49 protein-coding genes (1 of these 49 cut by a window edge) are annotated in these 57,487 nt (G+C 71.9%); 31 read left to right on the top strand and 18 right to left on the bottom strand.

Annotated elements, in window-relative coordinates:
• Positions 1–569 (top strand): transposase (locus tag AB0D67_RS01800; protein WP_362928776.1); only part of this gene is annotated, 569 nt, incomplete at its 5' end.
• Positions 570–788: 219 nt separating this feature from the next.
• Here the strand turns inward: AB0D67_RS01800 and AB0D67_RS01805 are convergent.
• On the bottom strand, positions 789–1,184 hold the full coding sequence (locus tag AB0D67_RS01805) for a MarR family transcriptional regulator (protein ID WP_362928778.1): 396 nt from the start codon (positions 1,182–1,184) through the stop codon (positions 789–791).
• A gap of 86 nt (positions 1,185–1,270) precedes the next feature.
• Between AB0D67_RS01805 and AB0D67_RS01810 the strand changes: the two genes are divergently transcribed.
• The 5 genes from AB0D67_RS01810 to AB0D67_RS01830 all read left to right on the top strand — a co-directional run bounded on the left by AB0D67_RS01810 (position 1,271) and on the right by AB0D67_RS01830 (position 6,163).
• Positions 1,271–2,710, top strand: a complete 1,440-nt coding sequence (locus AB0D67_RS01810) for an MFS transporter (protein ID WP_362928780.1) — start codon at positions 1,271–1,273, stop codon at positions 2,708–2,710.
• 335 nt (positions 2,711–3,045) lie between these two features.
• Entirely contained in the window at positions 3,046–3,708 is a 663-nt protein-coding gene (locus AB0D67_RS01815; protein ID WP_362928782.1) for a hypothetical protein, read from the top strand.
• A 182-nt stretch (positions 3,709–3,890) separates the two neighbouring features.
• On the top strand, positions 3,891–4,244 hold the full coding sequence (locus AB0D67_RS01820) for an AraC family ligand binding domain-containing protein (RefSeq protein WP_362928784.1): 354 nt from the start codon (positions 3,891–3,893) through the stop codon (positions 4,242–4,244).
• A gap of 73 nt (positions 4,245–4,317) precedes the next feature.
• Positions 4,318–5,397, top strand: coding sequence for an adenosine deaminase (locus AB0D67_RS01825; protein WP_362928786.1), 1,080 nt, complete (start codon positions 4,318–4,320; stop codon positions 5,395–5,397).
• Between the two features lie 28 nt (positions 5,398–5,425).
• Entirely contained in the window at positions 5,426–6,163 is a 738-nt protein-coding gene (locus tag AB0D67_RS01830; RefSeq protein ID WP_362928788.1) for a PH domain-containing protein, read from the top strand.
• A 491-nt stretch (positions 6,164–6,654) separates the two neighbouring features.
• On the opposite strand, the gene AB0D67_RS01835 is transcribed toward AB0D67_RS01830, so the two are convergent.
• The 3 genes from AB0D67_RS01835 to AB0D67_RS01845 form a co-directional block, all read right to left on the bottom strand.
• Positions 6,655–8,121: a DUF234 domain-containing protein gene (locus AB0D67_RS01835; RefSeq protein WP_362928790.1), complete on the bottom strand. Its 1,467-nt coding sequence runs from the start codon at positions 8,119–8,121 to the stop codon at positions 6,655–6,657.
• 89 nt (positions 8,122–8,210) lie between these two features.
• A complete protein-coding gene (locus AB0D67_RS01840) occupies positions 8,211–9,194 on the bottom strand; it encodes an asparaginase (RefSeq protein ID WP_362928792.1) in 984 nt (327 codons plus the stop codon).
• Positions 9,194–10,636, bottom strand: coding sequence for a cytosine permease (locus AB0D67_RS01845; protein ID WP_362928794.1), 1,443 nt, complete (start codon positions 10,634–10,636; stop codon positions 9,194–9,196). The genes AB0D67_RS01840 and AB0D67_RS01845 overlap by 1 nt, the downstream gene beginning before the upstream one ends.
• Before the next feature lie 104 nt (positions 10,637–10,740).
• On the opposite strand from AB0D67_RS01845, the gene AB0D67_RS01850 reads away from it, so the two are divergent.
• On the top strand, positions 10,741–12,306 hold the full coding sequence (locus AB0D67_RS01850) for a PucR family transcriptional regulator ligand-binding domain-containing protein (protein ID WP_362928796.1): 1,566 nt from the start codon (positions 10,741–10,743) through the stop codon (positions 12,304–12,306).
• Between the two features lie 21 nt (positions 12,307–12,327).
• On the opposite strand, the gene AB0D67_RS01855 is transcribed toward AB0D67_RS01850, so the two are convergent.
• From AB0D67_RS01855 to AB0D67_RS01880, 6 genes are all read right to left on the bottom strand, one after another.
• Positions 12,328–13,194: a polysaccharide deacetylase gene (locus AB0D67_RS01855; protein ID WP_362928798.1), complete on the bottom strand. Its 867-nt coding sequence runs from the start codon at positions 13,192–13,194 to the stop codon at positions 12,328–12,330.
• Between the two features lie 27 nt (positions 13,195–13,221).
• A complete protein-coding gene (locus tag AB0D67_RS01860; RefSeq protein WP_362928800.1) occupies positions 13,222–14,361 on the bottom strand; it encodes an NADH:flavin oxidoreductase in 1,140 nt (379 codons plus the stop codon).
• A 42-nt stretch (positions 14,362–14,403) separates the two neighbouring features.
• Positions 14,404–15,015, bottom strand: a complete 612-nt coding sequence (locus AB0D67_RS01865; protein WP_362928802.1) for an urea carboxylase-associated family protein — start codon at positions 15,013–15,015, stop codon at positions 14,404–14,406.
• Positions 15,016–15,162: 147 nt separating this feature from the next.
• Entirely contained in the window at positions 15,163–16,857 is a 1,695-nt protein-coding gene (locus AB0D67_RS01870; protein ID WP_362928804.1) for a phospho-sugar mutase, read from the bottom strand.
• A gap of 81 nt (positions 16,858–16,938) precedes the next feature.
• Entirely contained in the window at positions 16,939–17,742 is an 804-nt protein-coding gene (locus tag AB0D67_RS01875; RefSeq protein ID WP_362928806.1) for a purine-nucleoside phosphorylase, read from the bottom strand.
• A 99-nt stretch (positions 17,743–17,841) separates the two neighbouring features.
• A complete protein-coding gene (locus AB0D67_RS01880) occupies positions 17,842–18,294 on the bottom strand; it encodes a gamma-glutamylcyclotransferase (protein WP_179819533.1) in 453 nt (150 codons plus the stop codon).
• 140 nt (positions 18,295–18,434) lie between these two features.
• Here AB0D67_RS01880 and AB0D67_RS01885 point away from each other — a divergent pair, with 140 nt between their 5' ends.
• A complete protein-coding gene (locus AB0D67_RS01885) occupies positions 18,435–19,829 on the top strand; it encodes an NAD(P)H-quinone dehydrogenase (RefSeq protein ID WP_362928809.1) in 1,395 nt (464 codons plus the stop codon).
• Positions 19,830–19,955: 126 nt separating this feature from the next.
• Here the strand turns inward: AB0D67_RS01885 and AB0D67_RS01890 are convergent, their stop codons facing one another.
• Positions 19,956–20,954 carry a pentapeptide repeat-containing protein gene (locus AB0D67_RS01890; protein ID WP_362928811.1) on the bottom strand — a complete coding sequence of 333 codons (999 nt, stop codon included), beginning with the start codon at positions 20,952–20,954 and terminating at the stop codon, positions 19,956–19,958.
• A gap of 474 nt (positions 20,955–21,428) precedes the next feature.
• Here AB0D67_RS01890 and AB0D67_RS01895 point away from each other — a divergent pair, with 474 nt between their 5' ends.
• The 17 genes from AB0D67_RS01895 to AB0D67_RS01975 all read left to right on the top strand — a co-directional run bounded on the left by AB0D67_RS01895 (position 21,429) and on the right by AB0D67_RS01975 (position 40,010).
• Positions 21,429–23,717 carry a TIM-barrel domain-containing protein gene (locus AB0D67_RS01895; RefSeq protein WP_362928813.1) on the top strand — a complete coding sequence of 763 codons (2,289 nt, stop codon included), beginning with the start codon at positions 21,429–21,431 and terminating at the stop codon, positions 23,715–23,717.
• A gap of 9 nt (positions 23,718–23,726) precedes the next feature.
• Positions 23,727–25,046, top strand: coding sequence for an extracellular solute-binding protein (locus AB0D67_RS01900; protein ID WP_362928815.1), 1,320 nt, complete (start codon positions 23,727–23,729; stop codon positions 25,044–25,046).
• A 70-nt stretch (positions 25,047–25,116) separates the two neighbouring features.
• Positions 25,117–25,989, top strand: a complete 873-nt coding sequence (locus tag AB0D67_RS01905) for a sugar ABC transporter permease (RefSeq protein WP_362928817.1) — start codon at positions 25,117–25,119, stop codon at positions 25,987–25,989.
• Positions 25,986–26,801: a carbohydrate ABC transporter permease gene (locus AB0D67_RS01910; protein ID WP_362928819.1), complete on the top strand. Its 816-nt coding sequence runs from the start codon at positions 25,986–25,988 to the stop codon at positions 26,799–26,801. Before AB0D67_RS01905 ends, AB0D67_RS01910 begins: the two co-directional genes overlap by 4 nt.
• 222 nt (positions 26,802–27,023) lie before the next feature.
• Positions 27,024–28,037, top strand: coding sequence for a LacI family DNA-binding transcriptional regulator (locus AB0D67_RS01915; protein ID WP_362928821.1), 1,014 nt, complete (start codon positions 27,024–27,026; stop codon positions 28,035–28,037).
• Positions 28,034–28,966, top strand: coding sequence for a sugar ABC transporter permease (locus tag AB0D67_RS01920; protein ID WP_362928823.1), 933 nt, complete (start codon positions 28,034–28,036; stop codon positions 28,964–28,966). Before AB0D67_RS01915 ends, AB0D67_RS01920 begins: the two co-directional genes overlap by 4 nt.
• 1 nt (position 28,967) lies before the next feature.
• Complete coding sequence (locus AB0D67_RS01925; RefSeq protein WP_362928825.1) at positions 28,968–29,786, top strand: carbohydrate ABC transporter permease; 819 nt, start codon at positions 28,968–28,970, stop codon at positions 29,784–29,786.
• 84 nt (positions 29,787–29,870) lie between these two features.
• Entirely contained in the window at positions 29,871–31,175 is a 1,305-nt protein-coding gene (locus tag AB0D67_RS01930) for a sugar ABC transporter substrate-binding protein (RefSeq protein WP_362928827.1), read from the top strand.
• Entirely contained in the window at positions 31,172–32,134 is a 963-nt protein-coding gene (locus tag AB0D67_RS01935; protein WP_362928829.1) for an ADP-ribosylglycohydrolase family protein, read from the top strand. The genes AB0D67_RS01930 and AB0D67_RS01935 overlap by 4 nt, the downstream gene beginning before the upstream one ends.
• A 144-nt stretch (positions 32,135–32,278) precedes the next feature.
• On the top strand, positions 32,279–33,250 hold the full coding sequence (locus AB0D67_RS01940) for an ADP-ribosylglycohydrolase family protein (RefSeq protein WP_362928831.1): 972 nt from the start codon (positions 32,279–32,281) through the stop codon (positions 33,248–33,250).
• Positions 33,247–34,458, top strand: a complete 1,212-nt coding sequence (locus AB0D67_RS01945; protein WP_362928833.1) for an ADP-ribosylglycohydrolase family protein — start codon at positions 33,247–33,249, stop codon at positions 34,456–34,458. Before AB0D67_RS01940 ends, AB0D67_RS01945 begins: the two co-directional genes overlap by 4 nt.
• The gene (locus AB0D67_RS01950) at positions 34,455–35,978 is read left to right on the top strand and encodes an ADP-ribosylglycohydrolase family protein (protein WP_362928835.1); all 1,524 of its coding nucleotides are present in this window, start codon (positions 34,455–34,457) and stop codon (positions 35,976–35,978) included. The genes AB0D67_RS01945 and AB0D67_RS01950 overlap by 4 nt, the downstream gene beginning before the upstream one ends.
• Positions 35,975–37,147 (top strand): CoA transferase, encoded by a 1,173-nt coding sequence (locus AB0D67_RS01955; RefSeq protein WP_362928837.1) that lies wholly within the window; start codon positions 35,975–35,977, stop codon positions 37,145–37,147. Before AB0D67_RS01950 ends, AB0D67_RS01955 begins: the two co-directional genes overlap by 4 nt.
• A complete protein-coding gene (locus AB0D67_RS01960) occupies positions 37,147–37,959 on the top strand; it encodes a CoA ester lyase (RefSeq protein ID WP_362928839.1) in 813 nt (270 codons plus the stop codon). The genes AB0D67_RS01955 and AB0D67_RS01960 overlap by 1 nt, the downstream gene beginning before the upstream one ends.
• A gap of 79 nt (positions 37,960–38,038) precedes the next feature.
• Complete coding sequence (locus AB0D67_RS01965; protein ID WP_362928841.1) at positions 38,039–38,905, top strand: aldo/keto reductase; 867 nt, start codon at positions 38,039–38,041, stop codon at positions 38,903–38,905.
• Between the two features lie 247 nt (positions 38,906–39,152).
• The gene (locus tag AB0D67_RS01970; RefSeq protein WP_362928843.1) at positions 39,153–39,602 is read left to right on the top strand and encodes an Hsp20/alpha crystallin family protein; all 450 of its coding nucleotides are present in this window, start codon (positions 39,153–39,155) and stop codon (positions 39,600–39,602) included.
• A gap of 90 nt (positions 39,603–39,692) precedes the next feature.
• A complete protein-coding gene (locus AB0D67_RS01975; RefSeq protein WP_362928845.1) occupies positions 39,693–40,010 on the top strand; it encodes a MerR family transcriptional regulator in 318 nt (105 codons plus the stop codon).
• Between the two features lie 97 nt (positions 40,011–40,107).
• Here AB0D67_RS01975 and AB0D67_RS01980 read toward each other — a convergent pair whose 3' ends face one another.
• The 5 genes from AB0D67_RS01980 to AB0D67_RS02000 form a co-directional block, all read right to left on the bottom strand.
• Positions 40,108–41,352 (bottom strand): HipA domain-containing protein, encoded by a 1,245-nt coding sequence (locus AB0D67_RS01980; RefSeq protein ID WP_362928847.1) that lies wholly within the window; start codon positions 41,350–41,352, stop codon positions 40,108–40,110.
• Positions 41,339–43,072 (bottom strand): DUF262 domain-containing protein, encoded by a 1,734-nt coding sequence (locus AB0D67_RS01985; protein ID WP_362928849.1) that lies wholly within the window; start codon positions 43,070–43,072, stop codon positions 41,339–41,341. Before AB0D67_RS01985 ends, AB0D67_RS01980 begins: the two co-directional genes overlap by 14 nt.
• A gap of 156 nt (positions 43,073–43,228) precedes the next feature.
• Positions 43,229–44,128: a carbohydrate ABC transporter permease gene (locus tag AB0D67_RS01990; RefSeq protein ID WP_362928851.1), complete on the bottom strand. Its 900-nt coding sequence runs from the start codon at positions 44,126–44,128 to the stop codon at positions 43,229–43,231.
• Complete coding sequence (locus AB0D67_RS01995) at positions 44,125–45,147, bottom strand: ABC transporter permease subunit (protein WP_362928853.1); 1,023 nt, start codon at positions 45,145–45,147, stop codon at positions 44,125–44,127. Before AB0D67_RS01995 ends, AB0D67_RS01990 begins: the two co-directional genes overlap by 4 nt.
• Positions 45,140–46,834 (bottom strand): extracellular solute-binding protein, encoded by a 1,695-nt coding sequence (locus AB0D67_RS02000; protein WP_362928855.1) that lies wholly within the window; start codon positions 46,832–46,834, stop codon positions 45,140–45,142. Before AB0D67_RS02000 ends, AB0D67_RS01995 begins: the two co-directional genes overlap by 8 nt.
• A 209-nt stretch (positions 46,835–47,043) precedes the next feature.
• Here AB0D67_RS02000 and AB0D67_RS02005 point away from each other — a divergent pair, with 209 nt between their 5' ends.
• The 3 genes from AB0D67_RS02005 to AB0D67_RS02015 all read left to right on the top strand — a co-directional run bounded on the left by AB0D67_RS02005 (position 47,044) and on the right by AB0D67_RS02015 (position 52,408).
• On the top strand, positions 47,044–48,249 hold the full coding sequence (locus AB0D67_RS02005) for an ROK family transcriptional regulator (RefSeq protein WP_362928857.1): 1,206 nt from the start codon (positions 47,044–47,046) through the stop codon (positions 48,247–48,249).
• Between the two features lie 165 nt (positions 48,250–48,414).
• Positions 48,415–51,261: a glycoside hydrolase family 3 C-terminal domain-containing protein gene (locus AB0D67_RS02010; protein WP_362928859.1), complete on the top strand. Its 2,847-nt coding sequence runs from the start codon at positions 48,415–48,417 to the stop codon at positions 51,259–51,261.
• Between the two features lie 142 nt (positions 51,262–51,403).
• A complete protein-coding gene (locus tag AB0D67_RS02015; protein WP_362928861.1) occupies positions 51,404–52,408 on the top strand; it encodes a LacI family DNA-binding transcriptional regulator in 1,005 nt (334 codons plus the stop codon).
• Positions 52,409–52,618: 210 nt separating this feature from the next.
• On the opposite strand, the gene AB0D67_RS02020 is transcribed toward AB0D67_RS02015, so the two are convergent.
• Together AB0D67_RS02020 and AB0D67_RS02025 are read right to left on the bottom strand one after the other, a co-directional pair.
• A complete protein-coding gene (locus AB0D67_RS02020; RefSeq protein WP_362928863.1) occupies positions 52,619–53,995 on the bottom strand; it encodes a hypothetical protein in 1,377 nt (458 codons plus the stop codon).
• Between the two features lie 170 nt (positions 53,996–54,165).
• Positions 54,166–55,920, bottom strand: coding sequence for a biotin carboxylase N-terminal domain-containing protein (locus AB0D67_RS02025; RefSeq protein WP_362928865.1), 1,755 nt, complete (start codon positions 55,918–55,920; stop codon positions 54,166–54,168).
• A gap of 337 nt (positions 55,921–56,257) precedes the next feature.
• Here AB0D67_RS02025 and AB0D67_RS02030 point away from each other — a divergent pair, with 337 nt between their 5' ends.
• The 3 genes from AB0D67_RS02030 to AB0D67_RS02040 form a co-directional block, all read left to right on the top strand.
• Positions 56,258–56,530, top strand: a complete 273-nt coding sequence (locus tag AB0D67_RS02030; protein ID WP_179819513.1) for a WXG100 family type VII secretion target — start codon at positions 56,258–56,260, stop codon at positions 56,528–56,530.
• A 109-nt stretch (positions 56,531–56,639) separates the two neighbouring features.
• Entirely contained in the window at positions 56,640–56,807 is a 168-nt protein-coding gene (locus tag AB0D67_RS02035) for a hypothetical protein (RefSeq protein WP_362928867.1), read from the top strand.
• A gap of 54 nt (positions 56,808–56,861) precedes the next feature.
• Positions 56,862–57,487, top strand: the 5' portion of a protein-coding gene (locus tag AB0D67_RS02040) for a DUF2071 domain-containing protein (protein WP_362928869.1). It continues 97 nt past the right edge of the window; 626 of the gene's 723 nt are visible here — the first part of the coding sequence; it begins with the start codon at positions 56,862–56,864; the stop codon falls past the right edge of the window.

A 57,487-nucleotide genomic window follows, 5' to 3' on the forward strand; every position in this document is an offset into this window, starting at 1 on the left:
AGCACCTGACCAACCCGCGTCACCTGGCCGCGTCCGCTGAGCGGCTGGCCGCCGCTCAGCGGGATCTGGCTCGCAAGAAACGCGGCTCCGCGCGGCGGCGTAAAGCGGTGGCGCGGGTTGCGGCGCTGCACGGCAAGATCCGCCGCCAGCGGCTGGACGGCGTGCACAAGGCCGCGCTGCGGCTGGTACGCGGCTATGACGTGATCGTGCATGAGAACCTGCGGATCGCGAACATGACCCGCTCGGCATCCGGCACGCTCGAGGCGCCCGGCACCAACGTGGCGCAGAAGTCCGGTCTCAACCGAAGCATCCTGGACGCGGGGTGGGGGGTGTTCCTGACGATCCTGTCGCACAAGGCTGAAAGCGCCGGTCGAGAGCTGATCGCGGTGAACCCCGCCGGCACCTCCCGCACCTGCTCGCGATGCAGGCACGTGGCCAAGGAGAACCGCCTCGATCAGGCCGCGTTCCGGTGCGTGGCGTGCGGGCTCACCGCGCACGCCGACGTCAACGCGGCGGTCAACATCCTGCGGGCAGGGCTTGCCCTTCGCGAGGCTGCGGAAGCGGCTTAGCGAGAAGCCGCTCCCTTCAGGGAGCGGAGGAGTCACGAAGGCGTCGACCATCTCCTCCTCGCGTCCGGCGCGGTAGGAGGCGGGCAGCAGTCGCAGCACACGGCGGTAACGCTCTTCGAGCACATCGCTGCGCCCGATCCGTTCGCGCGCGCCTCCTCCTTCGCCGGCCGCGTCATATCGGGTAGGGCTATATCGAATTCGCCGGAGGAGCCGGGCGGTTCAGGCGGGGGAGGCGAGCCGTTCGGCGGGGGCGAAGACCTGTGACAGCACGGCGCGGTGGGTGGGTGTGGCCTCGGTGTGGCGGGCGCGGCCTTCGTCGGTGATGAGGACGAAGACGCCCCGCCGGTCGTCCTCGCACATCCCCCGGCACACCAGGCCCGCCTTCTCCAGGCGGGCGATCAGCCGTGAGCAGGCGCTCTGGCTGAGGTGGACCGCGTCGGCCACCTCCTGGACGCGGTATTTCTCCCGGCCGCCCTCGACCATGCGCTCCAGCACCTCGAACTCGCTCATGCCGAGCCCGTGCCGCTCGGAGAGCTCGCGCTCCAGCGCGCAGGTGGTCATGGCGTGCTTGGCCAGCACCTCGCGCCAGGCGCCGACCAGGGACTCCTCGCTCATGCGCGGATCATACCATGCGTGAACATTTAATGCACAAGAACTTAATTCGTTTGCATTAGATGCATCTGCATGGAAAAGTGTGCGGCATGCCTCATTCGTCCCCCGACGAGCGCTGGGCCGCGCGCCTCTGGGCCGCGCTCACCGTGCTCTCCGCCGTGGTGTTCCTCGACGCCCTCGACGTGTCGATGGTCGGCGTGGCCCTGCCGTCCATCCAGGCCGACCTGGGCCTCTCCACCTCCGCCCTGCAATGGGTGGTCAGCGGCTACGTGCTCGGCTACGGAGGTCTGCTCCTGCTGGGCGGCCGCACCGCCGACCTGCTCGGCCGGCGCCGGGTCTTCCTGGCCGCGCTGGCCGTCTTCGCGGTGGCCTCGCTCCTCGGCGGCGTGGTGAACGACGGAACCCTGCTGATCGCCGCCCGGTTCGTCAAGGGTGTCAGCGCCGCCTTCACCGCCCCCGCCGCGCTGTCCATCATCACCACGACCTTCGCTGAGGGTCCGTCCCGCAACCGGGCCCTCAGCGTCTTCACCGCCGCGGGCGCCAGCGGCTTCTCCCTGGGCCTGGTCATCTCGGGCTTCCTGACCCAGCTCGGCTGGCGCTGGACGTTCCTCATGCCGGTCCCCGTCGCCGTCATCGCGCTGGTCGCGGCGCTGCGTTACCTGCCCAGGCGCGAGGAGGAACGGGCCGAGGGCGGACACGACCTCATCGGCGCGGTCACCATCACCGCCTCCATGCTGCTGCTGGTGTTCACCGTGGTCCAAGCCCCCGAGGCCGGCTGGGGCTCGCTCCGCACCATCGGCTCGCTGGCCGGGGTGGTGGCGCTGCTGGCCGCGTTCGTGGTCACCGAGCGGCGGGTCAGGCACCCCCTGGTACGGCTCGGCATCCTGCGGTCCGGCCCGATCGTCCGGGCCAACCTCGGCCTGGTCATCCTGTTCGGCTCCTACGTCGGCTTCCAGTTCGTGGCCATGCAGTATTTCCAGAACTTCCTGCACTGGTCGGCCCTGGCGACCGCGCTGGCCTTCCTGCCCGCCGGGCTGCTGGTCGCGGTGACCTCCACCAAAATGGGCGATCTGGCCGACCGGTTCGGCACCGGCAGACTGATCGTCGTCGGCTCGGCCGCGCTGGCCGGCGGCTACGCCTTCTTCCTCAGGGTGAACGCCGACCCGGACCTGGTCACGCTGGTCATCCCGGGCATGGTCCTGCTGGGCATCGCCTTCGCGCTGTCCTTCCCGTCGTTGAACATCCAGGCGACCAACGGCGTCGCCGACGACGAGCAGGGACTGGCCTCCGGCCTGCTCAACACCTCCGGGCAGGTCGGCGGGGCGGTCGTGCTGGCCGTCGTGACGGCCGTGCTCACCTCGAACACGAGCGCCGACCCGCTCGACGGCTTCCGCGCGGCGATCACCGTCTCGGCGATCCTCGGACTCGTCGGCCTGGCGATCGCGCTCACCGGCCTCCGCCGTACCCGCACGGCCGTCCCCGCGGCGGACGGGGAGGCGCCGGAGGAGAGGGTGCTGGAGACCGTCTGACCCCTCCCGACCTCCGTCCGTCTTCCGCCTTCCGCCTTCCGCACGGTGACACAGGGGCCCGTACGGAAGGACCGGCTCACCGGCCGCCGCGCGGGCCCTCCCGGCCCGCGCGGCGGCCGGCGCGTGTGTCCGCCACGGCCGTACGGCCGCTCCCGGGGACCGTACGGCCGTGGCGGCCCGAAAGGACCGAAGCCCCCGTCCTTTCGGGCCGTACGGCCTTGATTCCGCCACGTTCCCCACCTGACCTGCGATGATCGAAGCGGTGCGGTGGCCGGTGCCGTCCACGGGGTGAACCGCCCCCGCCCCTGGGGCATCTAAGACGTAGGAGGCCCACCATGAAGCGCATCCGCGTCGCCCTCACCCTCGTCCTTATCGGCCTGCCGGCCGCCGGCTGCGGCGCCGCCGCACGGGACGCCGGCTTCACCCCCGCCGACCCGCCGGCCGCCACGGCGACCTCGGACGCCCCGGAGGATCCGGGCGCCTCCTCGGACCCCGCCGCGCCGCCGTCCTCCCCGTCCTCCTCGTCGTCCCCGTCGGCTCCGCCGGTCGCGCGGCCGGGGCAGAAGCCCCCGACGAGCACCCGGGAGGTCGAGGTCGAGCGCGACCTCGACGAGTCGCCGATCGTCACCGGCGCGCGGTTCGCCGAGCACGACGGGTTCGACCGCGTGGTGATCGACGTGAAGGGGGCACTGCCGGGCTACACCGTGCGCTGGGTGCCCAAACTGGTCCAGGAGGGGTCGGGCGACCCGATCGACGCCGTCGGCGGGGCCTACCTGGAGGTGAAGATGCGGCCGGCCGCGGCGCACGGCGACTCCGGGAAGCCCACCTGGACGGGTGGGCCGATCTTCCAGGCCCAGCTGGGCAACGTGCAGAACGTGGTCAAGACCGGCGACTTCGAGGGCGTGGTGGGCGTCGGCATCGTCCTGGACCACCGGGCGGGGTTCCGGGTGACGGAGCAGCGGAGCCCGAACCGGCTGGTCGTCGACGTCGCCCACTGACCGGTCCGCGGCGATCCGTGGAGGGTCACGGCCGGTCCGCGGCGGGCTCACGATCGGTCCGCGGCGGTTCGTAGCGGTTCGCGGAGGATCACGGTCGGTTCGTGGCGGGTCGCGGCCGGTTCGTGGCGAGCCACGGTCGGTTCGCGACCGGTACGCGGCCTGGAAAGTGACAAACTGGTCGTATGGTACGCAGAATCGATAGCGCGACACGGATCCCGGTCCCCGGCGGCAAGGTGATCGAGGAGTACGTCGGCCGCGTCAACAGCGGTGACGAGGCCCTCTCGATCGCCCACATGAAGGCCCCGGCGGGGTGGGAGGAACCGGCCCAGACCCCGGAGTTCGCCGAGTACACGCTGGTCCTCAAGGGCGTCGTCATCGTCGAGCACGCCGGTGGGACGACCGAGGTCGGCGCCGGGCAGGCGTTCGTGAGCGAGCCGGGGGAGAAGATCCGCTACAGCAGCGGCCCCGAGGGCGCCGAGTACGTCGCGGTCTGCCTGCCCGCCTTCTCGCCCGAGAGCGCCGGACGCGAGGAGTAGCCGGACGCGAGGAGCGGGCGGGGCCGCTCCGTCCGCAAGATTTCCGTTCCGACCTGCGACATAAGATGGCGAGATGAGTCAGCTACCCACCCTTGAGGAGATCCGCCGGGCTCCGAAGGTGTTGCTCCATGATCACCTCGACGGTGGTCTGCGGCCGGAGACCATCGTGGAGCTCGCCCGCGAGACGGGCTACGACCGGCTGCCCACGACCGATCCGGAGGAGCTGCGGACCTGGTTCCGCGAGGCGTCCGACTCCGGTTCGCTGGAGCGCTACCTGGAGACCTTCGACCACACGGTCGGCGTCATGCAGACGCGCGAGTCGCTGGTCCGCGTCGCCGCCGAGTGCGCGGAGGACCTGGCGGCCGACGGCGTCGTCTACGCCGAGGTGCGTTACGCCCCCGAGCAGCACACCTCGGCCGGGCTCAGCCTGGAGGAGGTCATCGAGGCCGTCCTGGAGGGCTTCCGGATCGGCTCCGAGGGCCGCGACATCCGGGTGGGCACCCTGCTCACCGCGATGCGCCACCAGGCCAGGTCCATGGAGATCGCCGAGCTCGCGGTCCGCTACCGCGACGTCGGCGTGGCGGGCTTCGACATCGCCGGGGCCGAGGCGGGTTATCCTCCGACCCGCCACCTCGACGCGTTCGAGTACCTCCAGCGGGAGAACGCCCACTTCACCATCCACGCCGGTGAGGCGTTCGGGCTGCCGTCGATCTGGCAGGCGATCCAGTGGTGCGGCGCCGACCGTCTGGGCCACGGGGTGCGCATCATCGACGACATCACGGTGACGGGCGACGGCGAGGCCAAGCTCGGCCGGCTCGCCGCCTACGTCCGCGACAAGCGCATCCCGCTGGAGATGTGCCCGACCTCCAACCTGCAGACCGGCGCGGCGCCGTCCATCGCCGAGCACCCGATCGGCCTGCTGCGGAAACTGAACTTCCGGGTCACCGTCAACACCGACAACCGGCTGATGAGCGGCACCACCGTCTCGCAGGAGTTCGCCAAGCTGTCGGAGGCGTTCGGCTACGGCTGGGACGACCTGCAGTGGTTCACGATCAACGCCATGAAGTCGGCGTTCCTGCCGTTCGACGAGCGCCTCGCGCTGATCAACGGTGTCATCAAGCCCGGTCTCGCGCGGCTCAAGTGGCAGGCGTGAGCGGGGCTCCGGGAGTGGGGTCGGTGTCATGAAGCAGGTGTTCCGGTCGAGGGCCGCGTTGATCCTCGGCTGGGTCTGGACGGCGTTCGCCGCGCTCAACGCGGTGGACCTCGTCGTCCGCTACAGCGGGCCGGAGTCGATGGTCGCGGGCGCGGTGCTGGCGGTCATCACCGCGCTGGTCTACATCACCTGCCTGCGCCCCGGGGTCGTGCTGGCCGAGGACGGCGTGCTGGTGCGCAACCCGCTCAGGGACACGTTCTTCCCCTGGGCGGCCGTGGACGACGTCGCGGTCTCCCACGCGATCAAGATCACTTCTGGTGACGCGGTCGTGCGCTGCTGGACGCCGCAGACCTCCGGCCGCGAGCGGGCGTCGGCCACGCGGCGGGCACGGCCCGCCCGCACCGGCGGACGGTTCCGCACCGAGGCGACGCCCACCAAGGGGGAGCAGGCCGCGGCCGAGCTGCTGGCGGGCAAGACCCACGCCGACTGGGTGGCCGAGCAGATCGCCGAGCGGGCCGAGTCCGCCCGGCGGGCCTCCGCCTTCACCGCCGCGCAGCCCACCGGCACGACGGGGACCCCCGACGCGACCGGCACCTCGGGTACGGCCGGAACCTCCGGCTCGGGTACGGCCGGCACGGCCGCCGGGAGCACCGGGGACACGGGAGACGCCGCGCGGACCCCGGTCAGGTCCGTCTGGGCCCCGGCCGCCATGGTCGCCCTGCTGGGCGCGCTCGCCGTGGTGATCGCCGCCGTGGTGGTCTCCTGACGGGAGACACCGGGTCGTTCCGACCTCACGTGCTCCGGGCCCTGGACCACGGAACACGGACCCGGGGTCTGGGCCACGGGCGGGTGTGGCCGCGCGCCGTCCCCGCCCGCCGTACCCCCGTCCCGCCCGCCCGGCCACGACCCGTCACCGTAAAGACGCCTCCGCCTCCGAGGCGGCGTGGAAACCTGTCGGTTTCCCGCCCCGTCGAATGTCGGTCGGCGGTCCGTGAACTGTCGGTTCCAAGCCCCGTGAAATGTCGGTGTTGCTGCCCTGAGCTGCGGTTCCAAGCGACCGTCGAATGTCGGTCGGCACCCCGTGAACTGTCGGTCGGCACCCCGTGAACTGTCGGTTACGCAACCCGTGAAATGTCGGTGATCCTGGTCCGGGCCGGGCCGGGTGCACGGTCGGTGTATGCGGCCGGGCACGGTCTCGTCATCGGGTGGAGGGCTCGTGGTGTTCCGCCGCCACGGCGCGTACGGGACCGTTGTCGGTTACGCGCCGGCGGCCGGTTCGCCGGGTGGCTCATCCTTCGGCGGGTCGGCTTCGAGGCGCCAGGCGCCGATCAGGTCCTCCGGCGTGATCAGTCTCACCTCGCCGGTCGTGGCCCCGCTGCGGGAGACGGCGAGCAGCGGGGTGGAGGCGTCGGCGCCCGGGAGCCTGGACCGGTGGACGATCAGCTCGTTCAGGTCGTGCCGGTCGAACGGCCGGTTCTCCAGCCATTTGACGGATCCGACCACGGTGATCTTTTTGGCGATCGGTTCGCGGTCCGCTCCGACGATGTCGATCTCCGGGTCGTCGGTGCGGGTCCAGTAGCCGCCGACGGCTCCAGTCTGCTCGGGCAGTCCGTCCATGCGCCGCAGGGACTCCCGGATGACCGGTTCGACCGCGGTTCCCCGCCAGGACGTCCACGTCCGCTGGAAGTTGGCGAGGGCCAGGTCGCCCCTGTCCCTTTCGATCTCCGGGAGCCAAGGGCCGACGAAGGCCAGCCAGAACCGCAGGTGCGTGTCCGCGATGTGGTATCGGGTCTCGCGTGATGGCCGGGTGGAGAGTGGAAGCTCGGCGGTGACCAGCCGTTTCTCCAACAGGAGCTGCAAGGCCCGGTTGAGCGAGGCCCTCGGGACGCCGGGGACCGCCCGCTCTATCGAGGAGCGGGTGCGCTGGCCCGAGCCGATCGCGCCGAGCACGATCCGTGCCTGGGCGTCGGGCGGCAGCTCGGCGGAGAGGGCGCGTTCGCCGCTCACGATCAGGGACGACGTGGAGTCCGTCAGAGCTTCCCGGAGGTACTCCTGGACGGAGAGCCCCGGCTCCCACTCCTCGCAGAGCATCGGCAGGCCGCCGGTCACCAGATGGGCGTCCACGGCGGTGGCCGCGGGCAGCTCCAGCTTGTCGGCCACGTCCGCCGGGGTGAGCGGGCTGACCACCATCTCGGTGGCCCGCATGTAGAAGGGCCGGTCGTACTGGTTGATCGCCTCCATCATCGACAGATCGGAGCCGATCAGGACGAGCAGCACGGGCAGGCGAGAGAACTCCCGGTCGAACAGCACCTGGAGGACGCTTTCGAGGTCGGGGCTGCTCGCGATCAGATAAGGCAGCTCGTCGATGACCACGACACTCGGGGCGTCCGGAGGGAGTGAGGCGGCCAGGAGACGCAGGGCGGAGTCCCAGGAGTCCGGTGACTGCCCGGTCAGCAGGTGGGCGGAGGGGAGGTCGGATGTGGAGGCGGCCTCGACGAACCTCCGGATCTGCTGGATCTCGGAGCCGCGGGTGGCCGAGTAGAAGAGATGGGGGACTCCGGCGCGCCGGATGAACTCCTCGGCCAGGCGTGACTTGCCGACCCGGCGTCGGCCGCGCATGAGGATGGCCCGGCCCGGCCGGCCGACGCGGCCCCCCGCCTCGACCTTGGACAGCAGCCTGCGCAGCTTGCCGAGCTCCCGTGACCTTCCGATGAACCCGTCCACGGCTCGATGGTCTCATTTCTGGGACACTCATTTCCGAGTGTCCCAGAAATGAGACTCTCAGCTTTGAGACGCTCAGCTTTGAGACCGTCTCACAGACCGAGGTGCGGGACCAGGCGGGCCAGTGCCCTGTCCGGGCGTGGTTCGGCGGCGAGGGCGGTCGCGAGCAGGACCCGTGCCTTGGGTGCGCGCAGCGACCCGGCGAACACCGCTCCCGCCTCGGCCAGGTCGACGCCGCCGCCCGCGCCGTACACCGGGGTCACCGGTCCCCGGGCGCAGCGGGAGGTGACGAGCACGGTGACGCCGTCGGCGACGCACGAGCGGATCTCGCGGAGCACCCCGGGCGTGGGGTTCCCCGCGCCCAGAGCCTCGACCACCAGCCCGCGGGCGCCGGCGGCCGCGCACGCCGCCACCTGGACGCCGTCGGCGTCCGGATGGACGGGCACGATGTCCACCCGGGGCTGCGGGCCCGCCATCTCCGCCAGGTCGAATCCGGCGGGACGCACGGGATGGAAGGCGATCCGGACCCGGTCGCCGGAGACCCGGCCGACGGGACCGTGGCCGGGGGAGGCGAACGCCTCGGGGGCGAGGGTGTCGGCCTTGGTCGCGTGCCGGGCGGCGTGGACGAGCCCGGCCATGGTGACGAGCGCGCCGAGTCCGCGTGCCGCGGGGTCGGCGGCCACCCGTACGGCGTCGCGGATGTTGCGCGGCCCGTCCCCGTCGGGTTCGGCCGCGTGCCGCTGGGCGCCGGTGAAGACCACGGTGCTCCCCGGGGGGAGGAGCAGGTCGAGCAGGTAGGCGCTCTCCTCCATGGTGTCGGTGCCGTGCGTGACGACGACGCCGTCCACCTCGGGATCGCGGACTTCGGCCACGATCCGCCCGGCGAGTTCGAGCATCCGGGCCCGGGTGAGGTTGAAGCTGTGTTCGAGCATCACCTCGCGGACCTCGGTCGTCACGGCCGTCTCCGCGGCGGTGACCAGCCGGTGGCCGGGAACCGCCACGCTGACCCCGCCCTCCGGAGCCGGGCGTGAGGCGATCGTGCCGCCGGTCGTCAGGATGCGGATCCTCGGTCCCATCAGGACAGCGCCCCCTCGCGTGCCACGCCCAGGCCGGCGTGGGCCCTGCGTGCCCGGACGGAGAGCAGGCAGTACAGGCCGCCGGCCACCAACCCTCCCGACAACCAGGAGAAGTCGGTGCCGCCCAGCGCGCGGGCGATCGGCCCCTGCGTCGCCGGGACGAGCCCGAACTGCCAGCTCCACGCCGCGACCAGCCCGAGGCCGAGGCTGACCAGGGCTCTGCGGTTCACCGTGCCGTACGGCGAGGCGTCGTCCCGGTACAGCGAGGCCACGTCCATCCGTCCCCCGCGGAGCACGAAGAAGTCCACCAGCACGATGCTCGCCCACGGGCTGATCCACACCAGGATCGAGACCATCCAGTTGTCGAAGGCGTGGGCGAAGCTGTCGGCCTGGACGAACACCACCAGGACGGCCGACGCCGCCGCGCCGGCGACGAGGGTGAGCTTCCACCGGGCGACGCGCACGCCGATCGACAGCGCGGCGAGCGAGCAGGAGTACAGGTTCAGGATGTTGGTGGCGACCGGCCCGTGCATGATCAGGAGCAGGACGGGCAGCGCCATCACGCCGAACACCTCGGTCACCAGCGTGGACGGATCGGCGCCGGCGCCCGCACTGGCCAGGCACGCGCCGAGGGCGGCCAGCCAGACGGTCGGCACGTACGTGCCGAGCGCGGTCGACCAGAACACCGACCGGTCGGAGGACCGGACCCGGACGAAACGACTGTAGTCCGCCGAGTAGGGAAGCCAGCTGATCCCCCAGCCGATGCCGATGGCGGTGAGCAGCTGGGTGACGGCGGTGACCTTGGACACCGGGGTCACGGCGGTGGTGGCCGTCCAGTCGAGGGTGGTCCTGGAGAGCGCGAGCACCGTCATGATCACCATGATCAGCACGGTGATCGGCACCGTGTACTTCTCGAAGGTGCGGATGGCGTAGAAGCCGTACAGCGCGAGGCCGAGCTGGACCGCCATGATGATCGCGGCGACCCCGTACTTCAGGCCGGTGCCGCCTTCGACGCCGAACCGCTGGAGGATCGCCATCACCAGGTCGAGCACGACCCAGGTGTTGACGCCGACCCAGCCCATGGTCAGCAGGCCCTGCACCAGGCCGGGGACGACGGCGCCCCTGCGGCCGAACGACGCGCGGCCGAGGACCATCTGGTTCACCCCGGTACGGTGCCCCATGACGTTGAACAGTCCGAAGACGGCGCATCCGACGAGGTTGCCGACGGCGATCACGGCCAGGGTCTCCAGCAGACTCAGCCCGAGGGTGATGCCCAGGGCTCCGAGCACCCAGTTGATCGGTGCGATGTTGGCTCCCGACCAGATCCAGAACTGCTGCCACGGCGTGGAGTCACGAGCCGCCGGGGGGATGGGTTCGATGCCGTGTTCGTCGAAGCGGGCGGTCCCTGACACGTCCGCTCGGGCGGGGTCGCTGGTCGACATGGCTGCCTCCTTGGTGATGCGCACCACATAAGCACCCGGGTCACCGCCGTTCACAGTGGAGAAATGTCTCCATATATCGCGATGGGCATGGATATATTCACAGGGTGTTCACCCTGTCCTCTCTCACGCGGAACGCCTCGCTGAAGCTGCGCGTGCTCGTCCCCGGCCCGGCCGGGGCGATGGAGTCCCCGATCGCCTGGATCCACAACACCGAGTTGCCGGACCCCTCCCGTTACGTGCGGGAACGTGAGCTCGTGCTGACCAACGGCCTGTGGCTCGACCGGGTGACCCCGGCGGAGTTCGTGGCCGGGCTGACGCGGGCGGGGGCGGCGGGGATCGTCTTCGGACTGCGTGAGGAGACCCCCGCGACGCCCCGGGAGCTGGTCCACGCCTGCCGGGAGGCCGGCCTGCCGCTGCTGGAGATCTCCCCCGCGGTCCCCTTCACCGCGGTCTCCGAGGCGGTCGCCGCCGTCTACGCCGAGGAACGCCAGGGCGAGCTGGTCGGCATGATCCGCAGGGGCGACGCGCTGGCCGGCGCGATCTCGCACGGCGCCGGAGCCTCCGGCGTGCTCCAGGTGCTCCGGCGCGACCACGATCTGCCGCTCGCGGTGGTCGACTGGATGGGCCGGCTGATCGCGGCGGAGGGGGCCGGACTCGACGCCGGAGAACTCCAGGAGGTGGCCGACGGACTCGCCCGCCGGCCGCCCGCGCTGGAGGTGTCCGTGGGACCGGCCGGACGCGCGACCCTGTTCCTGGTGGGCGCCGTCGGCGACGTCGACGCGGCCCTGGTCTGCCTTCGCCCGATGACGACCCTCGACCGGGCGGAGCGGGACGCACTGGAGCAGGCGGCGCGCTTCCTCAGCCTGGAGGTGGCCAAGCGGCAGGCCGTACAGGCGATCGAGATGCGCTTCGCCGGTGAGCTGCGGGAGATGGTGCTCTCCGGCGGGCACCGGTCGGCCGAGGTGCCCGACAGGCTGCGGGCCTTCGGGGTGGACCCCGACGGCCCGCTGGCGGTGTGCGCCGTCGCCTTCGCCGAGGGCGAGGCCGCGACGCTGCCCGGTCTGGCCGAGGTCGTGGGAGGTTTCTTCGTGGCCGAGGGCGTACCGGTCGTGGTGGCGGGCGGCACCCAGGACGTCGTGGCGGTGCTGCCCTGGCGTTACTCCGGGCAGCGGCTGACGTCCATGGCGGAGCGGCTGGTCGAGGCGGTGGGACAGCGGTTCCCCGGGCGGCGTCCGGTGGCGGGTCTCGGTGACGTCGTCACCGGGTCGGCGGGGTTGCGGGAACCCCTGCTGCGGGCGCAGGACGCCTGCCGGGTCCTGCGCCGCAGCCGCAGCGGCCCGGCCGTGCGGTCCTTCGCCGAACTGGGCGCGCACCGGCTGCTCCTGGGGCTGCAGGAATCCGGGACGCTGCGCGGTTTCGCCGACGAGGTGCTCGCGCCGATGCGGAGGTACGACGCCAGGCGGGGCGGGGAGCTGGAGCCGACGCTGCGTGCCTTCCTCGACCACGATGGGCACTGGGCGCTGACCGCCGCCGCGCTGCACGTCCACGTCAACACGTTGCGCAACCGGCTCTCCAGGATCGTGGAGCTGACCGGCCGGGACATCAACCGCACCGAGGGCCGGGTGGATCTGTTCCTGGCCCTGCGCGCCGACGACATGGCCCCGCGGTGAGAGCGCGGGGACGGACGTCGCTCAGCGGGGATAGATCTCCGGGTCCGCCTCAGGCGCCCGGTGCGGGCGCCTGGCGAGCCCGGGATCGGCCGCCGCCGCCCTCGCCACGTCGCGGCAGCGGGCGAACCGCACGTCCCCGCACGCGAGCGCGTACTCGACGAACCGGCGCAGGGCCAGGGCCCTTCCCGGGCGGCCCGACAGGAAGGGGTGCGCGCACAGGTTGAACAGGGAGCGGTAGTGCCGCATGCCGTCCAGCTCCGCGCACCACATCTCCAGCACCTTCGTCGGTGACTCGATGACCGATCCGACGTGCGGCTCGGGAAGATAGGCGTACTGCTCCCAGTCGTCCAGCGACCAGTGCACCGGCAACTCGACGATCTCCCCGTGCTCCGTGGGGAGCCGGTAGGGGCGGTCGTCGCCCATCAGCGACGAGTCGTAGAGCAGGCCGTACTCGGCGACGAGCCCGGCGGTGCGCCAGGTGGCCTCCCACAGCGCCGCCCGGTATCCGGTGATCTCGATGCCCTGGCCGGAGAACACCTCCAGCGTCCGGGCGAAGTCGTCCCGCTCCTCCCGGAAGGTCATCGACGTGGGCGGGCGGTGACTGTAGGAGTGGTGGGCCACCTCGTGCCCCCGCTCCACGATCGACCCGGCCAGACCCGGGCGGTGCTCGGCCACCCAGCCCGGCACGAAGAACGTCGCGGGCACGTCGAGGTCGTCGAGCAGGTCCAGGATGCGGGGCAGCCCGACGTCCGGCCCGTACGCCTGGTGCGACATCGTGCTCGCGTGCCCGGCGTAGCGGCGTCCCCGCGCGAGGATCGGCGTCTCGGCGTCGACGTCGAAGGTCAGCGTCACGACGGCGGCTGCCTCGCCGCACCAGTCCGTATTCATGTCGGCCACCATCCTCCTCGGAAGAGGTCACGCCCCGGTCAGGGCGGAGCGCCGCCACCGGCGCGCGTTGTCCAGGGTCGCCATGGGCTGCAGCATCATGTGGTCGAAGTCTTCCAGCGGCGTCCCGTCCGCCAGGCGGCGGGGCAGATCGGGGGAGGCCAGAGCCGCCCGGCCGATGGACAGGAAGTCCGCGTGCCCGTCCGCCAGGACCTTCGCGGCCTGGCCGAAGTCGTGCATGCCGCCGTTGGCGATCACCGGCAGACCGCTCACCCTGCGGGCCAGACCGGTGATCGTGACGCCGTTCTCCATCCGCGCGGTCTCGATCCAGTCCCGGCCCTCGCTGGCGATGTGCAGATACGTCGCGTTCGCGTCGGCCAGCGCCCCGAAGACGGTCTCGGCGTCGTGGACGCCTCCGGGCCACCGGTGGGTGAAGTCGTTGACCTTCGTCTGGGACAGGCGGACGCCGACGCAGAAGTCCGGTCCCACTTCCGCGCGGATGGCCGCCACGACCTCCGCGGCCAGACGGATCCGGTTGGTGACGGGGCCGCCGTAGCGGTCCTCGCGCCGGTTGGTGTAGTCCGTGAGGAACTGGTCCAGCAGGTAGCCGTTGGCGCCGTGCACCTCGACCCCGTCGAAGCCCGCCTCACGCGCGCGCACCGCCGACTCGGCGAAGCCGCGCACCGCGGCCTCGATGTCGGCCTCGTCCATCGCCCTCGGCGTCGGCCACGGCCCGTGACCGCCGTACTCGGGCATCTTCTCCCCCAGGGGTGGCACGGCGGAGGGGCCGGCGGTGTCGTCACGGTAGCGGTTGCCCTGCGACAACGCCCCGGCGTGCATGAGCTGCAGCACGACGGCCGCCCCCGCCTCGTGCACGCGTCCGGTGGTCTCCCGCCAGGCCGCCGCATGCTCCGGGGACACGATCCCCGGCTGGTTGAGGTATCCCTGGCTGTAGACGGTGTCGGTGTAGGTGCCCTCGGTGATCACCAGCCCGAACCCGCCGCGGGCGAACTCGGCGTAGTACTCGGCCATCTCGTCCGTCGGCGTGCCGTCCGGGGCCGCCGAGACCCTGGTCATCGGCGAGACCACCAGCCTGTTGGCCGGCGTGAGCTCCCCGATCCGTCCCGCTTCCAGCGCCGGGTGCCCGATGCCGGAGGTGAAAACGCTCATGTCTGGACTTCCTTCTCGTAGGTATGTGGGAAGAACGGCCGGTCACCCGGACAGCACGTCGATCGCCAGCGGAGACGGGCCGTTCCCGTTGATCCCGACCAGGTCCTGGGGGCACGCGGACAGCACCACGACGCAGTCCATGACCGCCTCGAAGGTGATCGCGTCGCCTGCGCGGCTGACCGCGGGCAGCCAGCGGAGCTCTCCGGACTCCTGGACGGGGATGCGCATGAACACGTTGACCGGCTGGGGCGTGACGCCGCTGGTCAGCCCCAGCCCGGCAAGGGAGCGGTGCAGGTTCTCCGCGCAGGAGGCGTGGGCCCCGCGCACGCCGAGCGCGGCGTAACGCGCCGGATCGCACGCGGCGATCAGCATGTCGTGCCAGCCGGGGGAGGTGTCGGAGACCAGCGTCAGGATCGGCCTGCGCCGGTCGGTGAGGAACGGCTCCCCGACCGCGGGGAACAACCGGCTCGTACGGCTGCGCGTGTGCGAGGCGCTGAGGTGCTCGGCCGGGTCGCCGGCGGCGAAGGCGAACAGGTCGCCCACCTGGCCGCCCTCCAGGTCCACGACGCGCACCCGCTGCCCGGCGGTCACCGTGACCGCGCGTCCCTCGCGAGCGGGCACGACGACCCGTTCCTCGACCGTTGTCGGTTTCATGCCCGGTAGCAAACCACCCGGCGGACCGGTCACGCCATGGAGGTTCCTCCGGCATCCGGCCCCCGGAATGGACGTATCTCCATCCCGGGCGCCGGGCCGGGCGTGCTCAGAGGGCCGGCCGGGCTCAGCTCAGAGGGCCCGGCGGGCTCAGAGGCCCAGGGCGGACGACAGGTCGGCGCGGAGGGCGTCCAGGTCGGCGGCGGCCCGAGCCCGCGCCTCGGAGACCTCCCCGGCGACCGGGACGACGACCTCCAGGTAGCACTTGAGCTTGGGCTCGGTGCCCGACGGGCGGACGACGACGCGGGCGCCGCCGGACAGCCGGTAGCGCAGGCCGTCGGTGGGCGGCAGGCCGCCCGCGCCCTCACGCAGGTCGTCGGCGGACTCGACCTTCCGGCCGCCCAGCTCCACCGGCGGCGTGGCGCGCAGCCGGGCCATCGCGCCGGCGATCAGGGACAGGTCGTCCACCCGCACCGAGAGCTGGGAGGTGGCGTGCAGGCCGTACCGGCGGGCCTGGTCGTCGAGCAGGTCGAGCAGGGTGCGGCCGTCGCGTTTGGCGGCGGCGGCCAGGCCGGCGACGGTCAGCGCCGCCCCGATGCCGTCCTTGTCGCGGACCGGCAGGCCGGCGCCGGTGCCGACGCTGTAGCCCAGCGCCTCCTCGTAGCCGAAGACGAGGTCGCCGCCCTCGGCCCGCATGATCCACTTGAAACCGGTGAGGGTCTCGGCGTGGCGCACGCCGTACCCGGCGGCGATCTTGCCGAGCAGGGAGGACGAGACGACGGTGGTGGCGACCAGGCGCCCGCCGCCGGAGGTGTTCCGGATCACGTGCTCGCCCAGCAGGGCTCCGAGCTCGTCGCCGGTGAGCATCCGGTGGCCGCCGCCCGGCAGGGGCACGCCCACCGCGCAGCGGTCGGCGTCGGGGTCGTTGGCCAGCACGATGTCCGCGCCGATCCGCCCGGCGAGCTCCAGCGCGAGGTCCATCGCGCCAGGCTCCTCCGGGTTGGGGAAGGCGACGGTGGGGAAGCCGGGGTCCGGGGCGGCCTGCGCCTCCACGATGACCGGGGCCTCGAACCCGGCGGCCAGGAAGGCGCCGGTCAACGTCACCGCCCCCACGCCGTGCAGCGGCGTGTAGGCCACCTTCAGGTCGCGGGCGTCGCCGATCGGCAGCGCGGTGACCGCGTCCACGTAGGAGGCCACGATCTCCTCGCCCAGCGTGGTCCAGGCGTCGTCCCCGGGGGAGCCGAGCGGCAGCCCGGAGACGTCCCCGACGGCGTCGATCGCGTCGGAGATCTCCCGGTCCACCGGCGGCACGATCTGCGAGCCGTCGCCCCAGTAGACCTTGTAGCCGTTGTCCCGGGGCGGGTTGTGGCTGGCGGTGACCATCACGCCGGCGTCGGCGACGAGGTGCCGTACGGCGAAGGCCAGCACCGGGGTGGGCAGCGGGCCGGGCAGCACCGAGGCGCGCAGCCCGGCGCCGGTGAGCACGGCGGCGGTGTCGCGGGCGAAGACGTCGGAGTTGTGCCGGGCGTCGTAGCCGATCACGACGTGCCCGCCCGGCCCGAGCACCCGGGCCAGGCCCGCGGCGGCGCGCATGACGGTGACCCGGTTCATCCGGTTGGGGCCGGCGCCCAGCTCGCCGCGGAGCCCCGCGGTGCCGAACTCCAGCTTGGCCCCGAACCGCTCGCGCAGCGCCGTCTCATCGCCGCCCTCCAGCAGCGCGCCGAGTTCGGCGCGGGTCTCCGGGTCGGGGTCCTGGGCCTGCCAGTCCCGTGCGAGCCGTACGAGATCGCTGTTCAACGTCGCCTCCTGCCGGCGGCGGCCCGCCGCCTCCGCCGGGTCCGTCATCGGTTCGGCCCGCTTCCGCGGGCCCTGCCGGGTGGTTCTCGGTGCCCCGGCCCGCTTCGCGAGCCGGGCCGGGGCGGGGGATCAGAGCCTGTCGACGACCTTCGACAGCAGCCCGCCCATGCGCGCGGCGGTGGCGCGGCCGACCTCCAGCACCTCCTGGTGGTTCAGCGGCTCGCCCACCAGCCCGGCGCCCGGGTTGGTGACGAGCGAGATCCCCACCACCTCCGCCCCGCCCTCGCGGGCGGCGACGGCCTCCAGCGCGGTGGACATGCCGACCATGTCGCCGCCCAGGACGCGGCACATGCGGACCTCCGCCGGGGTCTCGTACGTCGGGCCGCGGAACGCGACGTAGACGCCCTCCGCCATCGACGGGTCCACCTCGCGGACCAGGGCGCGCAGGCGCGGGGTGTAGACGTCGGTGAGGTCGACGAAGGTGGCGCCGGTGATCGGGTTGGCCCCGGTCAGGTTGATGTGGTCGCTGATCAGTACGGCCTCGCCGACCGCCTGGGTCTCCGGGCGCAGGCCGCCCGCGGCGTTGGTCAGCACGATCGTGCGGGCGCCGGCGGCGATCGCGGTCCGCACGCCGTGCACGACCGGCTCCACGCCGCGGCCCTCGTAGAGGTGGGTGCGGCCCAGGAAGATCAGCGCGATCTTGTCCTGCGCGGCCCGCACCGCGCGGATCCGGCCCGCGTGGCCCGCGACCAGCGGCGGGGCGAACCCGGGCAGGTCGGTCACCGGGACCTCGGCGATCGTCTCGCCGATCGCGTCGGCGGCCGGGACCCAGCCCGACCCCATCACCAGGGCGACATCGACGGACTCGACTCCCAGGGCGTCCTTGAGAGCGGTCGCGGCGTCATCGGCGAGTGCATAAGGGTCATTCGTCACGCATCAGAGGTTACTCGCCGTTAGAACGGCACGTCGCTCAGCTGCCCAGGGACGAGCAGGGGCTCCGGCACCGGCGGATTCGGCCCGCCGGCCGAGGGCTCAGCTTCCCAGGGACGAGCAGGGGCGCTCGCGCAGCGCCCGGACGTAGTCGTCCGGAGCCCCGGCCTTCTCCGCCGCCTCGGCCAGGATGCCGAGGTAGCGCGCCGAGGGCAGCCCGCCCTCGTAGCCGTCGAGCACGTAGAACCAGGCCACGACCTCGCCCTCCAGGGTCTGCACCCGGAGCCTGACCTTGTGGTAGAGGCCGGCCGCGGCGCCCTCCCACTGGTCGAGGGTGGTCTCGTCCCATTCGGGCACGTCGTAGAGGACGACGAAGACCTGCTCGCCGGCCTCCTCCACGATGGTGGCGAGCGCGCCCTCCCAACCGAGGTCGTTCCCGCCGAACGTCAGACGCCAGCCCTGAAGCCAGCCCGACCCCCGCATGGGGGAGTGGGGGGCCCGCTGGGCCATCTGCTTGGGGTCCATGTTGCTGCCGTAGGCGGCGTAGACAGGCACGGCACCAAACACTAATCGAAGAACCACCCGGCGATCACGCAGGCTCGGCCGACGGCGATTTTCGCCGGTGTGTCGCGGGTTCCGGGATTTTCCGGGGGGACGGCGAGCCGACCGGTCCGGTAATGCGGGAGAATAGGGACGTGACAAGGATCGTTATCATCGGCGGCGGACCCGGCGGTTACGAGGCGGCGCTCGTGGCCGCGCAACTCGGCGCGCAGGTCACGGTCGTCGAGCAGGACGGTCCCGGCGGGGCCTGCGTGCTCACCGACTGCGTGCCGTCCAAGACGCTGATCGCCAGTTCCGTGCGCAAGCAGGCGCTCCTCGACGCCAGCATGCTGGGCGTCCACTACACCGGCGGCCCCGACGGCGACGCCGGCGGCGTCATCGCCGACATGCCGGAGGTCAACCGGCGCGTCAAGGAGCTGGCCCGCGCGCAGTCGGCCGACATCGCGGCCAGGCTGTCGGCGGAGGGGGTCGAGGTGGTCCGGGCACCCGGGCGGCTGGTCGACCCGCAGGTGGTCAGGGCCGGTGACCGGACGATCCGGGCGGACGTGGTCATCGTGGCGACCGGCGCGACCCCGCGTATCCTTAACGGCGCCGAGCCCGACGGCGAGCGCATCCTCACCTGGCGGCAGCTGTACGACCTCACGGAGCTGCCCGAGCACCTCATCGTGGTCGGCTCCGGCGTCACCGGCGCGGAGCTCGCGGGCGCCTACCGCTCGCTCGGCTCGGAGGTCACGCTCGTGTCCTCGCGCGACCGGATGATGCCCAACGAGGACGCCGACGCCGCGGAGGTCCTTGAGGAGGTCTACCGCCGGCGCGGGATGAACGTCATGGGCCGCTCCCGCGCGGAGTCGGTCAAGCGCACCGCCGACGGCGTGGTCGTCACGCTGGAGGACGGCCGCACCGCCGAGGGCAGCCACTGCCTGATGACGGTCGGCATGGTGCCCAACACCGCGGGGATCGGCCTGGAGGAGGCCGGAGTCACCCTCGACCGGAACGGCTTCGTCCAGGTGGACAAGGTCTCACGCACCTCGGCGCCCGGCGTGTACGCCGCCGGCGACTGCACCGGCGTGCTGATGCTCGCCTCGGTCGCGGCGATGCAGGGCCGGATCGCGGTCTGGCACGCGCTCGGCGAGGCGGTGCAGCCGCTGCGGCTGGCCACCGTCGCCTCCAACATCTTCACCGACCCGGAGATCGCCGCGGTCGGCGTCACCCAGAAGTCGATCGAGGCCGGTGAGATCGAGGCCAACGTGGTCAAGCTGCCGCTGGCCACCAACGCCCGCGCGAAGATGCAGGGGTTCAACGACGGCTTCGTGAAGCTGTTCTGCCGCCCGCACACCGGCATCATCCTCGGCGGCGTGGTGGTCGCCCCCCGCGCGTCCGAGCTGATCCTCGCGGTCTCGGTGGCGGTGCAGCAGCGGCTCACCGTCGACCAGGTCGCCCACACCTTCGCGGTCTACCCCTCGCTGTCCGGCTCCATCACCGAGGCGGCCCGCCGCCTGATGCAGCCGATGACCCCCAGCGGCATCTGACCTTCGCTCCCGGCCCGGAGCGTCCGGGAACCGGGGCGTTCCCGGCACCCGGCGTACGGCCGTGCCCGCCATCGGCCGCCCGAGACGGCGACATGCCCGCCGGCGGCGTCCCGGGCCTTTCGCCGCTCAGCCGTGCCGGCGGCGCCGCCACCGGGTCCGTACGGCCCAGCCCGCCAGCAGCAGGATCATGCCCGCCGTGCTGAAGGCCACCATGACGGGCCCGACGGCGGGCCGTTCCGGCAGGAGGTTCGTCTCCGGCGGCCCGATTCGGGGGTTGGACGCCGCGGACCGGGGCCGCCGGTTCCACGGGTCGCGCAGACCGGCCGGGAAGCCCCGGGCGCCCGCCAGGTCCACGCCGCGCGCCTGGTCGAAGGTGGTCCCCTCGACGACCGCCCCGGTGAAGTCGGCGCCATGCAGGTCGGCCTGGCCGAGGTCGGCGCCGGTGAGGTCGGTGCCGGTGAAGGTGGCGTCGCCCAGCCCCGCCTGGTTCAGGTCGGCGCCGCCGAGTCTGCCCCGGGTGAAGTCGGCCCCGACCGCCGCCACCTGCTCGGCGTTGCTCTCCTCCAGGTTGACGCCGACCAGTTTGGCGCCGGTGAGGTCGGCCTGTCCCAGGTCGGTGCGGGCCAGCTTGGCCCCGGTGAGGTCGGCGTGGGGGAACCTCGCCTGCACGGCCTCGGCGTCGGCGAGGTACGCGCCGCGCAGGTCGGCGTGGTCGGCGCGCACCTCGCCGAGCCGGGACTCGGTGAGGTCGGCGGCGCGCAGGTCGGCGTAGCGGAGCGAGGCCCCGGTGAGGTCGGCGCCGCGCAGGTCGGCCCCGCGCAGGACGGCCCCGGTCAGGTCCTCGTGGGCGAGCGTCACGCCGCTCAGCACGGCCCTGGTCAGGTCGGCGCAGCGCAGGCCGGCCGGGAGCGGGGCGCGGGTGAAGTCCCCGTCCCGCAGGTCGCGGCCCTCACCGGGCCGGCAGGGGCTGTCCCGGCCTCCGGGCGCGCCGGCCGCGGCGGCCTCCGGGATCGGGGCGCAGACCGGTGCCACCGCCGCGGCGACGAGGACGAGGGCCGCGACGGCGGCCGCCGGGGGCGCGCAGGCGACGCCGTCCGGGGCCGCGCGGTCCCGGACGGAGGACACCGGGGACGCACGGCCCCGGAGGGCGGCCGCCGGGGACGCGAGGGTGCCGGGGACGGGCGACGGAGGCGTGGGAGCCCGGAGGACGGGTGCCGGGGGCACGGGACGGCGACGGCGCACGGGAACCTCCTTCGGGGTCGTCCCGGCCGCGCGGCGGGCCGTGGCGCCCGCCCCGATGCCCGCTACCCCCGCCGTACCCTCCGTACGGCGTAGCCGCCGGGAGGCGGCCGCGGACCGTCCGGGACCTGCTGTTCATCGTCTCCGTGGTCGACCGCGAACACCCATTCGCCACGCCGTACCAGCTCAAGGGGGACGGCTCCGGCTCCAGCCGATGCCTCCGGGCCGGTCCACGTCATGTCCTCCGTTCCGGATGAGCGCCTGCTGCCTCCCGCCCCCGCCTCAAGGGTCGCCGTTGACGTTTGTTGGTCTGGACGCCAAACTAATTCGCGAACCGGAACGCCGAGCGCTGGAGCCCTAATGCCCTATCGCCCTCCTCTCATCGCGCATGAGTACTTCGTCGCCGACCCCCCGGAACTGCCGGTGCGCGTCCGGGGCGAGGCGGGCCCGGCGACGCTGACCGCCGCCGAGGCGGTGGCGTCCGACGACGCCTCGGTGACACTGAAGGCCGCGACCTCCACCGGCGAGACGCTGGTGGCCCAGGTCGGCGTGGCGGGCGAGGGGGTGATCCGGGTACGGCTCGGCCAGGACGCGGACGCGCGGACCCGGTCGGCCGCCGCGATCTCCATGGTCACCCCGGGCGGGTTCGCCGGGGCGAGGGTGGAGACCGGCGACGGGACGATCACCGTCGACGCCGGCCCGCTGCGCGCCGAGATCACCCTGTCGCCCTGGCACCTGAGGTTCACCGACGCCTCCGGCGCCACCCTGCTGGAGCAGGACCGCGGCCACACCGACATCAGCGGCCGGATGCGCACGCTGCCGTTCGGCCGCTCCAGCGCGGGCGGCGAGGTGGCCGCCTACCACGAGAGCTTCGCCGCCCCCGCCGACGAGGCGTTCGGCGGCTTCGGCGAGTCGTTCACCCCGCTGGACAAGCGCGGCCAGCGGCCGGTCATGTGGAACTTCGACGCCTTCGGCGCCGAGTCGCAGCGGGCCTACAAGAACATCCCGTTCTACCTGTCCAGCCGCGGCTACGGCGTGGCGGTGGACAGCGGCACGCCGGTGGAGTTCGACGTCTGCCAGTCCACGCACAGCTGCGTGCAGATCGTGGTGCCGGACGACCTCATCGACTACTACGTGATCGCCGGGCCCACCCCGCCGGAGGTGCTCGACCGGTTCGACCGGCTGACCTGCCGGCCGGCGCTGCCGCCCAAGTGGGCGTTCGGCACCTGGATCTCCTCGGGCTTCTTCGTCGACACCCAGGAGCGGGTGCTGAACCGGGCGCGGACGATCCGGGAGCGGGGCATCCCGTGCGACGTGCTGCACCTGGACACCTACTGGCAGACCGATGGGCACTGGTCGGACCTGCGGTGGGACGCGGAGAACTTCCCCGACCCCGATGCGATGCTCGCCGAGCTGGACCGGATGGGCTTCAAGGTCTGCCTGTGGATGAACCCGTACGTCTCCCACCTGAGCCCGGCGTTCCCAGAAGCCGCCCGTAACGGATATTTCCTGAAAAAGGCTGACGGCGAGGTCTACGTGGCCGACTGCTGGCACGGCTCCTACCCGCCCTGCGGCATCGTGGACTTCACCAACCCGGAGGCCGCCGAGTGGTTCCGGGGCCTGCTGCGGCCGCTACTGGAGCAGGGCGTGCAGGCGTTCAAGACCGACTTCGCCGAGGGCGTGCCGCACGACGCGGTCGCCTCCAACGGGATGACCGGCACCGACCTGCACAACGTCTACACGCTCCTGTTCAACGACCTCGTCTCCGAGGTGACCAGGGAGGTCGCCGGGCACGGCATGGTGTGGGCGCGCTCGTCCTTCCTCGGCGGCCAGCGGCACGCGGCGCAGTGGGGCGGCGACACCTACACGAGCTACCCGGCGATGGGCAGCACGCTGCGCGGCGGGCTGTCGCACGGCCTGTCCGGCATCCCGTTCTGGAGCCACGACGCGGGCGGCTTCACCGGCCGTCCCACCGACGACCTGTACGTCCGCTGGACCCAGTTCGGCGCGCTGTCGCCGCTGGTGCGCCTGCACGGCACCACCAGCCGGGAGCCGTGGGAGTTCCCCCGGGTCGAGGCGGAGGCCGTCGCGGCGCTGAGGCTGCGCTACCGGCTCATGCCGTACATCTACACCGCGGCGGTCGAGGCCGCGCGCACCGGGGCGCCGATGATGCGGGCCCTGTGCGTGGACCATCCCGGCGATCCGGTGGCCTGGCAGGCCGACCTGGAGTACCTCTTCGGCCGCGACCTGCTGGTGGCCCCGATGACCTCGCCGGACGGCGTGCGGAAGGTGTACCTGCCCGAGGGCGGCTGGGTGGACCACTGGACGGGCGAGGTGCTCACCGGCGGCCGGTACGTGACGGTCTCCACGCCGCTCGACCGGATCCCGCTGTTCGCCCGGCACGGCGCGCTCATCCCGGTCCTGGCGGACCCGGGGGAGGCCGTGGGCGACGGGCCGTTCGGGGAGATCACGCTGGTCGCCTACGGGGTGGGCGAGGGCCGCGCCGTCATCTCCGACGTCGACGGGGACACCGTGGCCACCGCCGTCCCCGAGGGGGACGGGCTGCGGGTGACCGTCTCGGGGGGCGCGCGCGTCACGGGCGTCGAGCTGGTGGGCGCCGACGTCCCGGTCGTCATCACCACCGTCTAGGAGGCAGTCATGCTCAAGCTGAGAAGGGTGAGGACGGCCGCGACCGCCGTGGCCGTCGCCGCCCTGCTGGCCGCCCTGGCGGCCTGCGGGAGCGGAGGGCCGGACACGGACGAGCCCGCCGCGGGCCCCCGGACCCTGAAGCTCTGGCACTACGAGAGCGCCGACGGCGCGATGGGCAAGGCGTGGGCCGAGGCCGTCAAGGAGTTCGAGGCCACCCACCCCGGGGTGAAGGTCGCGTTCGAGGAGAAGGCGTTCGAGCAGATCCGCCAGTCCGCGGGCATGATCCTCAACTCCGACCAGGCCCCGGACGTCATGGAGTACAACAAGGGCAACGCCACCGCCGGCCTGCTGTCCAAGCAGGGCCTGCTGACCGACCTGTCGGACGAGGCCGCCAAGCGGGGCTGGGACAAGCTGCTCAGCCCCTCCCTGCAGACCACCGCCAAGTACGACGACCGCGGCGTGATGGGCGGCGACCGGTGGTTCGGCGTCCCCGACTACGCCGAGTACGTGATGGTCTACTACAACAAGGACGCCTTCAAGAAAAAGGGCGTCAAGGTGCCGACGACGTTCGACGAGTTCACCGCGGCGATGGACGAGTTCGTCGAGGCCGGGACCACCCCCCTCGCCGTCGGCGGCGCCGAGTACCCGGCGCAGCAGATCCTCTACCAGCTCGCGCTGAGCAAGGCGCAGCGGCCGTGGGTGGACGCCTTCCAGCTATACAAGGGCAAGGTCGACTTCAGGGGACCGGAGCTGAAATACGCCGCCGAGACCTTCGCCGACTGGGTGAGGAAGGGCTACATCGGCAAGGACTCGGCCGGCGTCAAGGCCGAGGACATGGGACAGTCCTTCATCGCCGGCAAGTACCCGATGGTGGTGACCGGAAGCTGGTGGTTCGGCCGGTTCGCCACCGACATCAAGGACTTCGAGTGGGGCACGTTCCTCTGGCCCGGCAACACGATGCACGCCGGGTCCAGCGGCAACATCTGGGTCGTCCCCGCCAACGCCCGCAACAAGGACCTCGCCTACGACTTCATCGACATCACGATGAAGAAGGACGTGCAGAACCTGCTCGGGAACGCAGGCGGCATCCCGGTCGCGGCCGACCCCGCGGCGATCACCGACGCCCGCAGCAAGGAGCTGATCGAGAACTTCACGGAGCTTTCCGGCGCCGACGGGCTGGCCTTCTACCCCGACTGGCCGGCGCCGGGCTACTACGACGTGCTGGTCTCCGGCGTGCAGAACCTGATCAACGGCACGAAGAAGCCGGACCAGGTCCTGGACGAGCTCGCCGGGCCGTACCAGGAGAACCTCGCCGACCTCGGCGACTGACGTCATCCGCGCGGCCCGCCCCTTTCGGTGGGCCGCGCGAAGAGCACCACGAGACGAGACGAGGTCCCGCATGGACAGGCGTCGCGGGTACTGGGTGTTCCTGCTGCCCAGCGCCCTGCTGTTCACGGCCGTCATCGCGGTTCCGTTCCTGATGAACGTCGGGATCGGGTTCACCCGCTGGCAGGGGATCGGCGACCCACGCTGGATCGGCCTGGACAACTACGCCCGGCTGTTCGCCGACGAGCGGTTCTGGGCCTCCTTCCGGCACAACGTCGCGCTGATCGTCGCGATGGCGATCGTCCCGACCGCGATCGGGCTGGTCCTGGCGGCCGCGCTGTTCGACCACGTCGGCAGGAGGTTCGGCCCCCGTACGGCCGGCGCGCTGCGGGCGGCGTACTACCTGCCGCAGGTGCTGCCGGTCGCGGTCGCCGGGATCGTCTGGGGCTGGATCATGCACCCCCGGTACGGCGCGCTCAACGAGCTGCTCGGGCTGGTGGGCATGGAGCCGCGCAACTGGCTCGGCGACCCCGCCTGGGCGCTGCCGAGCGTGATGCTGATCATGGTGTGGTTCCAGATCGGCTACCCGGTGGTCGTCTTCATGGCCGGGCTCCAGCGGGTGGACCCCGCGCTGTACGAGGCGGCCGAGATGGACGGGGCCTCCTGGTGGCGGCGGTTCCGGCACGTCACGATCCCGCAGATCCGGCCGGAGATCTTCGTGGTGCTGCTGACCTGCACGATCGCCGCGCTCAAGGTCTTCGGGCCGATCTTCGTGCTGACCCGCGGCGGCCCCGGCGGCGCCACGCTCGTGCCGTCGTACTTCAGCTATCAGAATTTCTTCGAGAAGGCCAACGTCGGGTACGGCTCGGCGATCGCGACCGTGCTCACCCTCCTGATCATCATGGTCACGGCCTTCTTCCTGCGGATCCAGGACAGGGAATCATGATCCGGAAGTACGCGGTCCTGGCCGCGCTGGCCGTCCTCGCCGTCGTGATGCTGGTGCCGTTCGCCATCGTCGCGGCCAACGCGGTCAAGTCACCGGCCGAGTACTCCTCCGGGGGGCCGTTGAGCCTGCCGGGCGGGCTCCACCTGGACGGGATCGTCGCGTTCTGGAACCGGACGGATTTCGGCGGCAAGCTGTGGAACAGCCTGGTGATCAGCGGCTCGGTGGCCGTGCTGGCCGTCGTGCTGTCGGTGCTCAACGCCTACGCGCTCGGCGTCGGCCGGGTCCGCGGCCGCACGTGGATCATGGTGGCGTTCCTGGTGGCCAACACGCTGCCGCAGGAGGCGCTGGTCTACCCGCTGTACTACCTGGCCAAGCAGGCCGGCCTCTACGACACCCGGCTCGCCGTGATCATCATCTTCACGGTGATCCAGAGCGCCTTCGGCACCTACCTGCTCGCCTCGGTGCTCGGCCGGTTCCCCCGCGAGATCCTGGAGGCCGCCGCCCTCGACGGCGCCGGGAAGTGGCGGGCGCTGTGGCGGATCGTCGTCCCGGTCAGCAGGCCGACGCTCGCGGTGCTGCTGGTCTTCTTCTTCATCTGGACCTGGAACGAGTTCTTCCTGCCGCTGGTCTTCCTGGTCTCCAACGAGAACCAGACCGTGCCCGTGGCGCTGGGCGTGCTGCAGGGCGACAAGATGATGGACGCCACCATGTCGAGCGCCTCGGCGCTGCTGGGGATCCTCCCGGCGGTCGTCTTCTTCCTGATCTTCCAGCGGACCCTCACCCGCGGGGTGACGGTCGGCGCGATCAAGTAGCCCCGGCCCCCGGTCTCGGCCGGCCCGGCCCGGCCCCTGGCCCGGCCTCTCACCGGCCCCCGGCTCCCGGGCCACGGTTGACCGGTTCTTTGTCCGGTTTATCCGATTGTGACTTGACGCTGGTGGAAACATGGGCGTTACATGTCCTCCATCCGTAAACGTTTTCAGAGACATGACGCCGCCTACTGAAAACGTTTACCGTCTCCGGAGGCCGAGGTGGACATGAGCGAGGAACCGACGATCACGACGATCGCCCGACGGGCGGGCGTGTCGATCGCCTCGGTGTCACGTGTGCTCAACGGCCTCCCCACCAGGGCGGAGACCGAACGCCGCGTGATGAGCGTCGCGCGCGAACTCGGCTACGTGCCGAACTCGGCGGCGAGGTCGCTGAAGTCGCGGCGCAGCAACCAGATCGGCTTCGCCATGGCCGACATAGGGAACCCGGTCTACCTCGCGATGGTCCGGGAGATCCAGCCCCTGCTCAGGGCGGCCGGCTACCGGCTCGTCCTGCACTCCACCAACGCGGACGCGGCCGACGAGCTCGACGTGCTCCGCGGCCTCGGGGAGCGGTACATCGACGGGCTCATCATGATCCCGCTGAGGGTGACCGACGGGCACCTGGAGATGTTCGCCGCCGCCCGCGCGCCCATCGTCGTCATCGGCTCCGTGCCCGAGGGCACCCCGGTGGACAACGTGCGGGTCGACTCCAGGACCGGCGTGCGGCTCGCCGTCCGGCACCTCCACGACCTGGGCCGCCGCCGCATCGGCTTCGTGAACGGCCCGCCGGACACCGTCCCCGGCGCGGCCCGCTCCGCCGCCTACGCGGAGGCGCTGGAGACGCTCGGCCTGCCGTACGACCGGGACCTCGTCGAGGTGGGCGACTTCTACCGCGCCGAGGGCGCACAGGCCGCGGCCCGCCTGCTCGACCGCGTGCCGGACCTCGACGCGCTGCTGTGCGCCAACGACCTGATCGCCCTCGGGGCGCTCGACGTCCTGCGGCGCGCGGGGCGGAGGGTGCCCGAGGACGTCGCCGTGGCGGGCATGGACGACACCGACCTCGCCACGATCGCCTGGCCGCCGCTCACCAGCGTCTGGCTCGGCTCGGCCGAGCGCGGCCGGGCCGCCGCCGAACTCCTGCTCGACCGCCTGGAGAACGACGGCCGGCCGCCCCGCACGGTCACCGTCGAACCCCGCCTCGTGACCCGCGCCTCGACCCTGGGGGAGGAGTCTCCATGACCTTGACGGCCGAAAGGGAACGGGGGTCCGCGGCGGATCGCCGGGGCCGGCCCGAAAAGAGCCGGCAGGGGCGCGAGACGCTCCTGCTGATGCTGCCGGCGCTGATCCCGGTGCTGGTCTTCAGCGTCGGCCCGCTGCTCTACGGCATCTACCTCGCCTTCACCGACGCCAGGTCCGGGCGCAACTCCGTGACCTCGTTCGTGGGCCTGGCGAACTTCGGCGACCTCCTCACCGACGGGGACTTCTGGGCGTCGTTCCGCATCGGCCTGATCTGGGCGGTCTCGGTCACCGTGCTGCAGTTCGCCGCCGCGCTCGGGCTCGCGCTGCTGCTCAACGAGAACCTGCGGTTCCGGGGGTTCGCCCGGGTGCTCGCCATGGTGCCGTGGGCGATGCCGCCGGTCGTCATCGGGCTGATGTGGCGGCTCGTCTACCACCCCAACGCCGGCATCCTCAACAGCACGCTCCAGGGGGCGGGGCTGCTCGACCACAACGTCGACTGGCTCAACGACTTCTCCATCGCGCTCCCCGCGGTGATCGTCGTCGGGATCTGGACCGGCATGCCGCAGACGACCGTCGTGCTGCTCGCGGGGCTGCAGGGCGTGCCCAGGGAACTGCACGAGGCCGGTCACATGGACGGGGCCTCGACGTGGCGCCGCTTCTGGAACATCACGCTGCCGCAGCTCCGCCCGATCATCGTGACGATCACCTCACTCGACTTCGTCTGGAACATCAACCAGTTCGGCCTGGTCTACGTCCTCACCCAGGGCGGTCCGGGCGGGCAGACCCGGCTGCCGATGCTCTTCGCCTACGAGGAGGCCTTCCGCTACGGCTTCTTCGGCTACGCCGCCACCCTCGGAGTCGCGATCGTGATCGTCGTGCTGGCCGTACTGGGTCTCTACATCGGCCGTCAGATGCGGGAGGCGAGCTGACATGCGCAGGCCGCTGCAGTACCTCGCCCTCCTCGGGTACATCGTCTTCCTGGCCTTCCCGCTGCTCTGGCTGCTGTCCACGGCGCTCAAGACGTCGCAGGAGATGGCGGGCCTGACCCCGACGTGGATCCCGCGGCACCCGGTCCTCAGCAACTTCGCCGACGCGTTCACCGAGCAGGACATCGTCGGCAGCGCGCTGCGCAGCCTGGTGGTCGCGGTCACGAGCTCCGTGCTGACGGTCGTGCTCGCCCTGCCCGCGGCCTACTCCATGGCCCGCCACCGCTCGCTCGTCAACAGGGTCGCGATCGGATGGGTGCTGGTCAGCCAGGTCTTCCCGTTCATCCTGATCATCATTCCGCTGTTCATGGTGCTGCGGACCCTGGACCTGGTGAACACGCTGCCCGGCCTCACGGTCGTGCACGTCACCTTCACGCTGCCGTTCGCGCTGTGGATGCTCCAGGGATACGTGCGGTCCGTGCCGCGCGAGCTGGAGGAGGCGGCGGCGACCGACGGCGCGGGCCGGATCCGCACGCTGGTGCGGATCGTGGCGCCGCTCCTCGCACCCGGTGTGGTGGCCACGCTGCTGTTCTCCTTCATCTCCTCGTGGAACGAGTTCCTCTTCGCGCTGGTCGTCCTCAAGGACCCCGACGTGGCCACGTTGCCGCTGACCCTGGTGAAGTTCACCGGCGCCGAGGGGGTCGTGCGTCTCGGCCCGCTCGCCGCGGCGTCGCTGCTCGCCACGATCCCGAGCCTGGCGTTCTTCGCGATCATCCAGAGACGGCTCAGGTCCGGCCTGCTGGCCGGCGCCGTCAAGGGTTAGCCGATCTTCGAAAAAAGCCCCCGACCCCAGCGGGGCGAGCCGAGCCGGACCCGGCGGAGCCGTACCCCTCGATAGGAGAGTCCGTTGCGTACCAGAACCGCACTCGTGGCGGCCGCCGCCGCGCTCGCCGCCCTGACGGCCGGCTGCTCGTCGGGCGACGGCGGCGGCCAGAAGGCCGGCGACCCGGTGAGCCTGAAATTCCTGAGCCTGGCCTGGCAGAAGGAGTCCATCGCCGCCAACAAGGCGATCGTCGACGAGTGGAACAAGGCCAACCCCGGCATCCGGGTCGAGTACGTCCAGGGCAGCTGGGACAACGTCAACGACCAGCTCGTCACGTCGTTCGAGGCCGGCGACCCGCCGGACGTCATCCACGACGACTCGCCGGCGCTCGCCGGCTTCGCCTCCCGCGGCTACCTCCTGGACCTCGCGGGCAAGCTGCCCGCCGACCTGAAGAGCGACATCCCGCAGGCCGCCTGGGACACCGTCACCTTCGGCGACGGCAAGGGCGGCCAGGGCGTGTACGGCGTGCCGTTCCTCCAGGAGTCGCAGGTCATCATCGCCAACAAAAAGCTGCTCGACGCGGCCGGGGTGCGCATCCCGACCCCCGATGACCCGTGGACCTGGGACGAGTTCGCGAAGATCAGCAAGAAGCTCACCAAGGGCGACTCCTTCGGGGTGGCCTGGCCGCTGAAGTCACCGGTCAACAAGGTGCTCAACCTCGGGCTCAACTTCGGCGGCACCTTCTTCCAGACCGACGGCGCCAAGGCGACGGTCAAGGTGGGGCCCGAGGAGCGCGAGGTGCTGCGGCGCATCCACGACCAGCTCTACAAGGACAGGTCGGCCGACCCGTCCGCGCTCGGCATGGGCACCGCCGACCCGCTGCCGGGCTTCTACGCGGGCAAGTACGCCATGCTCCCGGCGGGCGTCTACCTGCGGCAGCAGGTCGCCGAGCAGGCCCCGTCCGGCTTCGAGTGGGTCACGATCCCGCCGCTGAAGGGCACCGGCTCCGACCAGGGGGCCACCTCGCAGACCCTGTCCGTCGCGGCCGACAGCAAGTATCCCGACCAGGCGGCGAAGTTCATTTCCTTCTTCCTCAACGGCGCCAACCAGGCCAGGCTGGCCAAGGGCGACTGGCTGCTCCCGACCAGCGCCAAGGCCGCGGCCGACCCGTCCATGACCACGAAGGAGAACGGCTGGGACGTGGCGACGGCCTCCGCCAAGAACCTCGTGGTCGCGCCCTACCTCAAGGTGAACGGGTTCGACGAGTGGAAGAGCAAGGTGGCCACCCCCACCCTGCAGCAGTACTTCGCCAACAAGATCACCCTCGATGAGGCGGCGAAGACGCTCGTCGACGAGGGCAACAAGGTGCTGGAGCGGTACAACAAGTGACGCCGACCCGCGCCCGGGGGTGCCTGCTCGGCCTCGCGGCCGGCGACGCCCTCGGGCGCCCCGCGGAGAACCTCGCCCCGGAGGAGATCGCCCGGAGGTGGGGCCGCCTCACCGAGATCGAGCCCGGCGGAGGCGGCACCGACGACACCGAGTACACCCTCTTCGCGGCCTCCCTGCTCTGCCGGTACGGCGCGGCGCTGACCTCGGCCGACGTGGCCAGGGAGTACCGCGAGCAGATCATCGCGGGCATCGAGGGACCGATGCGGGGCGCGGGCTTCTCCGAGCTCGGCGCCGTCCAGGCGCTCCGCCGGGGCCTCGACCCGCCGCTGTCCGGCCTGTGGCACCCGCACGGGTGGTCGGACGGGCTGGCCATGCGCGCCGCGCCGTACGGGATCTTCGCCGCCGGCCGGCCCGCGGAGGCGGCCCGGCTGGTGGCGGTGGACGGCGTGGTGAGCAACAGCGGCGAGGGCGTGTACGGAGGTCAGGCGGTCGCGGCGGCGGTGGCCGTCGCGATGACCGGCGCGGCCCCCGGCGAGGTCGTCGAGGCCGGGATCGCCGCCGTCCCCGAGGACTCCTGGACCTCCCGCAACCTGCGGGCCGCCGTCGAGGCCGTCGCCGCCGGGTCGGTGGAGCGGCTGTACGCGGCGGTGGTGGCGCGCCACTACCCGTGGACGGACCTCGCGCCGGAGGCGGTCGCCCTCGCCTTCGCCGGTTACCTCATGGGGGCCGGCGAGGTGGAGGAGTCCGTCGTCTCCGCCGCCAACCTCGGCAGGGACGCCGACACGACCGCGGCCATCGCGGGCGCCCTCGCGGGGGCGGGGCGCGGCGAGGCCGCGGTCCCGGAGCGCTGGGCCGCGGAGATCGGCCCGGCCACGGGGAGGTGCCTCCCGGTCGTCGCCGGGCGGCACGTGCTCGACGCGGCCACCGAGCTGGTGGCCGCGTCGGAGCGGGCGGCATGAGCGTGCCCGCGGGCCGGCGCCGCGAACGCGGGCCCGCGGGCACGCGTGAGGAGCCCGTGTCCGCGGGCCGGTACTCCGCGGGCCGGTGCGACGGGTGCGTGCTCACGGGCCGGTACGACGAGTAGAGGCGAGCAGAGGAGAGACATGTCATCGGGGGACAGGATCCGCGGCGCCTTCATCGGCCTCGCGATCGGCGACGCGGCCGGCTGGCCGTCGGCGCGGCACCGCTCCACCCTGCTGGCGCCCTGGAGCAGGCGCCTGGAGCGGGAGCTGGACGCCTTCGCCGAGGAGCACCGGATCACCACGCTGCCCGTGCCGTTCACGCTGAACCAGCCGGTCGAGCCGCTGGCGATCGGGCCGTCCGACGACGCCGAGTGGCTGGCCTGGACCGCGCTGACGATCCACGACGACCGGGCGGAGGCGTTCGGCAGGCTCGCGGAACGCTCCGACCTGCGGGTACGGATCTCGGTGCGCTCGGCGCTCGACAACCTGGCGGCGGGCAAGCGGCCGCCCGCCAGCGGGCACGACAACCCGCACTTCTTCGACGACGCGGCGGCGATCCGGGCCGTCGCCTTCGGGGCGGCCGGCATCGACCCGCGGGCCGACGCCTCGGTCACCAACGCCGGGGACGGCGTCCACGCCGCCGCGGCGATGGCGGCGGCGGTCGCGGAGCTCGTCGCGGGCGGGCCGATGCCCTCCGCCGTGGAGGCGGCCCTGGCCGAGCTGCCCGAGGACACCGCGATCGGTCACATGACCAGGACGGCGCTCGCGGCGGCCCGTGAGGCGGGGGACCCCTTCGCGGCGGTCCCGGCGCTCGACGCGGCCCTGCTGGACCACGTCTACAGCTACGGCGTCGCGGCCGCCCAGACGGTCGCCGCAGCCCTGGCGCTCGCCGAGGTGTCCGGGGGCGCGCTGGGCGCGGCCGTGTCCGCCGCCGCGTGCCTGCCGTCGCTCGCCGACTCCGCCCCGGCGCTGACCGGGGCGCTGACCGGGGCGCACACCGGCCACCGGGCCCTCCCGGAGGGTTGGTGCGCCACGGCGCGCACGCTGGCCGGCTGCGGCATCCCCGACCTGGCCGGAACGGATCTCATCGACATCGCTGGAGGACTGGCATGACGCCGCAGGACCTGCTGACCGACAAGGCCGTCGGATGCGTGACGGGTGCCGCGGTCGGCGACGCGATCGGCGGCGCGACCGAGGGCTGGACGCCCGAGCAGATACGACGCCGCTACGGCGGCCACGTGACGGGCATCGTCCCGCCGTACTTCGAGGACTGGCGCAACGCCCGGCCCATCGCGCCGTACCACAAGGGCGACGGCCACGTCACCGACGACACCCTCATGACGCACGCCCTGATCCGCGTCTACGAGAAGGCGGCCGGTCACCTCGACGCGTACGCGGCGGCCGAGCACCTGGTGCCCGAGATGATGGGCGAGAAGCGGTGGATCCCCGAGCTGGAGGCCGAGGCGCTACCCCTGCAGCGGGTCTTCCTCGCCGAGAAGTGGCTGGTCCTGCGTCTGCACTACGGCCACGTGGATCCCCGTGAAGCCGGCGTCGGCAACATCGTCAACTGCGGCGCCGCGATGTACATGGCGCCCGTCGGCGTCGTCAACGCGGCCGACCCGGACGGGGCGTACGCCGAGGCGATCGACCTGGCCGGCGCCCACCAGTCCAGCTACGGCCGGGAGGCCGCCGGGGTGCTGGCCGCCGCCGTCGCCGAGGCCATGCGCCCGGGAGCGACCCCCGACTCGGTGGTCGCCACCTGCCTGCGGCTCGCCAAAGACGGCACGCGGGCCGCCATCGAGGCCGTCTGCGACCGGGCCCGCGGCCTCGGCCACTGGGACGGCTCCTTCGGCGCGCTGCGCGAGGCCGTCGCCCCCTACGACACCGTCGCCGACACCTACCGCGACCAGGGGCTCGGCGCCCGCCGCCCGAGCCGCCTGCACAGCATCGAGGAGCTCCCGCTGGCGCTCGCCTTCCTGCTCATCGCGAAGGGCGACTACCGCGAGACCGTGCTCGGCGGGGTGAACTACGGCCGCGACGCCGACTCGATCGCCAGCATGGGCGGCGCGATCGCCGGGGCGCTCGGCGGAGCCGGCGCGGTGCCGCCGGAGTGGCTCGGCCCGGTGTCGGAGGCCAGCAGGATCGACCTGGTGGCTCCCGGCGTGGCCATCGCCGGGGTGGCCCGGCGGGTCCACGCGGCCGACCTCGCCGCGCGGCGGGCCCACGAGGCCGCCTTCGCCGCCCTGACCGGGGACGCCCCGGCCGGGGACGCGGCGGGAGGGAACGCCCCGGCCGGGGACGCGGCGGGAGGGACGGCATGACCGGCCGCCCGGTCGACCGGCGGACCGACCGGCCGGCCGACCGACTGATCCGGCTCACCTGGGTGCAGCCGGAGGATCTGGTCGGCCACGAGCTGCGCCAGGCGGCCGAGGACGGCCGCGGCCCGGAGGCCGCCGCGATCGCCGCCCGCTGGCGCGCCGCCGGGGGGCACGACGCGCCGCCCAGGGCGGGCGCCTCCCCGCGGCCGGCCGACCCGGCGCTGCGCGACCTGGCCGGTGAGCTGCTCGACGAGCTGGCGGCGATCCCGTCCCCGCTCCCCGAACCCTCCGGACTCTCCGAGATCACCCTGAGCGCCCCCGGGGGCTTCCCCCGCGAGGCCGCCGACCCCGCCCGGCTTCCCGACCGGCTGCTCGGCGCCTGGCTGGGACGCGCCGCCGGATGCGTGCTCGGCAAGCCGGTGGAGAAGATCCCCCGCGAGGGCATCAGGGAGATCGCCGAAGCCACCGGCAACTGGCCGATCCGCGGCTGGTTCACCGCGGCCGGACTGCCGGACGAGGTCGCGGCCCGCTGGCCGTGGAACAGGCGCAGCGCCGTCAACTCGCTCGCCGAGAACATCGACGGCGTGCCCGAGGACGACGACCTGAACTTCCCGCTCCTCGGGCTCTCCCTGCTGGAACGCTTCGGCCGCGACTTCACCACCGCCGACGTGGCCGCGATGTGGCTGGACGAGCTGCCCGCGGGCCGGGTCTTCACCGCCGAGCGGGCGGCGTACCGCAACCTGCTCGACGGGATCGAGCCGCCCCGCACCGCGACGCACCGCAACCCGTTCCGGGAGTGGATCGGCGCCCTGATCAGGGCGGACGTCTACGGCTGGGCCAACCCGGGGGACCCAGCGGCCGCCGCCGCGCTCGCCTGGCGGGACGCCCGCCTCAGCCACACCGGCAACGGCGTCTACGGTGCGATGATGGTCGCCGCCATGTGCGCCCGTTCCCTCGTGGCCTCCTCGGTCGAGGACGTGGTCGCCGCCGGGCTCTCCGTCGTGCCGGCCGGGTCGCGGCTGGCCGGGGCCGTACGGGACGCCGTCGCGGACGCCTCGTCGGAGCCGGAGTTCGAGCGGGTCGTCGACCGGCTGTACGAACGCCACGGCGACCTGCACTGGGTCCACACGGTCAACAACGCGGCGCTGATCGCGGCGGCGCTCGTCCACGGGCGCGGTGACTTCACGGCGTCGATCGCGGGGGCCGTCGCCGGCGGCTGGGACACCGACTCGGCCGGCGCGACGGTCGGCTCGATCATGGGCGGGCTGCTCGGCGCCTCCGGCGTCCCCGAACAGTGGAAACCGGGGAACCGGCTGGCCAGCAGCCTGCGGGGCTTCGACGGCATCGGCTTCGACCGGCTCGCCCGCCGCACCCTGGCCGTCGCGCGGGACGTCCTCGCCGACGGGCCGGCCGTGGATCCGGAGGGCGTCTTCGCCGGCGGGCCGGCCGTGAATTCGGAGGGCGTCCTCACCGGCGGGCCGGCCGTGGATCCGGAGGAACCGAACCTGGAGGAACGACGGTGAAGGCTCTGGAAGGGGTCCGCGTCCTCGACCTCGCGACGCTGTTCGCGGGGCCGATGGCGGCCATGATGCTCGGCGACTTCGGCGCCGAGGTCGTCAAGGTGGAGCATCCGGTCAGACCGGACTCCTCGCGGGGGCACGGGCCCGGCGGCCTGTGGTGGAAGATGCTGGGCCGCAACAAGCGGACGATCACCCTCGACCTGTCGCGATCCGAGGGTCAGGACCTGCTCCTCACCCTGGCGCGCGACGCCGATGTGATCATCGAGAACTTCCGCCCGGGGACGCTGGAGCGGTGGAACCTCTCCTACGACCGGCTCCGCGAGGCCAACCCCCGCCTGGTGCTCGCCCGCGTCACCGGGTTCGGCCAGTTCGGCCCGTACGCGAGACGGCCCGGCTTCGGCACGCTGGCCGAGGCGATGAGCGGGTTCGCCGCGATGACCGGCGAGCCGGACGGGCCGCCGACGCTGCCGCCGTTCGGCCTGGCCGACGGCATCTGCGCGCTCGCGACCGCCTACGCCGTGATGACGGCGCTGCACGCGCGCGAGGCCACCGGGTCCGGGCAGGTCGTCGACATGTCGATCATCGAGCCGATCCTGACCGTGCTGGGGGCGCAGCCGACGATCTACGACCGGCTCGGGATCGTGCCGCCCCGCACCGGCAACCGGTCGGTCAACAACGCGCCGCGCAACACCTACCGGTGCGCGGACGGCTCCTGGGTCGCGGTGTCCACCTCGGCGCAGAACATCGCCGAGCGCGTCATGCGCCTCGTCGGCCGGCCGGAGTGCATCGCCGAGCCGTGGTTCGCCACCGGGGCGGGGCGCGCCGAGCACGCCGCCGAACTGGACGGGGCCGTCGCCGCGTGGGTCGGCGCGCGCACCCGCGACGAGGTGCTCGCCGCCTTCGAGGAGGCGCAGGCCGCGGTGGCGCCCGTCTACGACGTGCGCGACGTGCTGGCCGACCCGCAGCTCGCCGCCCTGGACGCCGTCACCACCGTGGAGGACCCCGAGCTGGGGCCGCTGCGGATGCAGAACGTCATGTTCCGGCTGTCGGGAACCCCCGGCGAGATCCGCTGGACCGGCCGCGCCCACGGCGAGGACACGGCCGAGGTCCTGGCGGAGGCGGGGCTCACGCCCGCCGAGATCGAGGCGCTGCGCGACAGGGGGGTGGTGTGATGCTGACCTGGCTGTACGCGCCCGCCGACCGGCCGGACCTGGTGGCCAAGGCGCTCGCCGGCCCGGCCGACGTGGTGATCGTCGACCTGGAGGACGCCGTCGCCCCCGGCGGCAAGGACCTGGCCAGGGCCGAGGTCGTGGCGCTGCTCGCCGTACCCCGGCCGCGCGTGCAGGTCCGGATCAACGACACCCGCACCGCCTGGGGCCAGGCGGACCTGCGCGCCGTCGGCGCCCTGGCCGCGGGTACGGCCGGCATCCGCGTGCCCAAGACCGAGTCGGCCGGTCAGCTGCGCGACGTCGCCGCCGCCGCGCCGGGCGCCGCGCTGCACCCGCTCATCGAGTCGGCTCTCGGCCTCGAACGGGCCCACGAGATCGCCTCGGCCGATCCGGCGGTGGCGAGCATCGGCCTGGGGGAGGCCGACCTGCGGGCCGACCTGGGCGTCAGCGACGAGGCGGGGCTGGCATGGGCGCGGTCGCGGCTCGTGGTGGCGGCCCGCGCCGCCGGGCTGCCCGCGCCGGCCCAGTCGGTCTACACCGACTTCCGGGATCTCGAAGGTCTGGCCGAGTCGTGCCGCGCCGGCCGGGCCATGGGCTTCCGCGGGCGGGCCGCCATCCATCCGGCCCAGCTCGCGGTCATCCGCGACGCCTACCGGCCCGGCGAGGAGGAGGTCGCGGCGGCCCGCGAGATCGTGGCGGCGGCCGGGGCCGGCGCGGTGGCCCTCCCCGGCGGGCGCTTCGTCGACGAGGCCGTCGTCCGCCAGGCCAGGCGGGTCCTCGATGACCACCTCACCCAGGGTGAAAAGCGGATTTAGCGGGTAACGGCCCCAGATAACCCCTTGAGGGGTTAATCAGGTGAAATCTGCACATTCCGCTCCCTGGAGGAGACAGCGTATGACCACCACGACCCGTCCCGCAGACGCCTCCGGCCGGTTCGCCATCGGCGGCGACCTCACCGTCAACCGCCTCGGCTACGGCGCCATGCAGCTCACCGGCAAGGGGATCTGGGGCGATCCGCGCGACCCGGAGGAGGCCGTACGGGTGCTCCGCCGCGCGGTCGAGCTGGGCGTGAACTTCATCGACACCGCCGACTCCTACGGACCGTTCGTGTCCGAGCTGCTCATCAGGAAGGCCCTGCACCCCTACCCGGACGACCTGGTCATCGCCACCAAGGCCGGCCTGACCCGCTCCGGCCCCGACGACTGGCGCCCGGTGGGCCGCCCCGAGTACCTGCGCCAGCAGGTCGAGCTGAGCCTGCGCCACCTCGGCGTCGAGCGGATCGACCTGCTCCAGCTGCACCGCATCGACCCCAAGGTGCCCCTGGCCGAGCAGGTCGGGGAGCTCGCCGCGCTCCAGCGGGAGGGCAAGATCCGCCACATCGGACTCAGCGAGGTCGGCGTCGAGGATCTGGAGCGGGCCGGGGAGACGGCGACGATCGTCTCGGTGCAGAACCTCTACAACCTCGCCCACCGCGACGCCGAGCCGGTCCTGGAGCACTGCGAGGCGAACGGCCTGGCCTTCATCCCGTGGTTCCCGCTCGCGACCGGCGAGCTGGCCAGGGAGGGCGGCCCGCTGGACGCCGCGGCCAGGCGGCACGGCGCCACCCCGTCGCAGCTCGCGCTGGCCTGGCTGCTGCGGCGCTCCCCGGTGATGCTGCCCATTCCCGGCACCTCCTCGGTGGCGCACCTGGAGGACAACGTCGCCGCGGCGACCCTGGAGCTGACCGACGAGGAGTTCGCGGCGCTGACGGACGCGGTCTGAGCCGCGCCGTCTGAACCGTACGGTCCGAACCGCACGGTCCGACGCGCCGGGCCTGCCGGGGCCGCGGTCCCGGCAGGCCCGGCGGGTCCGGTCCCCGGCCGGGATCTGCGGGTCGGGTGTGAAGAATCCTGCAAATCAGGTCATGGCTAGCTTGCATTCACCACTGCACGTAACTTATAAATTGACTTAGAGGTTTTCGGAACGGCAGGCGTGAGGAACCTGCCCGGTTCAACGGAGGTGGTTACCGATGCTGCTGACGTCGATCGACCCGTTCGTGCAGGAGTTCGACCGTCAGTTCGACCGGCTCGCGCGGCAGACCCTCGGATGGGGCCAGAACGACTCGCGCGGGGCCATGCCGCTGGACGGCGTCCGCCGCAAGGATGACGTCCTCCTCAAGTTCGACCTCCCCGGCGCCGACCCCGACTCTGTCGAGGTCACCGTCGACCGGGGCGTCCTGACGGTGAGCGCCCGGCGCGAGGAGGAGTACGCCGAGGACGACCGCCTCTTCGTGCGCGAGCGTCCGATGGGGACCTTCACCCGCCGCGTCTACCTCTCCGAGCACCTCGACAGCGAGAAGATCGACGCCGCGTACTCCAACGGTGTCCTGGTCGTGCGCATCCCGGTGCTGGAGCGGGCGAGGCCCCGCAAGGTCGAGATCCACAAGGCCGCGCCGGAGCAGAAGTCGATCAAGGCCTGAGATCCGGCCTGATCGTCGGGTCTCCTCGGGGCGGGCGCCGGTCCTGGCGCCCGCCCCGCGGTCGTCCCGAACCCCCGGAAAGGAGCGACGATGGTCAGGCTGCCCTTCGACGATGAGAACGCGCCGCTGTACTCGGTCGGCCAGGTCGCCGACATGCTCCAGGTCGAGCGGGCGTTCCTGCGCCGCCTCGACGAGCACGACGTGGTCCGGCCCGCCCGTTCCGGTGGCGGGCAGCGCCGCTACACCCGCGGTGAGATCGGCGAGCTCCAGGACGTCATCAAGCTGGTCGGCGAGGGCATGACCCTCGCCGCCGTCCGCCGCATCTTCGAGCTGCAGCACGAGGTCAGGCGGCTCCGGGAGGAGCTCGACAGGGAGCGTGCCGCCCGCGGGGAGCCCGCGGGGCCCTGAACCGCGGCGCGGGCTGTCCGGGCCCCGTTCGCCGGGGAGCCCCTGCACCTGACAGACCTGGCCCCAAGTTCGTGGAGGTATGGAAAGGCTTTCCCGCTCAGCCGCTCCCAGGGCGGGAAAGCAGAGTACGGCTGCGCCGTTCAATGCTGGCCGCCACGGACTCCCGCACTTCCGGTGCCGTGGAGAGCAGGTCGGCGCAGGCAGGCCATGCTGAGCGCACACGGCCGACCAGGTCCGTGACGATGTCACCCAACCCGGCGCCGGCTGCATGGAGGCGTCGTTCCAAACGCTCGAAGGTGCGGATGGTAACGGCGTCGAAACGCCGGGAACCCGCGAACTTCATACCGAGTGTCTCGCCTTTTCCCATGTAGGCCCGTGTACAGACGAGGTCATAGGCGGGGGAGAGCGCCGGGGTCCTGGGATCCCGATAGATGAGCGACCAGTTTTTCAGATGGGCATCCCCATTGGAGATCAACACTGTGAAGGCCAGCCGCCGGGTGAACTCCTGCAACGCAGCGACGTCATGGCGGCGATGGACCAATGCGGCCACGGTTTCGTAGTTGCCGAGATACTTCTCATTCGGGTACACGCCGCGCACCTGTGCGAGGTCCTCGATGTGGACAGGTCTTCGGCTGGCATCCCGATCGAAGCGACGTACGGCATAGGCCCAGTCCTCTGTGCCTGGCCAGACCCCTGACGGCAGGGTGTCGAGCTCGTCACGGTGGTACAGGCGTATCTCGGGCACATCGATGCCGACCGCAGCGGCCAGAGACATCATCGCATGTTCGTTACGGGGAACGTCCGCGTAGATCCGGTCAGGAAGTTTGACGATCCAGTCGCCACCCTGGCCGGAGGCAGGGAGGGTGAGACGGTCGTTGTCAGCGAGCATGGAGAACTTCAGCGCCACGCCGGCCAGAGAGAACCGGATCTCGGGCTGAGAGCCGTCCTGAGCAGAAGGATTCCTGCTCTCGCCGCCGTCCCAGGTGTCGTCAAGGACGTGATCCTCTCCATCGCAGGGCACCACTCGAACCGCTCCCGGCAGATCATGACCGACCTGGGCGAGCAGTTCCATTTCCCGATCAGCGGAGACGTTCCTGTCATTGGCGATCCAGTCACGTAGTACGCCTTCGGGAAGGAGATTGGAGAACCACGGTGGAAGGCGAAGTGCTGCTGCGTGTCTGCCTGTCAGATCCTGCTCGAAAAAGAGTCCGAGAATCGCTCGATCGGGGTCACGGAGATAACTCTCCAGGAACGCGAAACGGGTGTGGTCACCTCGCTGGTACAGCGTTCCCACGCGGTCGTCCCCCAGTATGACCGCATAGCGCAACTCAGTGGGCGGCATCGGATTCCTCATCGGGCAGGGCAGGCTCCTCGCCGGGCAGATCTTCGATCGTCAGTTCATCAAGCGGTGGAGTGTCCTCGAACCTCCACTCGCACACGCGTTGCAGAAATTCCGCCAGGTTTGAGATCAGCTTCTCCTGACGGGCCTTGAGGAAGGGTACGGACTGGCCGTCTCGTAGTAGGGCGGCCATCGCCGGGGTGATCAGATGGGAATCGAGGACCTTCAGCCATTCCTTTTCGTCCATGGTGAGCGGCGGGTTCACAATGGCGGCACCGATGTCCTTGCCAGCCTCCTGCTCCATCGCGGGCAACAGAACACGATTAGCAGCCCAGAGGCGATACTTCTCGTCCATCTGGCGGGTGGGGACCAGGTAGCGCACGGCGTCGGCGGCGGTGGGACGGCCGGTCAGGCATTCTGCCAGCTCGATCTGTTCGCTGGGTTTCCCCGTGCTGGGGTCGCGTGGCTCCAAGGACCACCAGGAGCACAAAGTGATCTTTGCGGCTGCTTCGTTGGTCCTGAATCTCCGGAGTTCGGGCAGTTGCGGCTCAGGACGGTTCAGGGCTCCGAGGAGGTTCTGTACTGATCCTGTGAGGTCGTTCGGCTGAACCTTCGCGCAGAGCGCGCGGCTCGCCCCCGTGGAACTCCCTTTGAAAATCTCCGGGCCGAACAGAGCCGCCCGCCAGTACCAACGACGAAGTAGCTTGCGGTTGACGGGATCAGGATCGGGGAAGTGCGCGAAGACCCGGGTGAGAACGATCAGGAGGTAACGGTACGCCAGCAGGCTGAAATGGGGAACTCCGGCGTCCTTCTGCAGGAAGCCGACTGCCCTTCCCAGGGCTTCTTCTCCTGCCTGGAAGGCGGTATCACGATCTTCGCCTGGGAATTCGATGACCTCTCTGCGGTTCTCGTCATCGAACTCCGTCCGGATCTCTCGCTCGGGATTGGGGCCTCGTCTGGCGAGGATCGCACGCAGTACCGTGTCGCTGTCGATCCGACCGAAGCCGAACCGTTCATCCACGTGAGCGGCGATCACATCGATGGTAAGAGTCCTGTCCTGCTCCGACTCATCGCCGGCGAAGAGCGCGGAGAATATCTCAGCTTTGCTCAGGCGCTTCCCGTAGTTGTTCATCCGGTCGAAGATGTCCTGAAGAACTTCAGCGTTCTCCTGCTCCACCTGGTAGGCGGGCATGGGATATTGCCGCAGGACCGTGGTCAGGTTGAACGCCTTGTCCTGAAGCTCGGCGGAGATCTCCGGATAGACGGTGAACCACCGCAGGACCCGGCGCAGATCGAACAGAATGGGTAGCGGGATGACGTATGGATCTTCAACGGATGGCCGGGGAACGAACTTCTCGGTGCGCAAGTCGTAAGCGAGTGCGAACCGTGTCTCCCGGGCGCCTTCCTCGTGTAGAGCGTTGGCCAGGCTGGTGATGCGCTGTTGGCCGTCCACCACCCACAGTGACTGGTCCATGCGGGGGGCATCGATACTCAAGGTGCCGAGGGTGAGCGTCTGCTCCGCGGCGGGCCGTACCCACAACAGAAGGCTGCCTACGGGGTAACCCTTGACGATGCTGTCGAAGAGCCGGATGACGTCTTCGCGGCCCCAGCGAAAGTCGCGCTGGAAATGAGGCACCCTGATCTGTCCGCGCCAGGCCATGCCCACCAGTTTCTCGACGTCGTAGGTCGTGGCGCTGGGGCGCGTTTCCAGCCCGGTGCTCATCGCGGCTCCTGCCATGGAAGTTCCGTGTCCACAGGGGTGGTCGGATTCAGCTCGATCCCCATTGAACAAGCATGTCAGGCCGTGAGCCGAGGTTCAGACGGTATAGGCGATCTCACGGCTGACATATGAAGATCCAGGCAGGATGGGGCGCGCGGCTCAGCCCTTGACGGCGCCCACGATCACCCCCTTGGTGAAGTGGCGCTGGACGAACGGGTAGACGAACAGGACCGGGAGCAGCGCGACCACCACGATCGCCATCTGGATGGCCAGGCCGGGCGGCAGGGCCTGCCCGGGGATCGTGCCGGTCCCGCTCTGGCCGACGAACAGCGACTGGCCCTGGAGCACGTACTGCCGCAGCACGACCTGCAGGGGCCACTTGGCGTTGTCGTTCAGGTAGAGCACGGCGTTGAAGAACGAGTTCCAGTAGCCGACCGCGTAGAACAGGCCGATGACCGCGGTGACGCCCTTGGACATGGGCAGCACGATCCGCCGCAGGATGCGGAACTCGCTCGCGCCGTCGATGCGCGCGCTGTCGGTCACCTCGCCGGGGATGCTCATGAAGAACGACCGCATGACCACGAGGTTGAACGCGGTGACCGCGGTCGGCAGGATCAGCGCCCAGTAGCTGTCGATCAGGCCGAGCGAGCTGACCAGCAGGTAGTTGGGGATCAGTCCGGGGCCGAACAGGAACGTCAGCAGGATGAGGAACAGCAGCGGCCGGTGCAGCACCGAGCCGGGCCGGGACAGGCCGTAGGCGGCCAGCACCGTGACGCTCAGGCTGATCGCCGTGCCGACCGTGGTCACGCCGAGGCTGACCAGGACCGACCGGGTGACCACGCCGCCCGCGAACAGCTGCTGGTAGGCGGCGAGGGACAGTTCGCCGGGCATCGTGACCAGTCCGCCGGCCCTCGACACGGCCTCCTGGGTGGAGAGGCTGGTCAGCACGACCATGTAGATCGGGAAGAGGACGGCCGCCACGACGAGCGTGAGGACGAGTCCCTTGGCGAGCCCGCCGGCGCGGCCGGGCCGTTCGGCCCATGGAGGTGAGGTCGTCATGATCGTTTGTAGATTCCCTGTTCTCCGAACCGGTGGGCGACCTTGTTGGCGATGACGATCAGGATCAGTCCGGCCACGCCCTTGACCAGGCCCGCCGCCGCGCCGTAGCTCCACTCGCCGGTCAGCAGGGTGCGCCAGTAGACGAAGGTGTCCAGCACCTCGGCGGCGTCCCGGCCGACCGCGTCGCGTTGCAGGAAGAACTGCTCGAAGCCGACGTTCAGCGCCTCGCCCAGCCGCAGGATCAGCAGCAGGACGATCACCGGGCGCAGGCCGGGCAGCGTGACGTGCCACATCCGCCGCCAGCGCGAGGCGCCGTCCACCGCCGCGGCCTCGTAGAGGTTCTGGTTGATGGCGGCCAGCGCGGCCAGGAAGACGATCGCGCCCCAGCCGGCGTCCTTCCAGACCGTCTCGGCGGTCACCAGCAGGATGAAGGTGTCCGGGTTCGTCATGACGTCGAAGCCGCTGTAGCCGTGGTCCCGCAGGATCTGCGAGAGCAGCCCGGCGCCGCCGAACATCTGCTGGAACAGCGTGACGACCAGCACCCACGAGAAGAAGTGCGGCATGTAGACGATGCCCTGGATGAACACGCGCAGGCGGGGCCGTACCACGCTGTCGAGAAGGATGGCCAGCGCGATCGGCACCGGGAAGTAGAAGACGAGCTGGAACGCGGTGATCGACAGGGTGTTGAGCGTCGCGTCCCAGAAGCTGTCGTCGAGCAGCAGCCACTGGAAGTTGGAGATCCCGACCCACGGGCTGTCGGCGACGCCGACGTAGGGCGAGTAGTCCTGGAAGGCGATGACGTTGCCGAGCAGCGGAACGTAGTGGAAGACGATCAGCAGCCCGATCGCGGGCACCGTCATCAGCAGCAGCTGCCAGTCGCGGCGCAGCCGGTCCCGGAAAGGGACACGGGTGCCCGGGCTTGTCGAGACGGCCCTTTTACCGACATGCTTGGAGGTGCCGGCGCCGGCGGGTGAGGTCAGGTCACCCGCCGGCCCGGTCCTCGGCTCGTTGCTAAGCACGGCCGTTGTCCCGCAGGATCTTCATGTAGAAGTCCCTGGCCTCGTCGCCGCCGTCCCGCCGCCACTCCGCGGCGATCTTCTTGGCGTCGCTGACCGGGCGCCGCCCGCGCATGATGTCGGTGAACTTGTCCTCGGTGGGCACCTGCAGGCCGGAGAACTTCGACGGCTTCTGGATCCGGATCCCGTCGAACGGGGTCTTCTCGACGTGCGGGAAGGTGGCCTGCTGCCACGCCATGTTGGCCTTGACCGCGTCGGGATAGGCGACCCAGTCCACGAAGATGGGGCGTCCGCCGAGGAAGAGGTAGGTGGGGGCGACCTCCTTGCGGCCGAGGTCGTTCAGCTGCGGGACGTTCTTGTCGTCGCGGGTGAAGTGCTTGCCCTCCACCCCGAAGTTGGACAGCTCGTACTCCTTGGTCCCGTACGGCGCCGCGCACCAGTTGAGGATGGAGAGAAGCTCCTCCACCTTCTCCTTCGGGGTGCCCTTCTTCACGAAGGTGAAGATCCCCGCCGCGTTGTTGTGGTACATCATCGGTTTGCCGCCGTCGTGGGCGAAGACCGGGAAGGCGTCGATGGCGAAGTCGGGGTTCTTGCCGCGGTGCTGCTGCAGCAGCTCCTTCCAGCCGCCGAGCCCGTCGCGGTAGACGGTGATCTGCCCGCCCCCGATGAGGTCCTTCTCGTTGGCGCCCTTGCTGCTCACCACGGAGGGGTGGATCAGGTCCTCGGCGAAGAGCTTCCGCATGAACTCCAGCATCTGCTCGTACTCGGGGGTCTCGTACTTGTGGACGAGCTTGCCGCCCTCGTAGCGCCACTCCTGCGGGATCCGGAAGACCGTCCAGAGCATCTCGTGGATGTCGCCGAACGCCCAGCGCTTGTTCTTGGGGTCGTTGATCTCCTTGCCGAGCCGGTACAGCTCGTCGGCGTTCTTGGGCGCGGTGTTCCAGCCGTTCTTGTCGAACAGGTCCTTGCGGTAGAGCAGCGCGAAGGGGAAGGGCTCGGTGGGGAACGGCACCGCCATCAGCTTGCCGTTCCAGACCGACCACTCCCACGCGGCGGTCGGCAGGTTGGCCAGCAGCGGGTACGGCTTGACCTTGTCGCCCTGCAGGTAGGGGGTGAGGTCCTCGAACGCCTTGTCGACGGCCTGGTTGAAGTCGGCCATCTTCTCGATCTCCCAGCTGGGGATGACCATGAGGTCCGGGAGGTCGCCCGAGGCGAGACGGGCGATCGCCTTGTCGGCGTACACGGTGCCGTCGGCGATCTGGAACTCCACGGTGGCGCCGATGTCGGCGTTGGCCGCCTGGAAGTAGGCGTTGTCCGCCAGGGCGGGCGGCACCGGCCCCCACAGCGGCGTCATGGCCTTGTAGGAGCCGCCCTTCCCGGCCTTGGCGGTCAGCGCGGGGGCGGGGGAGGCGGGGTAGGTGGTGAAGCCGCCGCCGATGCCGGGGATGCCCGGCAGGTCGGAGACGATGCCGGGGATGTCGGGCTGCGCGCCGGGGAAGGGCGCGTAGGTGGGAGTGAGGGAGGTCAGCTTCTCCGCGGCGGCGGCGGTGGCGCCCCCGCTTCCCGGCCGGGGGCCGCTCGGGGCGGAGCAGGCGCCGAGCAGGCCGCCTCCGGCGGCCATCGCGGCGCTGAGCCCCACCAGGCCGAGGAAGCCTCGGCGGGTGGTCGTCGCGCCCGGGGTCTGGGTCATGGCGCTTTCCCTTCGTCGGTTCAGATCAGGGGGGTGTCCGCGGGAGAGGGGCCGCGATAGAGTTAGTTCGTCTGATGGCCAAACAAATTAGTCGAGGCCGACCCCCGCCACAAGGGAGCGCCGACCCGGCGTCCGCGGGAGGCGGTCACGGATTGGTGAACGATGGTGCATGATGGGGCCAGCCTGGCCGAGCCGGAACGGGACTGACCTTGATCACATCTACGAGCGACCCGCAGCCGGCCGACTTCGCCGACGTGCGGGCGACCAACCTCGCCGTCGTCCTGCGGTTCGTGCGTGAGCACGCCCCCTGCTCGCGGGCGGACATCGCCGCCTCCACGGGACTGAACAAGGCGACGGTCTCCAGCCTGGTCGCCGACCTGATCGACCGCCGGCTGGTCCGGGAGACCGGGCTGACCGAGAACCGCGTCGGCCGCCCGGCGACCATGCTGGTGCTCGACGGCTCGCCGTACGCGGCGATCGGCGTCGAGATCAACGTCGACTACGTCACCGCCGTGGCGGTGGACCTGTCGGGGGAGCGGCTGTTGTCCTGGCGGCGCTCCTTCCAGGGGCCCGACGTCACGGTGTCGCAGGCGATGGCGGTCGTCGCCGGGCTCGTCCGCCGCGTGACGGCCCGGATGGCCCGGGAGGAACGGCAGGTCCTCGGCCTCACCGTGGCCGTGCCCGGCCTGGTCGGCACCGACGGGGTCGTCCGCGTCGCGCCGAACCTCGGCTGGCGCGACGCCGACCTGGCCGGTGACCTCGCCAAGGCGCTCCGCGACCCCGGGTTCCCGGTGCAGGTGGACAACGACGCCAACCTCGCGGCCCTGGCCGAGCACCGCTTCGGCCCGTGGGCCGGGACCGCCGACCTGGTGTACCTCACCGGCGAGATCGGGGTGGGCGCCGGGGTCATCCTCGACGGGCGGCTGCGGCGCGGCGGGCAGGGCTACGGCGGCGAGATCGGCCACATCCAGCTCGACCCGCTCGGCGCCGAGTGCCGCTGCGGCCGCCGGGGCTGCCTGGAGGCGATGGCCGGGATCGGCGCGGTGCTGGAGCACGCGGCGCTCTCCCCGGCGGAGGTGGAGGTCGAACTGGAGGAGACGGCCCGCCTGGCCCGGACCGGCGACGCGCACACCCTCGCCGTCCTGGCCGACGTCGGCCGCAACCTCGGCCGGGGCGTCTCGATGGTGGTCAACCTCCTCAACCCCGAGGTGGTCGTCCTCGGCGGATACTACGTGCCCCTCGCCCCCTGGCTGCTGCCCCAGATCGAGGCCGAGGCACGCGGGCGGGTGATCGCGCCGGACGCCGGCGGCTGCCGCGTCGTGGCCTCCACCCTCGGGTACGGCGCCGCCGCGCTCGGCGGCGCCGCCCGGGTGCTCGACCTGGTGGATTCAGGGCGTTTGCCGCGAATCTCTTGACCTGAGCCGCACGGGCGTGCACCCTCGGGGAAGCTCCGTTTCGAAACACCCGCGTAACGAACGGAGCGTTTCCGGATCATTCATCGAAGCGCTTCGACGGGCCGGGGCGCCTCCATCAGACCGACTTTCGAAGCGCTTCGATACCCCCCAGAGGACGGTCCCCCCATGAACGAACCCTTCCGCGACCCCGGAATCCCCCTCGCCGAGCGCGTCGCCGACCTGCGGGACCGCCTGACACCGGAGGAGAAGATCGGCCTGCTGCACCAGTACCAGGCGCCGATCCCGCGGCTGGGCGTGGAGGGTTTCCGCACCGGCACCGAGGCCCTGCACGGTCTGGCCTGGCTCGGCCCGGCGACGGTGTTCCCGCAGGCCGTGGGGCTGGCGAGCACCTGGGACCCGGAGCTGGTCAGGCGGGTCGGTGAGGCGACGGGAGACGAGGTCCTGGCCTTCCACCGCAAGGACCCGTCCGGCGCCGGGCGCAACGTCTGGGCGCCCGTGGTGAACCCGTTGCGCGACCCCCGGTGGGGCCGCAACGAGGAGGGCTACTCCGAGGATCCGTGGCTGACCGGCGTCATGGCGGCGGCGTACGCGTGGGGCCTTCGTGGGAGCGATCCCACCGTGCTGAAGACCGCGCCCACCCTCAAGCACTTCCTGGGCTACAACAACGAGACCGACCGCTGCGTCACCTCCAGCGGCCTGCAGCCCCGGGTGCTGCACGAGTACGAGCTGCCCGCCTACCGGCCCGCCCTGGAGCAGGGCGCGGCGGTGGCCGTCATGCCGTCCTACAACCTCGTCAACGGACGCCCGGCGCACCTCAGCCCGCTGATCCGCGAGGCGCTGCGCGAGTGGGCGCCCGACGACATCCTCGTGGTCAGCGACGCCTACGCCCCGGGGAACCTCGCCGGCATGCAGGCGTACCACGAGGACCTGCCCACGGCCTACGCCCACGCGATCAGAGCGGGCCTGGACAGCTTCACCCAGGACGACGACCGGTCCGGCGAGACCCTCGGGCACATCCGCCGGGCACTGGAGCTGGGCCTGCTCACCGAGGAGGACGTCGACGAGGCGGTACGGCACGCGCTGTCCATCCGGTTCCGGCTCGGCGAGTTCGACCCCGCCCCGCCGTACGAGGGGATCACCGAGGCGGTCGTCAACTGCACCGAGCACCGTGAGCTGGCCCGCGAGGCCGCCCGGCGCTCGATCGTGCTGCTGCGCAACGACGGGATCCTGCCGCTGGCCGCGCCCGGCCGGATCGCGGTCATCGGCCAGCTCGGCGACACGCTGATGGAGGACTGGTACTCCGGCACGCTCCCCTACGCCGTCACCGCCCGCGCAGGTCTCGCCGAACGGTGCGAGACGGTGTTCTGCGAGGCCGTGGACCGGGTCGCGCTGAGTGTGGAGGCCGGGGCCGTCGTCGCCGACCCCGGCGGCGGGCCGTTGTCCGTCGCGCCCGGCGGTGGGGGCGACGAGGCCCTGTACGACCTGTTCGACTGGGGCGGCGGGTCGTACGCGCTGCGGGCCGTGGCGACCGGCCGCCACCTGTCGGTGGGCGACGACGGCGTGCTGGTCAACGACCAGCCCGGCCCCAACGGCTGGGAGGTGCGCCAGACCTTCCGGATGGAGCGCCGTCCGCGCGGGACGCTCGCCCTGCGGCACATCTCCACCGGCCGCTACGTCGCCCTGGACGACGGGGCGTTCCGGCTGGCCGACGACGCCGACGCGGCGGCCTGGCTCACCATGGAGCGGGTGGTGGACGGCGCCGAGACCGCCGCCGCCCTCGCCGCGACGGCGGACGTGGCCGTCGTGGTGGTCGGGGACCACCCGCTGGTCAACGGCCGCGAGACCGAGGACCGCCTCGACCTGGACCTGCCCGCCGCCCAGCAGGCCGTCGTCCGGGCGGTGCGGGCGGCCAACCCGCGGACCGTCATGGTGATCAGCAGCGGCTACCCCGTCTCCTGGGCCGATGAGGACCTGCCGGCCGTGCTGTGGTCGTCGCACGGCGGCCAGGAGTACGGCCACGCCCTGGCCGAGGTGCTCTTCGGCGACGCCGACCCCGAGGGCCGGCTCACCCAGACCTGGTACCGCTCGGCGTGCGAGCTGCCCGACCTGCTCGACTACGACATCATCGCCTCCGACGCCACCTACCAGTACTACCGGGGCGAACCGCTCTTCCCCTTCGGGCACGGCCTCAGCTACACCACGTTCGACTACTCCGGCCTGACCGTCTCGGTGGAGAACGGCCCTGGCGGCGCGGACGGCCTTGGCGGCCCTGAGGGCCCTGGCGGCGCGGAGGGCGCGGGCGGCACGGTCATCGTCACCGCCACGGTCGCCAACACGGGCCCCCGCGCCGGGGCCGAGGTCGTCCAGCTCTACACCCACCAGCGCGGCTCCCGGGTCAAGCAACCGCTGCGCCGCCTGCGCGGCTTCACCAAGGTACGGCTCGCACCCGGCGAGAGCACCACGGTGAGCTGGCGCCTCCCCGTCCGCGACCTGGCCTTCTGGGACGTCACCCGCAACCGGTTCGTCGTGGAGGACGCCCCGCACCGGGCCATGGTCGGCCGCTCCGCGCGGGACATCCGGCTGTGCGCCTCCTTCCACGTCGAGGGGGAGCGCATCCCGCCCCGCGCGGCCCTGGCCGGGCCGATCCGCGCGGTGGACCACGACGAGTACGACGCGGTGGCCTTCGTGGACGCCGACCGGGTCTCCGGCGACGCCGTGCGGTCCACCGAGGCGGGGGCGTGGATCGCGTTCCGCTCGACGGACTTCGGCGACGGGGCCGCTTCGCTCTCGGCACGCGTCACCGGGGCCGAGGGCGGCGTGATCAGCCTGAGGCTGGACGACCCGCTGCACGGCCCGCTCCTCGGCGACCTCCCCGTCCCCCGGGCGGGCCGCTACGACCTCACCGAGGTCCGCACCGGGCTCGCGGACGTCCGCGGGGTCCGTGATCTCTATATGGTGTTCGAGAACGCCGGGATCACCCTGGCCGGCTTCACCTTCGGAGAGCGCACGTGAGCGAGTGCGGCGAGCGGACGGCGCGGCGCGCCCGCGGGCGCGCCCCCCGGGACACCGGGCGGGGCCACGATGCCCTCCCGGTCGGCGGACGCGTCCTCCCGGTGGGTGAGCGCGCCGTCCCGGCCGGCGGGCGAGGAGGCGCATGAGCGGGCGGGCGGTGACGATCGCCGAGGTCGCCCGGCACGCCGGGGTGGCGGTGAGCACCGTCTCCTACGTCCTCAGCGGGAAACGGGCGATCTCCGCCGACACCCGGCGGAGGGTCCTCGACAGCGTGCGGACGCTCGGGTACCACCCCAACGCCGGGGCCAGAGCACTGGCCAGCAGGCGGGCGAACGTCATCGCGCTGGTGCTGCCGCTGCGGGCCGGGATGCACGTCCCGGTGCTGATGCAGTTCGCCACCTCGGTGGTCACCGCAGCCCGGGGCTACGACCACGACGTGCTGCTGCTGACCGCCGACGAGGGCGCCGAGGGACTGCGCAGGGCGGTGGCGAGCGCCCTGGCCGACGGCCTGGTGCTGATGGACGTGGAACTGCACGACAGCAGGGTGCCGCTGCTGCGCGAGCTCGCCGAGCCGAGCGTCCTGATCGGCTTCCCCGCCGACACGGCCGGGCTGACCTGCGTGGACCTCGACTTCCACCGGGCCGGCGCGCTCTGCGTGGAACACCTGGCCGAACGCGGGCACCGGGAGGTGGCGCTGCTCGGCGCCCCCTCGGTGGTCTACGAACGCGGCACCGGGTTCGCCCGCCGTACCAGGGAGGGGTTCACCGAGGCCGTGGCCGGGCGCGGCATGACCGGTACGGCCCTGCCGTGCGAGGAGAGCTTCGAGGAGGTCGCGGAGACGGTACGGCGGCTGCTGGAGACGCGGCCGGAGCTGTCGGCCCTGGTCGTGCACAACGAGGCGGCGGTCGGCCACGTGCTCGGGGCGTTGCGCCAGTACGGCAGGCGGATCCCCGAGGACGTCGCGGTGGTGGCGATCTGCCCCGACGACGTCGCCGAGCGGGCCGGTCCGGCGCTCACGTCGGTGCTGGTCCCGGCCGAGGACGTGGGCCGCGAGGCGGTGCGGCTGCTCATGGCCAAGCTGGCGGGCGCCGCCGTGCCGGACGCCACCCTGCTCGCCCCCCGGCTGACGGTGCGCGGGAGCACCTGACCTCGTCCGGCGGAGCGGACGCGTCGGCCGCCCGGCGGTCCCGGCGGCCCCGCAGAGCCCGCCGCGTGCGAGATCCGCCGGGCGCCGTAGGCGGCCGGGATGCGGAGACGGGCGCCGTACGGGATCCGGACACGGAGACGGGCGCGTCCCCTCGGGGAACGCGCCCGTCTCGCCGTCTCAGGAGGCGATCGTCAACCGGTCACCGGCGGGTCACCAGTCGCCCCCGCCGAAGTCACCGCCGCCGAAGTCTCCGCCGCCGCCGAAGTCGCCCCAGCCGCCGCCGCCGAAGTCTCCGCCGCCGCCGAAGTCGGCACCGCCGCCCGCGTCGGCCACGCCCTGCTCGTAGCCCATGCCGTAGCCGCCGCCCATGCCCCAGCCGCCGCCCATCATGCCGCCGAGCATGGTGCCGACGAGCATGCCGGTCATGATGTCGCCGAAGCCGCCGTAGTAGCCGTAGGCGTAGGGCTGGTAGGCGGGACCGGCCTCGTAGTACGGGCGGTAGCCGCCGTTGACCATGACCTGGCGCGTCTGCGGCTCGAAGCCGCGCTCGACGGCCTCGGCGTCCGCCGCGCAGGCCGGGACGTCGCGCACCGCGCCGCCGGGCGGGGCCCAGCGCACGTCACGGGCGGACGGGCCGTGCTGCGGGTTGAAGAAGCACGGGGAACGCCGCTCGGGAAGCGGCTGGTGGTTGACGCGGGCCTTGACGCAGGCGAGGGCGTAGCGGCCCTCCTCCAGCGTGGAGGTCACGTTGCGCAGCTCGTCGGGGCGCTTGACCGCGTCCAGTTCCACCTTGGCCCGCTCGTAGGAGTCGAGGGCGCGCTGCCAGTCCTGCTGGTGCTCGGTGCCGTCGCCGAGGAGCTTGACGTCGGTGTCGAGGCCGGTGATCTCCTCGCCGAACTTGGTGACGTCCTCGTCCACGGTCTGCTTGACCGCGGCCAGCTCCGCCGCCTCGCGGGCCTCGCGCTGCTTCTTCTTCTTGCGGGAGTAGAAGAAGAGGCCGAAACCGCCGGCCAGGGCCAGCACCAGGATGCCGATCAGGACGCCCCCGCCGCCTCCGGAGGAGGAGCGGGAATCCGAGCCGGAGCCGGAGCCGAGCCCGGCGCCGCTGGCCGCGTCGTCGGCCAGCTTGACGAAGTTGACCACGTTGTCGGTGGGGCTGGAGGTGGTCTTGGCCCGACCCAGCAGCTCGTCGACGTCGACGCCCTTGATGTTGGAGACGCCGAACGGGGTCTTTCCGCTCATCAGCAGGATGGTGGACTTGCCGCCGACGTCCTTGCGGACGGAGGTCAGCAGGGTCCTGGCCTGCGACTTGCTGGTGACGGACCCCTCAGGCAGCAGCCCGACGTAGACCGAGGAGCTCTTCGTCTGCCCGACGGCTCCGCGGATCTCGTCGACGGCGTTCGCGGGGATGCCGGAGGCGGGGTCCGCGTAGAAGCGGTCGCCGTCGGTCAGGCCCGAGGAGATCGTGCCCGGGTCGGGCGCGGCGGCATGGGCGGCTGGAGCGATCATGAAGACGGCCAGCAGCCCGGCGAGCAGCGCGACGAGCGCGGCGCCGAGGCGGCCCGGTGCGGTTTTTGTCGTGATCACGGCAAGAAAGCCTCCTTCGCCCTTCAGGACGAACAAGCGGACGTCAGAGTTCCCACTTCCCGACCGTATCCCTTCCAGACGTCCCCCGCGGCGTCCGGGACGGCGCGGCGGCCGCCGCGCGCCGCCCGGACGTCCGTGGTGTCGGGGATCCGCGCCGCCCCGGGCGCCGGTCAGGCGTCCTTGATGTCGCAGATCACGGCGCCCGCGGTGACGGTCTGGCCGGGCGTGGCCGCCAGGCCGGTGACGGTGCCCGACTTGTGCGCGGTCAGCGGCTGCTCCATCTTCATCGCCTCCAGCACCACGACGGTGTCGCCGGCCGCGACGGCGTCGCCGTCGGCGGCCACCACCTTGACGATGGTGCCCTGCATCGGGCTGACCAGGCTGTCGCCCCCGGCCACGGCCTTCTTGCCCGCACCGCCCGGGTTCCCCCGCCGGGGCGGCCTGGCGGAGCCCCGGGCCGGGGCCGGCGCGGCGAACCCGGCCGGCAACACGACCTCCAGGCGCTTGCCGCCGACCTCGACGGTGATGTGCTCCCGCTCGGCGGGCGCGCCGGAGTCGGCCACCGGGCCGGCGTACGGCTCGATGGGCGTGGCGAACTCGGTCTCGATCCACCGGGTGTGCACCGAGAACGGGTCGGAGGTGAAGGCCGGGTCCTCGACGACGGCGCGGTGGAAGGGCAGCACGGTCGGCATGCCCTCGATCTCGAACTCCGCCAGCGCCCGGCGGGCGCGCTGCAGCGCCTGCTCGCGGGTCGCGCCCGTCACCACCAGCTTGGCGATCAGGGAGTCGAAGGACTGCGGGACGGTCATCCCCGCCTCGTAGCCGGAGTCCAGTCGCACGCCGGGCCCGGACGGGACGCGCATCGCGGTGATGGCGCCCGGCGCGGGCAGGAAGTTGCGCCCGGCGTCCTCGGCGTTGATCCGGAACTCGAACGAGTGGCCGCGCAGCGGCGGGTCGTCGTAGCCCAGCGGCTCGCCGTCGGCGATCCGGAACATCTCGCGTACCAGGTCGACCCCCGCGACCTCCTCGGTCACCGGGTGCTCGACCTGCAGGCGGGTGTTGACCTCCAGGAAGGAGATGGTGCCGTCCTGCCCCACGAGGAACTCGCAGGTGCCCGCCCCGACGTAACCCGCCTCGCGCAGGATCGCCTTGGAGCTCGACCGCAGCAGCCCGACCTGCTCGTCGGTCAGGAACGGCGCGGGGGCCTCCTCGACCAGCTTCTGGTGGCGGCGCTGCAGCGAGCAGTCACGGGTCGAGACCACCACCACGTTGCCGTGGGCGTCGGCCAGGCACTGGGTCTCCACGTGGCGGGGACGGTCGAGGTAGCGCTCGACGAAGCACTCGCCCCGGCCGAATGCGGTGACGGCCTCACGGACGGCGCTGTCGTACAGGTCGGGGATCTCCTCGGTCGTCCTGGCCACCTTGAGGCCGCGCCCGCCGCCGCCGTACGCGGCCTTGATCGCGATGGGCAGGCCGTGCTCGGCGGCGAAGGCCAGCACCTCGTCGGGGCCGGAGACCGGGTCGGGGGTTCCGGCCACCAGCGGCGCGCCGACCGCCTGGGCGATGTGGCGCGCCTGGACCTTGTCGCCGAGGGCGTCGATCGCGGACGGCGGCGGGCCGATCCAGGTCAGGCCCGCGTCGATGACGGCCTGGGCGAAGGCGGCGTTCTCGGCGAGGAAGCCGTAGCCGGGATGGACGGCGTCGGCGCCGCTGTCGCGGGCGACGCGCAGCAGCTTGCCGACGTCCAGGTAGGTCTCGGCCGGGGACTGACCGCCCAGCGCGTACGCCTCGTCGGCGACCCGCGCGTGCAGCGCGTCGAGGTCCTGGTCGGCGTAGACCGCGACGCTGGCCAGCCCGGCGTCCCTGCACGCGCGGGCGATCCGCACCGCGATCTCACCACGGTTGGCGATCAGGACCTTGTGCACCGACGTGTTCCCTTCGTGCGTTCGTACGGCCCGGCGGGTCTTGTCGATGGGGCATCGGCCTCGGGCCTTCAACGGAGTGTAGGCGTCATCTGATCGCCGGGTCTCGTCCGGGTTGCTCGGTGCGGTGACCGTTTCGCCGGCCGCCGGCCGTCCCGCCGCCCGGCGGCCGTCCCCGGGACGCGCGGACCGGCATGAGAAACCGGGTGAAAACGCGGCGGCCTTTCGGGTGGGAAGGAAGATCCATAGCCGCTGCGCATATTCACGAAATCATTGTGGTCCGGTCGCCTATCGTGATTTCGTTTGGTGATCCCCGACACCCATCCCGAAGGAGACGGGCATGAGCCAGAACTTGCTCGGCGGAAATCCCGCGGAAATGCAGCAGATGGCCACCCAGTTCACCCAGCAGGCGGACCAGGTGAGGGCCACGATGGCCGCGTTGGACCGGGAGGCCGGCAAGGTCGGCACCGCCTGGACCGGTCCCGGCGCCCAGCGGTTCAGCGAGGCCTGGCAGAACTACCGCGCGGCCTTCCAGCGGATGTCCGAGGAGCTCGCCGAGGCGTCCCGCGTCATCAACACCTACCGCGGCAACATCGAGTCGGCCACCCGCTGATCCGTCGGTCACGGCCCTGCTTCGCCGCTTCCACCGCGAAGCAGGGCCACGGCGACCAATTCAGGGCAAAGCTCCGGACAAAGGCTTTTCACCTGCTGAGGGGCGAGCGATGAGCACTTGGCGGCCCCGGCGGGAGCACCAGCCGGGTGAACCCGCGGCCGACGTGGACCGTCCCGGTCTGGAGGAGATCCTGGACCGTGCCGCCACCGCCGCGGTCGACACCTTCTCCACCCAGGACATCCTGGACGAATTGGACAGAGGGAGATCCGGGCGGTGATCATGACCGGCGCCGCGCCGGACCGAACGGGCCGGATCCGGGTAGGAACCGGTCATGTCCGCTGCACCGCCTCCGTCCCCGCGAGTGGCCCGGCCGGTGATGTACCACCGCTGGTCCCACATCACGTTCGCCCACTGGCGCTATCCCGCCGAGCTGATCCAGGCGACGCTGCCGCCAGGTCTCAAGGTCGACGCCTTCGACGGCACGGCGTGGGTCAGCCTGACCCCCTTCCTGCTGGAGGGGTTGCGGCCGCCGGGGATCCCGGCCCTGCCGTGGCTGTCCCGCTTCCCGGAGACCAACGTGCGCACCTACGTGCGCGACGAGCGGGGCCGCGCCGGGATCTGGTTCTACTCGCTGGACGCCGACCGTCTCCCCGCCGTCCTCGGCGCCCGCCTCACCTACGGGCTGCCCTATTTCTGGTCGGACATGGCGGTGCGGGTGGACGGCGCGCGGCGCCGCTACCGCTGCCGCAGGCACCGGCCGCTCCAGCCCGGCGGGCACTGCGACGCCGTCGTGGAGACCGGGCCGCCGCTGGACGCCCCGGACGAGGCAGCGATCTTCCTGACCGCCCGCTACCGGCTGTTCACCCTCTTCGCGGGCACGCTGGCCTCGGCCGAGGTCGAGCATCCCCCGTGGCCGCTGCGCGAGGTCCGGCTGGAGCGCCTGGACCAGAGCCTCGT

The organism is Streptosporangium sp. NPDC048047 (assembly GCF_040653115.1).
GTDB lineage: Bacteria > Actinomycetota > Actinomycetes > Streptosporangiales > Streptosporangiaceae > Streptosporangium.

Excerpts from the sequence above, each read along its gene's own strand:
- AB0D67_RS01805 (WP_362928778.1), bottom strand. The coding sequence starts at position 1,184 with ATGAGCGAGGAGTCCCTGGTCGGCGCCTGGCGCGAGGTGCTGGCCAAG.
- AB0D67_RS01810 (WP_362928780.1), top strand. The coding sequence starts at position 1,271 with ATGCCTCATTCGTCCCCCGACGAGCGCTGGGCCGCGCGCCTCTGGGCC.
- AB0D67_RS01815 (WP_362928782.1), top strand. The coding sequence starts at position 3,046 with ATGAAGCGCATCCGCGTCGCCCTCACCCTCGTCCTTATCGGCCTGCCG.
- AB0D67_RS01820 (WP_362928784.1), top strand. The coding sequence starts at position 3,891 with ATGGTACGCAGAATCGATAGCGCGACACGGATCCCGGTCCCCGGCGGC.
- AB0D67_RS01825 (WP_362928786.1), top strand. The coding sequence starts at position 4,318 with ATGAGTCAGCTACCCACCCTTGAGGAGATCCGCCGGGCTCCGAAGGTG.
- AB0D67_RS01830 (WP_362928788.1), top strand. The coding sequence starts at position 5,426 with ATGAAGCAGGTGTTCCGGTCGAGGGCCGCGTTGATCCTCGGCTGGGTC.
- AB0D67_RS01840 (WP_362928792.1), bottom strand. The coding sequence starts at position 9,194 with ATGGGACCGAGGATCCGCATCCTGACGACCGGCGGCACGATCGCCTCA.
- AB0D67_RS01845 (WP_362928794.1), bottom strand. The coding sequence starts at position 10,636 with ATGTCGACCAGCGACCCCGCCCGAGCGGACGTGTCAGGGACCGCCCGC.
- AB0D67_RS01855 (WP_362928798.1), bottom strand. The coding sequence starts at position 13,194 with ATGAATACGGACTGGTGCGGCGAGGCAGCCGCCGTCGTGACGCTGACC.
- AB0D67_RS01860 (WP_362928800.1), bottom strand. The coding sequence starts at position 14,361 with ATGAGCGTTTTCACCTCCGGCATCGGGCACCCGGCGCTGGAAGCGGGA.
- AB0D67_RS01865 (WP_362928802.1), bottom strand. The coding sequence starts at position 15,015 with ATGAAACCGACAACGGTCGAGGAACGGGTCGTCGTGCCCGCTCGCGAG.
- AB0D67_RS01870 (WP_362928804.1), bottom strand. The coding sequence starts at position 16,857 with ATGACGGACCCGGCGGAGGCGGCGGGCCGCCGCCGGCAGGAGGCGACG.
- AB0D67_RS01895 (WP_362928813.1), top strand. The coding sequence starts at position 21,429 with ATGCCCTATCGCCCTCCTCTCATCGCGCATGAGTACTTCGTCGCCGAC.
- AB0D67_RS01900 (WP_362928815.1), top strand. The coding sequence starts at position 23,727 with ATGCTCAAGCTGAGAAGGGTGAGGACGGCCGCGACCGCCGTGGCCGTC.
- AB0D67_RS01905 (WP_362928817.1), top strand. The coding sequence starts at position 25,117 with ATGGACAGGCGTCGCGGGTACTGGGTGTTCCTGCTGCCCAGCGCCCTG.
- AB0D67_RS01910 (WP_362928819.1), top strand. The coding sequence starts at position 25,986 with ATGATCCGGAAGTACGCGGTCCTGGCCGCGCTGGCCGTCCTCGCCGTC.
- AB0D67_RS01915 (WP_362928821.1), top strand. The coding sequence starts at position 27,024 with ATGAGCGAGGAACCGACGATCACGACGATCGCCCGACGGGCGGGCGTG.
- AB0D67_RS01920 (WP_362928823.1), top strand. The coding sequence starts at position 28,034 with ATGACCTTGACGGCCGAAAGGGAACGGGGGTCCGCGGCGGATCGCCGG.
- AB0D67_RS01925 (WP_362928825.1), top strand. The coding sequence starts at position 28,968 with ATGCGCAGGCCGCTGCAGTACCTCGCCCTCCTCGGGTACATCGTCTTC.
- AB0D67_RS01940 (WP_362928831.1), top strand. The coding sequence starts at position 32,279 with ATGTCATCGGGGGACAGGATCCGCGGCGCCTTCATCGGCCTCGCGATC.
- AB0D67_RS01945 (WP_362928833.1), top strand. The coding sequence starts at position 33,247 with ATGACGCCGCAGGACCTGCTGACCGACAAGGCCGTCGGATGCGTGACG.
- AB0D67_RS01950 (WP_362928835.1), top strand. The coding sequence starts at position 34,455 with ATGACCGGCCGCCCGGTCGACCGGCGGACCGACCGGCCGGCCGACCGA.
- AB0D67_RS01960 (WP_362928839.1), top strand. The coding sequence starts at position 37,147 with ATGCTGACCTGGCTGTACGCGCCCGCCGACCGGCCGGACCTGGTGGCC.
- AB0D67_RS01965 (WP_362928841.1), top strand. The coding sequence starts at position 38,039 with ATGACCACCACGACCCGTCCCGCAGACGCCTCCGGCCGGTTCGCCATC.
- AB0D67_RS01970 (WP_362928843.1), top strand. The coding sequence starts at position 39,153 with ATGCTGCTGACGTCGATCGACCCGTTCGTGCAGGAGTTCGACCGTCAG.
- AB0D67_RS01975 (WP_362928845.1), top strand. The coding sequence starts at position 39,693 with ATGGTCAGGCTGCCCTTCGACGATGAGAACGCGCCGCTGTACTCGGTC.
- AB0D67_RS01980 (WP_362928847.1), bottom strand. The coding sequence starts at position 41,352 with ATGCCGCCCACTGAGTTGCGCTATGCGGTCATACTGGGGGACGACCGC.
- AB0D67_RS01985 (WP_362928849.1), bottom strand. The coding sequence starts at position 43,072 with ATGAGCACCGGGCTGGAAACGCGCCCCAGCGCCACGACCTACGACGTC.
- AB0D67_RS01990 (WP_362928851.1), bottom strand. The coding sequence starts at position 44,128 with ATGACGACCTCACCTCCATGGGCCGAACGGCCCGGCCGCGCCGGCGGG.
- AB0D67_RS02000 (WP_362928855.1), bottom strand. The coding sequence starts at position 46,834 with ATGACCCAGACCCCGGGCGCGACGACCACCCGCCGAGGCTTCCTCGGC.
- AB0D67_RS02010 (WP_362928859.1), top strand. The coding sequence starts at position 48,415 with ATGAACGAACCCTTCCGCGACCCCGGAATCCCCCTCGCCGAGCGCGTC.
- AB0D67_RS02015 (WP_362928861.1), top strand. The coding sequence starts at position 51,404 with ATGAGCGGGCGGGCGGTGACGATCGCCGAGGTCGCCCGGCACGCCGGG.
- AB0D67_RS02030 (WP_179819513.1), top strand. The coding sequence starts at position 56,258 with ATGAGCCAGAACTTGCTCGGCGGAAATCCCGCGGAAATGCAGCAGATG.
- AB0D67_RS02035 (WP_362928867.1), top strand. The coding sequence starts at position 56,640 with ATGAGCACTTGGCGGCCCCGGCGGGAGCACCAGCCGGGTGAACCCGCG.